This window comes from Dietzia natronolimnaea (genome assembly GCF_002289575.1).
Lineage (GTDB): Bacteria > Actinomycetota > Actinomycetes > Mycobacteriales > Mycobacteriaceae > Dietzia > Dietzia natronolimnaea_A.
Genome location: NZ_NTGA01000007.1, coordinates 1 through 56,707, shown reverse-complemented (window position 1 = coordinate 56,707; position 56,707 = coordinate 1). Strand labels below are relative to the sequence as shown.

The 56,707-nt window shown below is 70.9% G+C and carries 55 protein-coding genes (1 of these 55 cut by a window edge); 17 read left to right on the top strand and 38 right to left on the bottom strand.

Features of this window, described 5'->3' with window-relative positions:
* Positions 1 to 158 carry the start of an ABC transporter ATP-binding protein gene (locus CEY15_RS04060; RefSeq protein WP_095717417.1) on the bottom strand. 757 nt of this gene lie to the left of the window's left edge, so 158 of the gene's 915 nt are visible here — the first part of the coding sequence; the start codon lies at positions 156 to 158; its stop codon lies off the left edge, out of view.
* An 86-nt stretch (positions 159 to 244) separates the two neighbouring features.
* Here CEY15_RS04060 and CEY15_RS04055 point away from each other — a divergent pair, with 86 nt between their 5' ends.
* The gene (locus CEY15_RS04055; RefSeq protein ID WP_095717416.1) at positions 245 to 895 is read left to right on the top strand and encodes a DUF1707 SHOCT-like domain-containing protein; all 651 of its coding nucleotides are present in this window, start codon (positions 245 to 247) and stop codon (positions 893 to 895) included.
* Between the two features lie 73 nt (positions 896 to 968).
* Here the strand turns inward: CEY15_RS04055 and CEY15_RS04050 are convergent, their stop codons facing one another.
* From CEY15_RS04050 to CEY15_RS04040, 3 genes are all read right to left on the bottom strand, one after another.
* Positions 969 to 1,736 (bottom strand): thiazole synthase, encoded by a 768-nt coding sequence (locus tag CEY15_RS04050; protein ID WP_256378857.1) that lies wholly within the window; start codon positions 1,734 to 1,736, stop codon positions 969 to 971.
* A 22-nt stretch (positions 1,737 to 1,758) separates the two neighbouring features.
* Positions 1,759 to 1,959 (bottom strand): sulfur carrier protein ThiS, encoded by a 201-nt coding sequence (gene thiS, locus CEY15_RS04045; protein ID WP_017837853.1) that lies wholly within the window; start codon positions 1,957 to 1,959, stop codon positions 1,759 to 1,761.
* A 77-nt stretch (positions 1,960 to 2,036) separates the two neighbouring features.
* Positions 2,037 to 3,278, bottom strand: coding sequence for an FAD-dependent oxidoreductase (locus CEY15_RS04040; protein ID WP_095717415.1), 1,242 nt, complete (start codon positions 3,276 to 3,278; stop codon positions 2,037 to 2,039).
* A 40-nt stretch (positions 3,279 to 3,318) separates the two neighbouring features.
* Between CEY15_RS04040 and thiE the strand changes: the two genes are divergently transcribed.
* Positions 3,319 to 4,044, top strand: a complete 726-nt coding sequence (gene thiE, locus CEY15_RS04035; RefSeq protein ID WP_095717414.1) for a thiamine phosphate synthase — start codon at positions 3,319 to 3,321, stop codon at positions 4,042 to 4,044.
* Positions 4,045 to 4,092: 48 nt separating this feature from the next.
* On the opposite strand, the gene CEY15_RS04030 is transcribed toward thiE, so the two are convergent.
* Together CEY15_RS04030 and CEY15_RS04025 are read right to left on the bottom strand one after the other, a co-directional pair.
* Positions 4,093 to 5,913, bottom strand: a complete 1,821-nt coding sequence (locus tag CEY15_RS04030; protein WP_095717413.1) for an alkaline phosphatase D family protein — start codon at positions 5,911 to 5,913, stop codon at positions 4,093 to 4,095.
* Between the two features lie 85 nt (positions 5,914 to 5,998).
* The gene (locus tag CEY15_RS04025; RefSeq protein ID WP_245847232.1) at positions 5,999 to 7,081 is read right to left on the bottom strand and encodes an NUDIX domain-containing protein; all 1,083 of its coding nucleotides are present in this window, start codon (positions 7,079 to 7,081) and stop codon (positions 5,999 to 6,001) included.
* Positions 7,082 to 7,242: 161 nt separating this feature from the next.
* On the opposite strand from CEY15_RS04025, the gene CEY15_RS04020 reads away from it, so the two are divergent.
* From CEY15_RS04020 to CEY15_RS04010, 3 genes are read left to right on the top strand one after another with little or no spacing between them, the layout of a single operon-like run.
* A complete protein-coding gene (locus CEY15_RS04020; RefSeq protein ID WP_245847229.1) occupies positions 7,243 to 8,721 on the top strand; it encodes a hypothetical protein in 1,479 nt (492 codons plus the stop codon).
* Positions 8,718 to 9,824: a glutamate ABC transporter substrate-binding protein gene (locus CEY15_RS04015; RefSeq protein ID WP_428844182.1), complete on the top strand. Its 1,107-nt coding sequence runs from the start codon at positions 8,718 to 8,720 to the stop codon at positions 9,822 to 9,824. The genes CEY15_RS04020 and CEY15_RS04015 overlap by 4 nt, the downstream gene beginning before the upstream one ends.
* Positions 9,821 to 12,295 (top strand): serine/threonine protein kinase, encoded by a 2,475-nt coding sequence (locus CEY15_RS04010; RefSeq protein ID WP_095717410.1) that lies wholly within the window; start codon positions 9,821 to 9,823, stop codon positions 12,293 to 12,295. Before CEY15_RS04015 ends, CEY15_RS04010 begins: the two co-directional genes overlap by 4 nt.
* 95 nt (positions 12,296 to 12,390) lie before the next feature.
* Here the strand turns inward: CEY15_RS04010 and CEY15_RS04005 are convergent, their stop codons facing one another.
* The 9 genes from CEY15_RS04005 to fgd all read right to left on the bottom strand — a co-directional run bounded on the left by CEY15_RS04005 (position 12,391) and on the right by fgd (position 23,777).
* Positions 12,391 to 13,776 (bottom strand): thrombospondin type 3 repeat-containing protein, encoded by a 1,386-nt coding sequence (locus tag CEY15_RS04005; protein WP_095717409.1) that lies wholly within the window; start codon positions 13,774 to 13,776, stop codon positions 12,391 to 12,393.
* Between the two features lie 244 nt (positions 13,777 to 14,020).
* Positions 14,021 to 15,232 carry an acetate kinase gene (locus CEY15_RS04000; protein ID WP_095717408.1) on the bottom strand — a complete coding sequence of 404 codons (1,212 nt, stop codon included), beginning with the start codon at positions 15,230 to 15,232 and terminating at the stop codon, positions 14,021 to 14,023.
* Positions 15,229 to 17,535, bottom strand: a complete 2,307-nt coding sequence (pta, locus tag CEY15_RS03995) for a phosphate acetyltransferase (protein ID WP_245847226.1) — start codon at positions 17,533 to 17,535, stop codon at positions 15,229 to 15,231. The genes CEY15_RS04000 and pta overlap by 4 nt, the downstream gene beginning before the upstream one ends.
* 55 nt (positions 17,536 to 17,590) lie before the next feature.
* The gene (locus tag CEY15_RS03990; protein ID WP_095717407.1) at positions 17,591 to 18,871 is read right to left on the bottom strand and encodes an HNH endonuclease signature motif containing protein; all 1,281 of its coding nucleotides are present in this window, start codon (positions 18,869 to 18,871) and stop codon (positions 17,591 to 17,593) included.
* 120 nt (positions 18,872 to 18,991) lie between these two features.
* Positions 18,992 to 20,005, bottom strand: a complete 1,014-nt coding sequence (gene egtD / locus CEY15_RS03985; RefSeq protein ID WP_095717406.1) for an L-histidine N(alpha)-methyltransferase — start codon at positions 20,003 to 20,005, stop codon at positions 18,992 to 18,994.
* A complete protein-coding gene (gene egtB / locus CEY15_RS03980; protein ID WP_095717405.1) occupies positions 20,002 to 21,339 on the bottom strand; it encodes an ergothioneine biosynthesis protein EgtB in 1,338 nt (445 codons plus the stop codon). The genes egtD and egtB overlap by 4 nt, the downstream gene beginning before the upstream one ends.
* 108 nt (positions 21,340 to 21,447) lie before the next feature.
* Positions 21,448 to 22,041: a methylated-DNA--[protein]-cysteine S-methyltransferase gene (locus CEY15_RS03975; protein ID WP_095717404.1), complete on the bottom strand. Its 594-nt coding sequence runs from the start codon at positions 22,039 to 22,041 to the stop codon at positions 21,448 to 21,450.
* 81 nt (positions 22,042 to 22,122) lie between these two features.
* A complete protein-coding gene (locus CEY15_RS03970) occupies positions 22,123 to 22,761 on the bottom strand; it encodes a suppressor of fused domain protein (protein ID WP_017837867.1) in 639 nt (212 codons plus the stop codon).
* On the bottom strand, positions 22,758 to 23,777 hold the full coding sequence (fgd, locus tag CEY15_RS03965; RefSeq protein WP_095717403.1) for a glucose-6-phosphate dehydrogenase (coenzyme-F420): 1,020 nt from the start codon (positions 23,775 to 23,777) through the stop codon (positions 22,758 to 22,760). The genes CEY15_RS03970 and fgd overlap by 4 nt, the downstream gene beginning before the upstream one ends.
* Before the next feature lie 292 nt (positions 23,778 to 24,069).
* On the opposite strand from fgd, the gene CEY15_RS03960 reads away from it, so the two are divergent.
* From CEY15_RS03960 to CEY15_RS03945, 4 genes are all read left to right on the top strand, one after another.
* Positions 24,070 to 24,657: a signal peptidase I gene (locus CEY15_RS03960; protein ID WP_245847224.1), complete on the top strand. Its 588-nt coding sequence runs from the start codon at positions 24,070 to 24,072 to the stop codon at positions 24,655 to 24,657.
* A 595-nt stretch (positions 24,658 to 25,252) separates the two neighbouring features.
* Positions 25,253 to 26,566 carry an ISL3 family transposase gene (locus CEY15_RS03955; protein WP_095717402.1) on the top strand — a complete coding sequence of 438 codons (1,314 nt, stop codon included), beginning with the start codon at positions 25,253 to 25,255 and terminating at the stop codon, positions 26,564 to 26,566.
* Positions 26,567 to 26,734: 168 nt separating this feature from the next.
* Positions 26,735 to 27,583, top strand: a complete 849-nt coding sequence (locus tag CEY15_RS18055; RefSeq protein ID WP_141244204.1) for a hypothetical protein — start codon at positions 26,735 to 26,737, stop codon at positions 27,581 to 27,583.
* Positions 27,584 to 27,751: 168 nt separating this feature from the next.
* Complete coding sequence (locus CEY15_RS03945; RefSeq protein ID WP_095717400.1) at positions 27,752 to 28,381, top strand: hypothetical protein; 630 nt, start codon at positions 27,752 to 27,754, stop codon at positions 28,379 to 28,381.
* A 19-nt stretch (positions 28,382 to 28,400) separates the two neighbouring features.
* Here the strand turns inward: CEY15_RS03945 and CEY15_RS03940 are convergent, their stop codons facing one another.
* From CEY15_RS03940 to CEY15_RS03930, 3 genes are all read right to left on the bottom strand, one after another.
* On the bottom strand, positions 28,401 to 29,540 hold the full coding sequence (locus tag CEY15_RS03940; protein WP_245847221.1) for a hypothetical protein: 1,140 nt from the start codon (positions 29,538 to 29,540) through the stop codon (positions 28,401 to 28,403).
* A gap of 5 nt (positions 29,541 to 29,545) precedes the next feature.
* The gene (locus CEY15_RS03935) at positions 29,546 to 30,754 is read right to left on the bottom strand and encodes an O-succinylhomoserine sulfhydrylase (protein ID WP_095717398.1); all 1,209 of its coding nucleotides are present in this window, start codon (positions 30,752 to 30,754) and stop codon (positions 29,546 to 29,548) included.
* An 83-nt stretch (positions 30,755 to 30,837) separates the two neighbouring features.
* Positions 30,838 to 31,254, bottom strand: coding sequence for a rhodanese-like domain-containing protein (locus CEY15_RS03930; protein ID WP_095717397.1), 417 nt, complete (start codon positions 31,252 to 31,254; stop codon positions 30,838 to 30,840).
* Positions 31,255 to 31,333: 79 nt separating this feature from the next.
* On the opposite strand from CEY15_RS03930, the gene CEY15_RS03925 reads away from it, so the two are divergent.
* Complete coding sequence (locus CEY15_RS03925) at positions 31,334 to 32,800, top strand: FAD-dependent oxidoreductase (RefSeq protein ID WP_095717396.1); 1,467 nt, start codon at positions 31,334 to 31,336, stop codon at positions 32,798 to 32,800.
* 26 nt (positions 32,801 to 32,826) lie between these two features.
* On the opposite strand, the gene CEY15_RS03920 is transcribed toward CEY15_RS03925, so the two are convergent.
* Genes CEY15_RS03920 through purT form a run of 4 tightly spaced genes read right to left on the bottom strand, consistent with a single transcriptional unit; the run spans position 32,827 to position 36,592 of the window.
* Positions 32,827 to 34,212: an alpha/beta hydrolase gene (locus CEY15_RS03920; RefSeq protein ID WP_095717395.1), complete on the bottom strand. Its 1,386-nt coding sequence runs from the start codon at positions 34,210 to 34,212 to the stop codon at positions 32,827 to 32,829.
* Positions 34,190 to 34,702 (bottom strand): hypothetical protein, encoded by a 513-nt coding sequence (locus CEY15_RS18935; protein WP_141244203.1) that lies wholly within the window; start codon positions 34,700 to 34,702, stop codon positions 34,190 to 34,192. Before CEY15_RS18935 ends, CEY15_RS03920 begins: the two co-directional genes overlap by 23 nt.
* Positions 34,703 to 34,710: 8 nt before the next feature.
* Positions 34,711 to 35,277, bottom strand: a complete 567-nt coding sequence (locus CEY15_RS03910; RefSeq protein WP_095717393.1) for a DUF1648 domain-containing protein — start codon at positions 35,275 to 35,277, stop codon at positions 34,711 to 34,713.
* A gap of 40 nt (positions 35,278 to 35,317) precedes the next feature.
* Positions 35,318 to 36,592 (bottom strand): formate-dependent phosphoribosylglycinamide formyltransferase, encoded by a 1,275-nt coding sequence (purT, locus tag CEY15_RS03905; RefSeq protein WP_095717392.1) that lies wholly within the window; start codon positions 36,590 to 36,592, stop codon positions 35,318 to 35,320.
* A gap of 109 nt (positions 36,593 to 36,701) precedes the next feature.
* Here purT and CEY15_RS03900 point away from each other — a divergent pair, with 109 nt between their 5' ends.
* Positions 36,702 to 37,799, top strand: a complete 1,098-nt coding sequence (locus tag CEY15_RS03900; RefSeq protein ID WP_095717391.1) for a CaiB/BaiF CoA transferase family protein — start codon at positions 36,702 to 36,704, stop codon at positions 37,797 to 37,799.
* An 83-nt stretch (positions 37,800 to 37,882) separates the two neighbouring features.
* Positions 37,883 to 38,263 (top strand): GntR family transcriptional regulator, encoded by a 381-nt coding sequence (locus CEY15_RS03895; RefSeq protein WP_245847219.1) that lies wholly within the window; start codon positions 37,883 to 37,885, stop codon positions 38,261 to 38,263.
* 144 nt (positions 38,264 to 38,407) lie between these two features.
* Here the strand turns inward: CEY15_RS03895 and CEY15_RS18685 are convergent, their stop codons facing one another.
* A complete protein-coding gene (locus CEY15_RS18685; protein WP_245847216.1) occupies positions 38,408 to 38,773 on the bottom strand; it encodes a hypothetical protein in 366 nt (121 codons plus the stop codon).
* Between the two features lie 237 nt (positions 38,774 to 39,010).
* Positions 39,011 to 39,322, bottom strand: coding sequence for a hypothetical protein (locus CEY15_RS18680; protein WP_245847214.1), 312 nt, complete (start codon positions 39,320 to 39,322; stop codon positions 39,011 to 39,013).
* A gap of 480 nt (positions 39,323 to 39,802) precedes the next feature.
* On the opposite strand from CEY15_RS18680, the gene CEY15_RS03885 reads away from it, so the two are divergent.
* Positions 39,803 to 40,081, top strand: coding sequence for a hypothetical protein (locus CEY15_RS03885; protein ID WP_017837888.1), 279 nt, complete (start codon positions 39,803 to 39,805; stop codon positions 40,079 to 40,081).
* Between the two features lie 111 nt (positions 40,082 to 40,192).
* Here CEY15_RS03885 and CEY15_RS03880 read toward each other — a convergent pair whose 3' ends face one another.
* The 5 genes from CEY15_RS03880 to CEY15_RS03860 form a co-directional block, all read right to left on the bottom strand.
* On the bottom strand, positions 40,193 to 40,870 hold the full coding sequence (locus CEY15_RS03880; RefSeq protein WP_095717390.1) for a hypothetical protein: 678 nt from the start codon (positions 40,868 to 40,870) through the stop codon (positions 40,193 to 40,195).
* Positions 40,871 to 41,058: 188 nt separating this feature from the next.
* Positions 41,059 to 42,345: an adenylosuccinate synthase gene (locus tag CEY15_RS03875; protein WP_095717389.1), complete on the bottom strand. Its 1,287-nt coding sequence runs from the start codon at positions 42,343 to 42,345 to the stop codon at positions 41,059 to 41,061.
* A gap of 122 nt (positions 42,346 to 42,467) precedes the next feature.
* Entirely contained in the window at positions 42,468 to 43,415 is a 948-nt protein-coding gene (locus tag CEY15_RS03870; RefSeq protein WP_095717388.1) for a biotin-dependent carboxyltransferase family protein, read from the bottom strand.
* Positions 43,412 to 44,194 (bottom strand): 5-oxoprolinase subunit B family protein, encoded by a 783-nt coding sequence (locus tag CEY15_RS03865; RefSeq protein WP_095717387.1) that lies wholly within the window; start codon positions 44,192 to 44,194, stop codon positions 43,412 to 43,414. The genes CEY15_RS03870 and CEY15_RS03865 overlap by 4 nt, the downstream gene beginning before the upstream one ends.
* Positions 44,191 to 45,099, bottom strand: a complete 909-nt coding sequence (locus CEY15_RS03860; RefSeq protein ID WP_095717529.1) for a LamB/YcsF family protein — start codon at positions 45,097 to 45,099, stop codon at positions 44,191 to 44,193. The genes CEY15_RS03865 and CEY15_RS03860 overlap by 4 nt, the downstream gene beginning before the upstream one ends.
* Before the next feature lie 67 nt (positions 45,100 to 45,166).
* Between CEY15_RS03860 and CEY15_RS03855 the strand changes: the two genes are divergently transcribed.
* A complete protein-coding gene (locus CEY15_RS03855) occupies positions 45,167 to 45,823 on the top strand; it encodes a hypothetical protein (protein WP_095717386.1) in 657 nt (218 codons plus the stop codon).
* Here the strand turns inward: CEY15_RS03855 and CEY15_RS03850 are convergent.
* Both CEY15_RS03850 and CEY15_RS03845 read right to left on the bottom strand, forming a co-directional pair.
* On the bottom strand, positions 45,768 to 47,057 hold the full coding sequence (locus CEY15_RS03850; RefSeq protein WP_095717385.1) for an FUSC family protein: 1,290 nt from the start codon (positions 47,055 to 47,057) through the stop codon (positions 45,768 to 45,770). The two genes, CEY15_RS03855 and CEY15_RS03850, sit on opposite strands and share 56 nt — an antisense overlap.
* Entirely contained in the window at positions 47,014 to 47,430 is a 417-nt protein-coding gene (locus CEY15_RS03845; protein WP_095717384.1) for a DUF3151 domain-containing protein, read from the bottom strand. Before CEY15_RS03845 ends, CEY15_RS03850 begins: the two co-directional genes overlap by 44 nt.
* Before the next feature lie 134 nt (positions 47,431 to 47,564).
* On the opposite strand from CEY15_RS03845, the gene CEY15_RS03840 reads away from it, so the two are divergent.
* Complete coding sequence (locus CEY15_RS03840) at positions 47,565 to 49,244, top strand: alkaline phosphatase D family protein (protein ID WP_095717383.1); 1,680 nt, start codon at positions 47,565 to 47,567, stop codon at positions 49,242 to 49,244.
* A 155-nt stretch (positions 49,245 to 49,399) separates the two neighbouring features.
* The gene (locus CEY15_RS03835) at positions 49,400 to 49,951 is read left to right on the top strand and encodes a hypothetical protein (protein ID WP_095717382.1); all 552 of its coding nucleotides are present in this window, start codon (positions 49,400 to 49,402) and stop codon (positions 49,949 to 49,951) included.
* 87 nt (positions 49,952 to 50,038) lie between these two features.
* On the opposite strand, the gene fbaA is transcribed toward CEY15_RS03835, so the two are convergent.
* The 7 genes from fbaA to CEY15_RS03800 form a co-directional block, all read right to left on the bottom strand.
* Complete coding sequence (gene fbaA / locus CEY15_RS03830) at positions 50,039 to 51,082, bottom strand: class II fructose-bisphosphate aldolase (RefSeq protein WP_017837899.1); 1,044 nt, start codon at positions 51,080 to 51,082, stop codon at positions 50,039 to 50,041.
* Between the two features lie 133 nt (positions 51,083 to 51,215).
* On the bottom strand, positions 51,216 to 52,325 hold the full coding sequence (locus CEY15_RS03825; protein ID WP_095717381.1) for a GTP-binding protein: 1,110 nt from the start codon (positions 52,323 to 52,325) through the stop codon (positions 51,216 to 51,218).
* A 55-nt stretch (positions 52,326 to 52,380) separates the two neighbouring features.
* On the bottom strand, positions 52,381 to 53,100 hold the full coding sequence (locus CEY15_RS03820; RefSeq protein WP_017837901.1) for a TrmH family RNA methyltransferase: 720 nt from the start codon (positions 53,098 to 53,100) through the stop codon (positions 52,381 to 52,383).
* Positions 53,097 to 53,930, bottom strand: coding sequence for an SDR family oxidoreductase (locus CEY15_RS03815; protein WP_095717380.1), 834 nt, complete (start codon positions 53,928 to 53,930; stop codon positions 53,097 to 53,099). Before CEY15_RS03815 ends, CEY15_RS03820 begins: the two co-directional genes overlap by 4 nt.
* On the bottom strand, positions 53,927 to 54,769 hold the full coding sequence (locus tag CEY15_RS03810; protein ID WP_245847210.1) for a lysoplasmalogenase family protein: 843 nt from the start codon (positions 54,767 to 54,769) through the stop codon (positions 53,927 to 53,929). The genes CEY15_RS03815 and CEY15_RS03810 overlap by 4 nt, the downstream gene beginning before the upstream one ends.
* Before the next feature lie 34 nt (positions 54,770 to 54,803).
* Positions 54,804 to 55,361: an orotate phosphoribosyltransferase gene (pyrE, locus tag CEY15_RS03805; protein ID WP_095717379.1), complete on the bottom strand. Its 558-nt coding sequence runs from the start codon at positions 55,359 to 55,361 to the stop codon at positions 54,804 to 54,806.
* Between the two features lie 137 nt (positions 55,362 to 55,498).
* A complete protein-coding gene (locus tag CEY15_RS03800; RefSeq protein ID WP_095717378.1) occupies positions 55,499 to 56,254 on the bottom strand; it encodes a hypothetical protein in 756 nt (251 codons plus the stop codon).
* Between the two features lie 137 nt (positions 56,255 to 56,391).
* Between CEY15_RS03800 and CEY15_RS03795 the strand changes: the two genes are divergently transcribed.
* Complete coding sequence (locus tag CEY15_RS03795; RefSeq protein ID WP_095717377.1) at positions 56,392 to 56,691, top strand: hypothetical protein; 300 nt, start codon at positions 56,392 to 56,394, stop codon at positions 56,689 to 56,691.
* The last annotated feature ends 16 nt before the right edge of the window (positions 56,692 to 56,707 follow it).

Here is a 56,707-nt window from a genome sequence, read left to right as displayed (position 1 = left end):
GGGGTGTCCAGACCGACGATCATCCTCATGGTGGTGGACTTCCCGGCACCGTTCGGGCCGAGGAAGCCGGTGACGACGCCTGGCCGCACCACGAAGCTGAGGTCCTCGACCGCCGTAGCGGCGCCGAAGCGTTTGGTGAGATTGCGTACCTCGATCATGGGCTCCAGTGTGCCTGCCGTGGTCCGGATAGCGGGTTCCTCCCGCTCAGCTCCCGCCCAGGTGTGTCAGGGCTTACTCTCGTGACATGGACGACGCACGCGACGATCCCGGCCCTGACCTCCCGTCGATCCGTGCCTCGGACCACGAGCGTGAGGCGACGGCGCGGTTCCTCCAGCAGTCCTACTCGGAGGGACGGTTGACCCTGGCGGAGTTCGACGAGCGCACCACCAAGGCGTACGGGGCGCTGTTCCAGTCCGACCTGGCCGAGCTCACCCGCGACCTCTCCCCCGCCCGCGGTGACGGCGAGTCCCGACCCGGGCTCCACCACGATGCGGCACCCGAGCGGAGGGTCACCGGCGGCACCGGTCCGTCGTCGTCACTGGCGTTCATGGGTGGATGCGAGCGCAGGGGCGCGTGGACGCTCCCGGCCGAGCACACGGCGTTCGCCGTGATGGGCGGGGTCGAACTCGACCTGCGCCAGGCCTCTCTTCAGGCGCACGAGACCACGATCCGCGCCTTCGCGATCATGGGCGGGGTCGAGATCTATGTACCGGACGACATCCACGTCGTGGTCGAGGGGCTCGGTCTGATGGGCGGATTCGGCGAGGAGGCCGGCAGGTGGAAGCCCGACCCCCGACCGGTGCGGCAGGCCTCTCCGGGCGCCCCGGTCGTGCGGGTCACGGGGCTCGCGCTCATGGGCGGCGTGGAGGTGCGCAGGGTTCCCCGGACCCGGTAATCCCTCCGGGCGCCGTCGACAGAGCACCGGGCACGGGGCACGGGGCACTCTCACCCTGTCGACCCCGTCGGCGTCAGTCCACCGGCGGACTCGACGCCTGCGCCCAGAACCTCTTGGGGATACGTCCGGCGGCGCGGGCGGCGTGGCCTGCGCGGACGGCCTCCCGCATCGCCGCCGCCATGAGCGGCGGGTTCTCCGCGCGGGTCACGGCGGTGGCCAAGAGGACCCCGTCGCAGCCGAGTTCCATCGCCAGTGCCGCATCCGAGGCGGTGCCGATCCCGGCGTCGCAGATCACCGGCACCCCGGCGCGTTCGACGATCATCTCCAGGTTGTGCGGGTTGCAGATCCCCAGGCCGGTGCCGATGGGAGCGCCCAACGGCATCACGGCCGCGCAGCCGACGTCTTCCAGGCGGCGGGCCAGGACGGGGTCGTCGGTGGTGTAGGGCAGGACGACGAACCCGTCGTCGACCAGGTCCTCCGCGGCCTCCACCAGTTCCAGGGCGTCGGGCAGGAGCGTGCGTTCGTCGGCGATCACCTCGAGCTTGACCCAGTTGGTGCCCAGCGCCTCACGGGCGAGTCGCGCGGTCTTGACCGCCTCGGCGGCACCCCGGCAGCCGGCGGTGTTGGGCAGAGGCCGGATGCCGAGTTCGCGCAGCAGCCCGAGTAGCCCGAGCCCGTCGGACCCCAGTCGCAGGTCGACCTTGCGGATGGACACGGTGGTCAGTGCCGTCCCGGAGGCGATGAGGGACTCCCTCAGAACCTCCTGGTTACCGGCCCCGCCGGTGCCCATGATGAGGCGGGAACCCAGCTCCTCACCGGCGATGACCAGCGGCGAGCCCAGGACCTCGGCCGGGCCGGCGACCTCAGCCACCCTGGACCGCCGTGAGGACGTCCACCTCCGCTCCCGCGCCCAGTGCGGCCTGGTCCCAGCCCGAGCTGGGCACCACCACGCCGTCGACCGCCACGGCCACCCCCTCGTCGGGGAGGTCGAGTTCGGTGACGAGCACGCGGACGGTCGCGCCGTCGGCGAGTGTGCGGTCCTCGCCGTTCACGGTGACGATCATGGGGCCTCCTGCGGCACGGTCGTGACGTCCCGGGGTGGTGACGTGTGACCCCAGCGTAGTGGTCTGTGCCGGAGACCTCATCCGCGAGTGAAGCGGTCCGGCGCGGCGGCGCGCGCAGCCGCCGGGCCGCGCACGGCGTGCAACTCCGCCCAGACCGCCGCGACGGTCACCGGGGTGAGCGCGATGCCGTTGCGGCCATGACCGGTGGCGTGGATGAGGCGCGGGTCCCTGGGGTCGGCGCCGAGGAACGGCAGGTTGTCCGGCGACATCGGCCGGAGCCCGGCGATGGCCTCGGCCAGCTCGTACTCCCCGATCCCGGGGAAGATCGTCTCGGCGTCGGCGAGCAGGTCGCGCACCCCGGCGACCGTGACCTGCCGATCGTCTCCGTGCTCGTACTGCGTGGCGCCCACGACCAGACCGCCGTCGCGCGGCACCAGGTAGAGCGGCCTGCCGCGGACGAACGCCCGCACCACCCCTCGGGGCGGGTCCTCGCAGCCTGGCCGGGCGCGCAGCCGGAGCACCTCGCCCTTGACCGGGCGCACCGGCAACCCCGCCAGGTCGGCGGACCCGGAACCTGCGGCCAGGACGATGCGGTCCGCGTCGACGTCGTCGATCGAGGTCACCGCGCTGCGCACCCACCTCACGCCCTCGGCGCGGCACGCGCGGGTCAGGGCGGCCAGCAGGACGCGGTTGTCGACGGCCCCCTCGGAGTCCATCCGATAGGCGGCGCGGGCGACGCGGGCCAGGGACGGCTCGGCCTCGCGCAGCTCCCGCCGCGTGACCCGGCGCAGGTCGGCCTCGGTGATGCCGGGGCCCGGGTGCGACGCGGAGCACTGCAGTACGGCCGAACCCGGAAACACGGCGGAGCCCGGACGCGAGTCGGGGCCGTCGCGGGTGGGGTCCGGCTGGCGAGCGGCCCACTCCATGGCCATGTCGAGGTCCCGGGCGTCGGCCTCGTCCACGGCCAACATGTGGGTGCGGGTGGCGGTCCGGACGGGGGGACCGGGCGGGACGTAGGGTTCGAGCGCGCTCAGCATCTCCGGCCAGCGGCGGAGCGAGTCCACGCCGAGGGCGAACACCGCCTCCTCCCCCGGCCAGGCCTCACTGAACGGAGCGAGCATGCCGCCGGCCACCCACGCCGCGGCCGAGGAGGGCACCCCCTCGGGGCCGGAGTCGTCGGGCTCGTGAATCACCACCTCCGCGGCCAGCCCGGTCCTGGCGGCCGACCACGCGCAGGCCAGGCCGATCACCGAACCGCCGATCACGGCCAGCCGGCGGGCGCCGATCCTCGGGACGGCAGGTCCGGTGTCGGGAGTCACGTCGTCCAGACTAGTGGGGCCATCGCCTACGGTTACGCACATGACCGCCCACGCCGACCGACTCCGCTCCCGCCTCGCCGACGCCCGGCTCTACCTCTGCATCGACGCACGACGACACCTCGACGAGCAGGCGCGCGAGCAGGGGTGGTCCGGAGACTTCCCGGCGCTGCGCCGGGACGTCGCCGCCGCGCTGGCCGGTGGTGCGGACATCGTGCAACTGCGGGACAAGAACTCTCCCGGTGAACGTGGGGACGGTCCGCTGGAGGCCGCCTACGAGCTGCGCGCGCTGGCGGCGATGCGCGAGGTGTGCGACTCGCACGGTGCGTTGCTGGCCGTCAACGACCGGGCCGACGTGGCGGTGGCGTCGGGTGCGGACGTACTGCACGTGGGCCAGGACGACCTGCCGGTGGAATGGGCGCGCCGCGTGGTCGGCGACGACGTGGTGATAGGCCTGTCGTGCCATGCCCCCGGGGAGGTCGACGCCGCGGTGGCGGACCCGCAGGTCGACTACTTCTGCACCGGCCCGGTGTGGCCCACGCCCACCAAGCCCGGCCGCCACGCTCCGGGCCTGGACCTGGTGGGTCACGCTGCGGCGAGGGCGGACCACCCCGGGGCCAAGCCCTGGTTCGCCATCGGCGGGATCAACCGGCAGAACCTCCCCGACGTGCTGGCCGCGGGAGCCCGGCGGGCGGTGGTGGTCCGCGCGATCACCGACGCGGACGACCCCACGGCCGCGGCGCGCGACCTGCGCTCGGTGCTGGACTGACCCGCCACCACGCGGGGCGGTACAGGTCGCGGGCCGGCGAGTGCCCGGTCAGTCGGTGAGCTCCTTGGTCAGCGTCCTGCGCAGGACCTGACGGGGCTTGGCCTCGAGGTCGTCCCCACCTCGTCGTCGTCGTCCTCTCCGGCCCCAGGAGTCCGGCGCCAGGCCGGGTACGAGCGTCAGCACCCTCCCCAGGCCGCGTGCGGGCCACTCCACGTACGCGTGTTCCACCTTGACGGTGGCGCGACGGCCGCGCAGCACAAGGGTCATGACCCCGTTGTGGAACCAGATCCCGTCGGTGACGTCCCACCTCACCTGTGGCTCGCGCACACCGACCACCTCGGCGAGCCGGCGGGTCAGCGCGGGCGCGGGATTCCGGACCGAGATCCGGTTGACCATCCGGATCGACTTCTGTAGAGGATTGCGGAACGGGGACATGACCAACTGGTGGACCCTGGTGGGCGAGTTCCGCGCCCGGGGCGCGGTGAGGTCGACCTCCTCCAGATACGAGCAGTGGACATCCCCGCCCAGCATGAGGATCGACGCGGGCGGGCGGCCGTGGTCCCCGGCCGCGACCTCGGTGAGCAATCCGATCAGGTCGTCGAAACTGTTCCGGAACGCCGCCCAGTGTTCGAGGTCGACGGTCAGACGCACCCACTCACCGATCCGGGCGGACAGCGGTTTGTCCGGTCGGTCGCGGCTCACCGCCTCGTTCCACCCCTCCAGGTGGTGCAGCGCCGGCAGCATGAAGGCGGGCAGGGACGACGCGATCACCAGGTGGTCGACCTCGGCCCCCAGGCAGGCCTCCCGCGCCCACTCCCACTCCCGCGGATCCATCACTCGTCGGTCACCGGGGTCCAACCGACGAGAGGCACGCACGTCGAGCATCACCACCCGCACCCGGCCGAAGTCGCGGCGGAAGCTCCACCGCGCGGTATCGCGGTCGGCGTCGGCGGACAGGGCGAAATCGTCGAGGATCCGCTCGCGTTCGGCATCGGATCCCGCGGACCGCACCGCCTGATACACCGCGTCGGCCTCCAACTCCCACGGCGCGAGATTGCCCAGGTGCTGGTAGACGAAGTAGCTGGCGAACGCCCCCTTCACGCGCTCAGGCCACCACGGCTGGGCCGTCATCTCCCGGCGCCAGGCGTGCGAGGAGTTCCAGTCGTCGCGCAGGTCGTGGTCGTCGAGGATCATGCAGCTGGGCACGGTCGACAGCAGCCAGCGGACATCCGGGTCCCGCCACGACTCGTGGTACAGCCAGGAGTACTCCTCGAAGTCGCAGATCTCCCCGGACACGTCGCGGTCACCGCCGTCCCCGGCGGAGTCGCGCACCGACCGCGGCCCCTGACCGGCACGGCGACGCGCGGCCAGCCGCTCGGTGATCTCGCGGCTGGGGATGTCGGCGTACACCTGGTCGCCGAGCAGCAGCATGGCATCGGGCCAGTCGTCGTGCGGCGTGCGGGCCATCTGGTGCGCCAGCGCGACCAGCGCGTCGGCCCCGATCCGGCGCAACGCCACCGGGGTCTGGCTCTCACCACGCCGACAGGACCCGAAGGCCAGGCGGACGGTGTCGTCGGCCCTCGGGGTGCGGATGACACTGGGGCGCTCCGGTTCCACGGGCCAGGCGGGCGCGCCGTCGAGCGCCACCTGGTAGGGCGTCTCCACCCCGGGCTCGAGATCACGCAGGTGCAGCACCGCGAAGTGGTGCCCGTGGACACCCCACGATCGCTCGGAGGCCTCACTGTCCCCGGCCCGGATCGTCACCGTGCACGGCGCGGACACCTCGAGCCACACCGTCGCGTCCGTGCTGTCGACGTACCGCAGCATGGGTCCGACCAGGATCTCGGGCGGCGTGGGGGGCTGAGTCATTGCACCAGTGTGCACCCGGCCCGCGGCGTGGCGTGTGCTACGGCAGCGGAAGGGGCGCAGTCCCTAGTCGAGCAGGGCGCAGTCCCTAGTCGAGCAGAGCTCGGGGGCCGACGGCGACGACGCCCGGCGGCAGTCTGGCCCGCAGCCCCCGGTCGGCCGTCACCACGACCACCCGGCGGGACCCGCCCGCCTCACCCTCACCGGCCCCGTCTCCGGCGGGCACGGCAGCGGGCCCTGTATCGAGATCTATATCAATGCCTGGGGCGAGATCCGTGGCGAGATCGGTGGCGAGGTCGACGATCGCGTCGTCGCCCGAACCGGACGCGCGGTGGACGACGAACGGACCGGAGTGCTCGGCCCGTCTGGCGGCCCCCTCGATCACGGCGTGCGCGCGGGCCACCCACCCGAACCCGTCGGGCAGCTCGACCGTCCGGGGCATGGTCGTACTCAGCTCCTCGAGCAGACGCGCGGTGGCGCCGGCCCGATCCCTCCACCACCCGTCCGGCCGGGAGCCCAGGACGTTGGCCACGTCCACCACGAGTTCCACCGGTCGGGAGCGGAGCCCGTTCGCCCAGGCCTGGGCGAACGCGGGCATCAGTGGCAGATCGGCGACCCGGGTCTCGGGCACCCACCGCAGTTCCAGACTCTCGTTGTTCGGCACCGTCTCCAGCGCGCGCGGGGCGTCGGCGACCACGGTCGTGTACGTCCACTCCACCGCGTCGGTCGACTCCTGCACCAGCGGCGGGATCGTCCGGGCGCGGACCGCCGGATCGTCCGAGTGCTTCTGGTCGGGCCGCAGGCGACGCATCATCTCGGACACGTGGCGCATGTCCAGCCCGGGCCGGTGCCACACCGTGCCGGGCATCCGAGACGTCACCCGCACGGCCCGGACCACCACGTCGGCGGGCCTGATCTCGGCCTCCTCCTGCGTCTCCCGCAGGGCCGCCTGCGACGCGTCCTCCGAGGAGTCACGCGCTCCTCCGGGCAGGGCCCAGGTGTCACCGGAGGCCGTCCACACCGCACGGTGCTGCAACAGGACGAGCGGGATGTCCGGATCCGTCGGATCGGCCGCGCGCAGGAGCAGGCCCGCGGCACCAAAGCGTCCCCATCGTCGGTCGCCGCCCGCGGACACGACCCAGCCGTTACCGTCACCCTCACTCGTGGCCACTGGTCCTCCACTCCACCGGACGCCTCACCGGATCGGATCCGCCCCGGATCGGGCGGAACCGCGCACTCCTCGTCCAGTCTGCCCGACGCCGCCGCGCCACTTCACTAACCTGGGACACACGCCCACCGGATCCCCGGCATCGGCGGTGAGAGAACCGGGAGGTGAGTGACCAGATGGGCCTCCCGACCCTCACGCAGAGACGCGACGCGAGGCCCGGCTCGCAGCCGGGTTCCGCTCCGGGCGCGCGCTCCGGGTCCACTCCGGGGGCGGGCGGGGGTCCCGGCGGGGGCACGTCCGTGGGATCCGGCTCCGAGGACATCGCGTTCAGCCGCCGACGTCCGGTGCGTCGCCGGGCCGCACGGTTCTGGAACGACGCCCTCACCACGCCGGGTCGGATGTCGGTCTTCGCGGTGGTCGCGATCGTGGCGGTGCTGTTCGGCGGCACCGTGGCGTCGCAGACCATCACCCAACGCCAGAGCCACCACGAGACCCTGCTGGCCGAGGTCGAGCCCGTGGCCAACGCCTCCCAGACCCTGTACAGCTCCCTGACCATCGCCGACTCGGCGGCCAACACCGCGTTCATCACCGGGGGTATCGAACCCGCCGAGCTCAGGGATCGCTACCTGCAGGCCATCGCCGCCTCCTCGGCGTCGATCATCGCCGCCTCGCAGGGCCTCGACCGCTCGGACGAGGAGTCGATCGACCAACTCGCGCACATCAACGCCCAGTTGACCACCTACACCGGACTCGTGGAGACGGCCCGGACCAACAACCGGGTCGCCAACCCGGTCGGTTCGGCGTACCTCGCGTCGGCCTCCACCCTCATGCAGGACACGATCCTTCCCGCGGCCGCCGACCTGTACGACCGCCAGTCGACTTCCGTCGGGGAGTCCGACCGCGAGTGGTCCTCGCCGCCATGGGGATCCTTCGTGCTGCTGGGGCTGGCGATCGCGGTGCTGGTGCTGCTGCAACAGTGGTTGTGGAAGATCACCGGGCGGCGGGTCAACCCCGCGTTGGCGCTGGCCTCGGTGCTCATGGTGGCGACCTTCCTGCTCACCATGATCGCCGGGTTCCTGGCCGCCAACAACAACGCGCGCGGACTGTCCGAGGGCGCGGCTCCGATGAACGAACTGACCCGACAGCGGATCAACGCCCAGAAGGTGCGCGCGCAGGAGACGTTGAACCTGGTGCGGCGGACCGATCCCGAGGGGTCCGCGGCCGAACGGGCCGCCATCCTGGGCGGCGTCCGCGACACGTTGACCGTCTACCTCGACTCCGACGAGGAGTCCCGCAGCCGCACCAGCCTGGACGGAGACGGCGCCGTCACCAGCGCGATCGAGGCCCTGGACGAGTGGATGGCCGCGCAGAACCGCGCGGATTCGCTGTATCAGCAAGGTGACTACCAGGGGGCGATCCTCATCTCCTCGGGACAGGGCGAGGGCGATTCGGGGGCCGCCTTCGACGAGTTCGACGAGTCGATGCAGGACGCGATCGAGGAGGCCCGCGACACCCTGCGCACACGTATCGACAACGCACGGCGTACCTCTGCCACAGGGCCGGACCTCATCATGGCGTTGTCCGCGCTCGCCGCCTTCGCCGTCATCGTGGGGATCGCCCCCCGGATCAGGGAGTACCTGTGAGTGCGCGGGGGACGTGGCGGTCCGGGGGGAGCGCCGGGCGGCGGGCCGCCCGCGTGGTGACCGGGGGTGTCCTGGTGGCCGCCCTGGCGGTCTCCGGCGCGTGTGGGGTCGACGACGACGACGAGGCGCGCGGTGACGACGGCGGGCCGGGCCGGGAGACGGCCTCGGTGGTGACCGGATCCGATTACGTCGGCATCCCCGAGGTCTCCGCAGTGATGCCGCTCCCGGCCGGAGCGGTCGTCACCACCGAGAGTCCGACGGGTCTACCCCAGGTCTCGGCGGACGAGTCCTGCGACCCGCTCCCGAGCCTGCGCCCGGATGACGCCACACCCGAGGAACGCGTCCCCCGCATCCGCGATCGGGGACGGTTGATCGTGGGCCTGGACCAGGGGTCCAACCTGTTCTCCTTCCGTGACCCGGCCACCGGTCAGCTCACCGGCTTCGACGTGGACCTGGCCCGGGAGATCGCCCGGGACATCTTCGGGGATCCCGGCCAGGTGGAGTTCCGGTCCCTGACCTCGGCCAATCGGATCGAGGCGTTGGAGAACAACCAGGTCGACGTGGTGATCAGGTCGATGTCCATCACCTGCGCGCGCCGGGAGGTGATCACCTTCTCGGTGCCGTATTACCGCGCCTACCAGCGTGTGCTGGCCGTGCGGGGCTCCGGGATCACCGAGATCGAGCACCTCGAGGGCCGGCGGGTGTGCGTGGCGGCGGGAACCACGTCGGCCTCCCGCCTGTGGGAGGAGCTGGACCGGCTCACGGTGCTGTCGGTCAACACGTGGGCCGACTGCCTGGTGGCCATCCAACAGAACCAGGTGGACGCCATCACCACCGACGACGCCATCCTGGTGGGCATCACCGCCCAGGATCCGTACCTGGAGATCGTCGGCCCGCAGCTCAACGCGGAGCCGTACGGGGTGGGCATCGCCAAGTCGACCCCCGGGAACGACACGGATGGTCTGGTCCGGCAGGTCAACTCGACGCTCGAGCGGATCCGGGCCGATGGAACGTGGAACCAGATGTACTCCACCTGGCTCTCCGGACTGGGCCCGAGCCCCGGGATGCCCGCGCCGACCTACGTGCCGGAGGAACCGCGATGAGCTACCGCGGCGCGGATGACGGACCCGCCCCCGACGAGCCGACCGCCGGAACCCAGGCCACGTTCCGGCCCGAGCCGACGCAGGACACGTCGGCCGTGGCCGTCACGGGCGCGATGCCCGCCACCGGGGCGATGCCCGCCACCGGCGCGATGCCCGCCACCGGGGCGATGGAAGCGACCGGGGCGATGGCGGCGACCGGCGCCATCGCGGCCACGGGCGTCGTCTCGATGACCGGATACCTCGAGGACTCCGGCGGCACCCCGGTCACCGATGCGGACGAGGCGGGCGCCGTCACCGGACCCGTGTCCACCGAGGACGCCACCGAGGACCCCGAGTCGCGCACCCGCGCGGTCCCCGTGGAGCGGCCCTCCGCCCGAACCGGCGACCTACCCACCGGTGACCGCGCCGGCTCGGCGCCGTTCCGGATGCGACAGCCCAGTAAGCCCGAGGACCGACCGAGCCCGGCGTCTGAGGGGCTGGTGGACCTGCCCTACATCATCCCGGTGGATCCCCACTCGGCCATGCTCTCGCCGGAGGACATCGAGGCGGAGTGCGAGGCCTCCGACGGACGACTCCCGCGGCCCGAACTCCGACCCGGCGACGTGGTGGCTGACCAGTACGAGGTCCGCGGCGCGCTCGCTCACGGTGGGATGGGCTGGATCTACCTCGCCGTCGACCACAACGTGTCCGACCGGTGGGTCGTGCTCAAGGGCCTGCTCCACGCCGACCAGGCGGAGGCGCAGGAGGTGGCGGTGGCGGAGCGGGAGATCCTGGCCGAACTCTCCCACCCGTCGATCGTGAGGATCTACAACTTCATCCACGACGACTGGGCCACCTCGCCCACCCACGGCGGTTACATCGTCATGGAGTACGTCGGCGGGCCCAGCCTGCGGGACGTGCGCAGGTCGGCGCCCGGCCGCGTCCTGCCGGTGGAGAAGGCGATCGCGTACGTCCTCGAGGCTCTCACAGCGCTGTCCTACCTGCACTCCGTGGGGCTGGTCTACAACGACCTCAAGCCCGAGAACATCATGCTCACGGAGGACCACGTCAAGCTCATCGACATGGGCGCGGTCTCGGGCGTCGGTGACTACGGGCACATCTACGGCACACCGGGCTTCCAGGCGCCGGAGATCCCCGAGACCGGCCCCACCATCGCCTCCGACCTCTACACCGTGGGGCGCACCCTGGCGTCGTTGATCGTCCGTCTGCCGGTGGTCGACGGCCGCTACGCAGACGGGATCCCCTCCCCCGTCGAGGAGCCGGTGTTCAGCCGGTACGACTCGCTCTACCGCTTCCTGTTGCGCTCCACCAGCGAGGACCCGAGCACCCGGTTCCGCAGCGCCAACGGGATGGCCGGCCAGCTGATGGGCGTCTTGCGCGAGGTCCTCGCGCTGCGTACCGGGATCCCGCATCCCGCGTTCTCCTCGGTGTTCTCACCACAGCGGTCCACGTTCGGCACGTTGTTCACGGTGGAGCCGACCGATTTCCTCGTCGACGGTCACGCCCGCGACACCACCCTGACCGGCGCCGAGCTCGTCGACGCCCTGCCCGTGCCGCTGATGGAGTCCTCCGATCCCGCCGGGCGCATCCTGGCCGCCACCTCCTACACCTCCGTGGAGCAGCGGATCGACACGCTCCGCGAGCTGTACTCGGACTACGAGTCCGAGGCCCACGACAGCGTGGGGGTGATCATGTCGCTCGCCCGCGCCTACCTCGAGAGCGGAGACCTCGCCTCGGCCGAGGCGTTGCTGGAGGAGAACTCCGATCGGCTCCGCTCGGAGTGGCGCCTGGTCTGGTACGTCGGGGTGATCGCCCTGCTCAAGGGGGATCCCGTGGGTGCCTATCCGAAGTTCCAGCAGGTGTTGTCGGCCATGCCGGGGGAGAACGGGCCCAAGCTGGCGCTCGCGGCGACCGCCGAGCTCATCCTCGACGTCTGCCCGGAGGCGGACCGGGCACGGTGGGCGCGGTCGAGCGAGCACTTCTACCGCACGGTGTGGTCCGTGGACCGGTCGGTGGTCAGTTCCGCATTCGGGTTGGCGCGGCAGCTGCAGAGGCGCGGAGAGGTCGCGGCAGCGATCGAGGAGCTGGACCGGGTCCCGCCCAACTCGCGGTACTCGGCCCTGGCCAATCTCACCGCGATCCTGCTGCTGTGCCAGGGGCGGCCCCTGCGGGAGACCGAGGAATCCCACCTACGCGAGGCCGCCCGCCGCGTCGCCAACCTGTCCGCCGGTGAGCACCGGGCCGTCCAGATCCGCCTCACCGTGCTGACCACGGCACTGAGTTGGATCCAGCTCCCCGGAAACGACCCCTCACCTTCGCCACTGATGCGCGGGGTGCCGTTCACCGAGTTCGGTCTGAGAACGGGCGCGGAGACGGTGTTGCGGTCGCTCGCGCGGTCCACCGAGACCCGACAGCAGCGCTTCCGGTTGGTGGACCAGGCCAACAGCATCCGGCCTCGAACCCTGTTCTGACGCCGTCAGGGTGTCGGATCCCCGGACCTCGGATGCCCGGCGATCGGTTTCCCGGTGTCCGGACCCCGGCCCTCGGGTCCCCACCTCTCGTCGTCTCAGTCCTCGGGCTCGCGGCGCCGCCGGCTGGCCAGCAGGATCAGGGTCACTCCCGCCGCAGCGGCGGTGAGGGCCCAGAGCAGCAGTTCCGTCGCTCCCACACCGGTCTCCGCCAGCGACCCGTGCACCTGGGAGTTGGCACGCGACCATTCCGACGACGGCGCGCCCTCGCGCGGCGTCACCACGTTCGCGGGGAGCTCGCCGGTGCCACCGGGGCCCGCCGGGGAGGACGGGGAGCGCGGCGGGGACACGGGCGCAGAGTCGCCGGGTGCGGAACCGGATGAGGCCGAGCCGTCGGATGACCCGTCCGGGGACCCGCCGGCCGACCCACCGGGCCATCCACCCGTCCCTCCACCCAGTGAGCCGCCGAGTGAGTCCCCGATCACCCCACCCAGGGACCCACCCAGGGACCCGAGCGCCGGACCCAGGATGAGTCCGATCACCCCGACGATCACCACCGGCCAGATGAGGTCGGGCAGGTCCACGGAGCCACCGCCGGGTCCGGGACGGATCACCACTCGTCGAACGGACTCGTAGGTGGCCCCGTCGGGCAGGGTGACGGTGAACCCGATGTCGTAGGTCCCGGCCCTCGTGGGCGTGCCCACCAGGACCCCGTCCTCGAGCCTGAGACCGGGCGGGAGGGTCGAGTGATCCACGTCGAGCACACTCCCCTCGGACGCCAAAGGCAGGAACGGCTCGGGCCCGAAGCTCCGGCCGATCCTGCCGTCGGGCAGGCGGTTGACCGGGTCGGTGGGGTCGAGGCCGAGCTGGTCCTCGACGAGGTCGGGCAGACCGTCTCCGTCGGTGTCCACCACACCGATGTCGGAGAAGGACACCCAGATCATCGGACTCACGCTCTGCCGCTGCGTGTAGTTCTCCACATCGAGGGGCACTGACACCTGGTCGACCACCGTCGCCGTCTGCCCGGGAGCGAGGTCGAGAGCCGCCACCGTAGTCCCGCGAGCCGGGGACTCGTCGGCGCGGGGCGTGTCGGCGCCGTAGAGGGTCACGGTCCGGGAGTCGACCTCAACGGCGCCTGTGAGGGTGCTGCCCACGTCGAACTCGGCCTCGCCGGAGACGAGGTAGTCGCCGACCCCCACCGCGTATCGCCCGGTCCGCCCTGTCAAGGTGGCGTTGCGGACGTGATAGGTCCTGTCGATCGACTGGCCCGGCGCCATCGAACACGGGTCCACCCCGGGGGTGCCCCCGATCGCACCCTCGGGATCGGTGTGCGCGGGCCCGCCGGCGAGGTCGCACCCCCACGACCCCAGGACGAGGTCCGGCGCGTCCGACCACGTGGTGCCGTCGAGGGAGAACTCGAGGTCGGTATGAGCGTCCAGGGGCGAGGCGGAGACGGCCCGGGCGACGGATGCTCCGCCGAGCACCAGGGTGACCGCGGCCGCGAGGGCGACAGGGATCAGACCGCTCCTTCGACGACGGCGTGGCCGGCCGCGCCGCGATTCGCGGGCGGGTTCGGCGGCACTCTCGGCAGCGCATCCGGCGGCAGGCTCGGATCCTGGAGGTTTCGTCATCGACCAGCTTCGTCAGTACCGGCCTGACGCGCGGGAGGAGAACCCACACCTTATTACTAAGAACGTTCTTATGTAAAGGGCGCTCCGCACCGCCGGCCTATCTTCCCAACCCCAGGACCGTGTCGCACGCCCGGGCGATCGCCAGCTCCTCATCCGTCGGGACCACCAGGACCGCGACCCGGCCACCGGCGCGCGAGATGATCCGCTCGCCCGTCCCGTCCTCGTTGGCCTGCGGGTCGAGTTCCACCCCCCAACCGCCGAGGGTGGACAACACGTCCGCACGCAGTCGGGCGACGTTCTCACCCACGCCGGCAGTGAAGGTGATGGCGTCGACGTCGCCGAGAACCGCCCAGTATCCGCCGATGTAGCGGCGCAGGCGATGGACGACCACCTCGTAGGCCAGAGCGGCGTCGCGGTCACCATCGTCGACCCGCGCGAGCAACTCGCGGAAGTCTCTCGCCCGCGCCAACCCTTCCAGACCCGACCTACGGTTGAGAAGTGTGGAGACGTCCTCAGGCGACATGCCGCGATCGCGGATGAGGTGAATGATCAGACCGGGGTCGAGGTCACCGGGACGGGTGCCCATGACCAGACCCTCGAGCGGCGTGAGCCCCATGGAGGTATCGACCGCCCGACCGCCGGCGATCGCCGAGGCCGAGGCCCCGTTGCCGAGATGCAGCACGATCTGGTTCACCTCGTCGTACGGGCGCCCAAGGACCTCTGCCGTGCGACGCGAGACGAATTCGTGGCTGGTGCCGTGGAAACCGTAGCGGCGCAGATCCCAGGCCTTCGCCACCGCACGATCGATCGCGTATGTGTGCGCGGCGGCGGGCAGCGTGTGGAAGAACCCCGTGTCGAACACCGCGACGTGCGGCAGGCCCGGAAGCAGATCCCGCGCCACGCGGATCCCGCGCAGGTTGGCGGGGTTGTGGAGCGGCGCCAGCAGCTCGAGCCTCTCGATGCCCGCCTCCACCTCGGGAGTGACCTCGACCGGTTCGTGGAAGTCCGGCCCGCCGTGGACCACCCTGTGGCCGATCGCCTCGACCCCCAGGTCGGTGGGGTGAGCGCCGAGCCGCCCCGCCTCCTCCAGGACCCGGCTCAGCGCTGCGGTGTGGTCCGGGAAGGCGGCCTCGACGGTGCTCTCCTCACCCGGCGAGCCGGCCAGGTCACCGCGACGCACGGCCAGGGTGCCGACGGGGTCTCCGATCCGTTCGACCAGCGCCCACGCCAGTTCCGCCTCGACCGCGGTGTCGATGATCTGCAGCTTGAGGGAGGACGACCCCGAGTTGATGACGAGGACGCGGGTCACGAGTCGCCTGCCTGGTCGTCGGCCGAGCCCTGCGCCTGAACGGCCGAGCCCTGCGCCTTAACGCCTGAGCCCTGCGCCTGAACGGCGGTGATGGCGACGGTGTTGACGATGTCCTCGACCAGCGCACCACGCGAGAGGTCGTTGATGGGCTTGCGGAGCCCCTGCAGGACCGGGCCGATCGCCACGGCGCCGGCGGTACGCTGCACCGCCTTGTAGGTGTTGTTGCCCGTGTTGAGGTCGGGGAAGATCAGCACGGTGGCGCGGCCGGCGATCGGCGAGTCCGGCATCTTCTTGCGAGCCACGGTGGGGTCGACGGCGGCATCGAACTGCAGCGGCCCGTCCACCATGAGGTCCGCCACCGGGTCCCCCTCGCCCGCGGCGGCGATGCGCGCGCACACGATCTCGGTGGCCTCGCGCACCTTGTCCACGTCTGCTCCGCTGCCTGAGTCGCCGGTGGAGTACGAGAGCAGCGCGACCCGTGGCTCCACGCCGAACCGGGATGCCGTCTCGGCGGAGGACAACGCGATGTCGGCGAGCTGTTCGGCGGTCGGAGCGGGGACCACAGCGCAGTCGCCGAAGGCCAGAACGTGGTCGGACAGGCACATGAGGAACACGCTGGACACGGTCTTCACGCCCGGCTTCGTCCGGATGATCTCCAGGGCGGGCCGGATGGTGTGCGCGGTCGTGTGGGCGGCGCCGGAGACCATTCCGTCGGCGAGGCCGGTGTGCACCATCATGGTGGCGAAGTAGGAGATGTCGAGCATTCGGTCGCGGGCGACGTCCAGGGTCATGCCCTTGTGCTCGCGCAGCGTCGCGTACTGCCGGGCGAAAGGCTCGGCGTGCTCGCTGTGTCGCGGATCGAGGATCTGCGCCCCGGCCAGGTCGATCCCCAGTTCGTCCGCGCGTCGGCGCACGGTCTCGGAATCGCCCAGGATGGTCAGATCGGCGACATCTCGACGCAGCAGCCGACCCGCGGCGTGGAGGATGCGGTCGTCGTCACCCTCGGGGAGCACGATGTGACGCTTGTCCGCGCGGGCACGCTCTAGGAGCTGGTGCTCGAACATCTGCGGCGTCATCACACTGGGGGTGTCCACGCGCAGACGGGCCAGCAGCTCCTCGGTGTCGATGTGGGTCTCCATCAGGCTCAGCGCCGTCTCGACCTTCCGCCCCGACCCGGAGTAGACGCGCCCGCGTGTGTCCGCCGCCAGGCGGGCGGTGTCGTAGGTGCCGTGGGAGGTGCAGACAATCGGCAACGTCGAGCGCATCCCCCTGACCAGTCGGTCCATCGCCGCGTTCGGCATGAGACCGCCGTTCCAGATCATCCCGGCCAACGACGGGAACCCCTCCGCTGCGTGCGCGGTGAGGACCGCGAGCACGGCGTCGGTCCGGTCGGCGGGCACGATCACGACCATGCCGTCCACCAACCGCTCCAGAATGCGCTCGCCGGTCATCCCGCCCACCATGAGGTTCATGACCTCGCGGTCCAGCAGGGCCGGGTCACCGGAGTAGAGCGTGCCGTCCACGGCCTCGACCAGTTCGCCCATCGTGGGCGCGGTGAGAAGGGCCTGGCTGGGCAGCGTCCAGGCGGGCAGGTCCAGGGGCGCGAGCTCGGCCTGAACGGACTCCAGGTCCTCAGGGTCGCACCGGTTGACGACGACGCCCACTGGGTGGGCGTGCTCCTGCCGGAGCTCCTCCAGGGTCAATCGGGCGTTGGTGCCGATCTCCCCCGGAGTCCGATCGGCGCCGCGGAGCACCAGCAGAACGGGCGCGCCGAGGTTCACCGCGAGGGTGGCGTTGAAGTCGAACTCGGTGGGGCTGGGCACGCCCGTGTAATCGGTCCCGAGGATCACCACCACATCGCACTGCCTGGCCACCACGTGGTATCGGTCCACGATCTCGGCGAGCGCCGACTCGCGATCCTCGTGCACCCGGACGTTGGTCACGCCGACGCAGTCCTCGTAGTCGAGATCCACGGTGGTGTGCTGGAGCAGCATCTCCACGATGCGGTCGCGCGCGGGGTCTGTTCCCTTGGCGGAGTCCGCGCCTTGTCCGGTCCCGGAATCGGCGACGCGTGGCGCGACGGTGACCGGACGGAACACCCCCACCCTCTGGACGGTCCCGGCGAGGATCCGCAGCAGGCCCAGAGCGACGGTCGATTTCCCGGTGTCGCCCTCGGGCGCGGCGACGTAGACCGCGGAGGAGGACAGGGGGACCTCGGTAACCGGGGACGGGATCGTGGGCGCGGAGGGCTCAGCCAGGAGGGTCTCGGGTACGGGGGAATCGGGCACGGCGGAATCGGGCACGAGGGCATTGTGACAGCGCGAGCGGCCCGGCACACCCAGTACACCCCGTGCGGCCCTAGACATCGGTGAGCCTGTCGACCCCGGGCGGCACCCACGTACAGCGACCAGGAGCGGCGGGGTCGGCTCGGGTGGTCCATGCCGACGGGCCGTCACCGACGAAGGCGTGGTGCACGGGACAACCCAACGTACCGTTTCCGACTGTGGTCGGCCCGCCTCGCGACCACTCCTTCACATGATGGAACTGGCTTCTCCTGGCTGGCGCGGAGCATCCCGGAAAGGTGCACCCTCCGTGCGCGGCGTACAGAACCAGGCGCTGAATGGCGGAGGCCAGGCGGCGCTCGGGGTGGGAATCGACGTCGATCCGGTGCAGTTCCTCGAGACCGTCGCGCAGCAACGAGACGAACCACGGGAGCGTCCCGGCCATCGAGACGGCCTGGCGGACGCTGAGTTGGGTACCGGAGTCGGTCTCCACCAGCGCGTCGGGGTGCTCGAGTTGCTCCGGGGTTACGCGCACCACGATGGTGGCGATTCCCTTGGGCCGGGCGGGGTCGACGGTCGAGCCGAGGGCCCACTGGTGCACGAGCGCGTCGTGAGCTCGCTGCTCCGGGGTTCGCTGGTCCGACCCGGGTTCACCCGCCACGGCCCCACCGGGTCCGCCGAAGTCACACAGCGCACGCTCGACCAGCGCTCGTCCGCGCGGCGTCAGCGTCATGGTCAGAGTGCTGGTCCCGTCGCGCCGGACCGCGCCGAGCCGCGCCGACCGTTGTCGTTCCTGATGGTCCTCGCGATCCTTGCCGCGGCCTGGGCACAGGGCCGAAACGCGGCGGGCGGCCTCGGCCCGCAACTCTGCCGGAGCGACGGTGCGCGCGAACTCGGTGAGCCCCTCGGCGAACCGGGTCGCCGCGGCCCCGCCGATCGACCCGGGGAGCCCGGAGACCGCCTTAGCGATGACCCGCTCGTGCTCGGCGGTGATCTCCCCGACCGCCACCGCCCGCCCGGCCGGGGTGGCCTGCCTCCCGCCCGCCTCGATCCGCCCGTGGACGGCTCCTCTGGATAACCCCAGGTTCTCCGCCAGCAGGGCGGCGACTCCCCCGCTGGAACGACCTTTCCGCCGGTGCAGGGCTGCGAGTTCGGCAGTGGCGCGGGCCCCGGCGGCCTCAAGCCTGCGGACAACGATCTCGGTCCGGCCCACAGCCTCGACCAGCGCATCCGCGTCCTGGTCCGACCAGCCGACCTGGCACAAATTCTCCACGGAGGCTTCGAGAAAGGCGAGAACGTCAGCCAGCGGGGCCGTCTCCGACCCCCGCCCCGGCGCGTCCCACTCCTCCTGTTGCATGGCCCGAGAATAGAACACACGTACGACATCGAACCGGCGGCGGCGACGGCACCGAAACCAGCCGGGCAGGAGTCTCGGCCCCGTGGGATCCCGACGCCCCCGGGGACGGGCGGCCGCTCCCTAATCGACCACGACGACGGCCAGCCCGAAGTCCCCGGCCTCGTCGGTCCAGACCGCGCCACCGCCGAAACCGTGTCCCGCGAGCTCATCGACCAGCGCACGGGGCTCGAACTTCCGGGCGATCTCGGTGCGGATCCCCTCACCCGCGGCCAGGGTCCGGCCCCGACCGAGCGTCGGAAAGTCGATCCGCACCTCACGCACCGCGCGCAACCACATCTCGATACGACTCTCTCCCGCGTTCCACACGGCCTCGTGCCGGAAGTCCCTGCGGTCGAGGCCCGTGCAGTCGACGGTCCGGGCGATCACGTCGAGCATGTTGAGGTTGAACTCGGCGGTGACGCCGGCGGCGTCGTCGTAGGCCGCCACCAGCCGGTCCGGGTTCTTGACCAGGTCGAATCCCACCGCAAGCCGGTCCCCCGGGCCCATGATCGCGCGGAGCATCCGGAAGAACCCGGCCCGCTGCGACTCGCTGAAGTTGCCGACGGTGCCTCCCAGGAACAGCACCAACCGACCTCCCGGCTCGCCCGGCAGAGGCCCCTCGAGGGCGGTGATGTCGCCGATGACCGGGTCGATCCGCAGGCCCGGATACTCCTGTTCCAGCGCGCGCGAGCTCTCGACCAGCATCTCGGAGCTGATGTCCACGGGCACGAACCGCGCATCCGCGCGAGCGTCCGTCAACACGTCGAGGAGCACCCGGGTCTTCTCGCAGGTCCCGGCCCCCAGCTCGACCACCGTCGAGGCCGCGCCCACGATCTCGCGGCCTCGGGCCCTCAGGATCTCGGCCTCGGCCCGGGTGGGGTAGTACTCCACCACCCTGGTGATCTGATCGAAGAGCACACTGCCCTTCTCGTCGTAGAACCAGCGTGGCGGAACGGTCGGCGGGTCGGCGAAGAACCCGTCGCGCAGGTCCGACTCGAGGGCGGCGGTGTCGGTGCCTGCGGGCCTCGTCGTCGTGGTCGTCGTCGTCGTGGTCGTCGTCGTCCTGGTCCCAAGCGGATTCTCGTCGCCGGTCATCGCGCGAGCCTCAGTCCGGTGGCCGCCCACCGCGACGACGCGGGGAAGAAGTTGCGGTAGGTGGGCCGCGTGTGACCGGCCGGGGTCAGGGCGCTACCGCCGCGCAGGACATGCTGGTCGGACATGAACTTGCCGTTGTACTCGCCCGCCGCACCCTCCTCGGTGACGAACCCCGGGTAGGGCAGGTAGGCGCTGGAGGTCCATTCCCAGACCCCGCCGATCGTCCGCTCCGTGGCGGGCTGCGGGTGGCACCGGTCGGGGTCGAGCTCGTCGGCGATCCGCCAGCCGGCGGACGCGACCTCCCACTCGAACTCGGTGGGCAGTCGGGCCCCGGCCCAGCGCGCGAACGCGTCGGCTTCGTAGAACGACACGTGGCAGACGGGCTCGGCGTCCACGACCGGACGGCGGCCCGAGAGGGTGAAGGTGGTCCAGTCACCGTGGGCGGCACTCCCGTCTGTGGCGGCGGAGTCCCCGGCGCCGTCCTCGCGCCGCCAGTACCCGGGCGCGTCCCAGCCCTCGGCCTGCACGGCGGCCCACCCGTCGGAGAGCCACAGCTCGGGGCGGGAGTACCCGCCGTCGGCCATGAACCGCTTCCAGTCCGCCACCGTGACCTGCCGGGTGGCCACCTGGCCTCCGGGTACCCACACCCGGTGACGCGGGCGTTCGTTGTCGTAAGAGAACCCGGCACGGCCGGTGGTATCAGACGGGTCGGTGGGGTCGGAGGCACCGACCTGGGCGACCCCCTCGACCACGTCGAGCCAGTCCTGCTCGGCCGGCGCGGCAGGAGCCGGGTCCGGGGCCCTGTGCACGTAGACGGGGTCGGTCGGATTGTGGGAGAACAGGTGCTTGGCGTCCATGAGCATCAGCTCCTGGTGCTGCTGCTCATGGTGGCAGCCCAGCTCGAGCAGTTCCAACCCGCGGTCGTCGACCCGGCCGGCCTCGAGTGCGGCCACCACCGCCTCGTCGACGCGCGCCCGGAAGTCGCCGATCTCGGCCACCGACGGGCGGGTGATGAGCCCGCGTTGGGGCCGGGGTTGGCGCGGGCCGACGGCCTCGTAATAGGAGTTGAAGAGGAACCGGAACACCGGCTCGGGCGAGGTGTACCCCGGCAGACGCCCCAGCACGAACTCCTCGAAGAACCACGTGGTGTGCGCCCGGTGCCACGCAGCGGGGCTGGCGGCGGTCATCGACTGGGGGATCTGGTCTTCGGGGCTCAGTCGGGAGGCCAGGAGGTCGGTGAGTCGGCGAACCTGCAGGAACCTCTCGACCGTGGCCCCGGCACTGCTCCCCGGAACCGGCTGCGGCCCTTGGGTGGTGACGTCTCCGACAGTCATGGGCTCTCCCCGGGTTCGTGGTCGGCGGTCTGACTGCAGCCAGACTATCCACGTGGTGGTTCGGTGCCCACCGCTCTCCGGATGACCCGTCTTCGGATGACCCGTCGCTCAGGGGCCACCGTTCCGGACACCGTCGCCGGGGAACGGCACCGGGACCGCCGCGGTGAGATTGCGCCGCTCGTGCTCGAGGAGCCGCAGACGGTACTCGGGACAATGGCCCATGCCACCGTCGGCGCGGATGACCCGGTGCACGGGGATGAGGAACGGCACGGGCACGAGGGTGCACAACCGGCCCACCCGGCGGGCGTTGCGCGGCCGGCCCGCGTCCACGCTGACCTGGCCGTAGGTCGAGGTCTCTCCGTACGGGATGTGTTGGATCTCGCGGTAGGCCTCGCGGGAGAACTCATCGTGCACACCTGCGGCCACCCAGTCCACGGGGGTGTCGAACGCCCGCAACCGGCCGGCGAAGTAGGCCTCGAGCTGGCTCGCCAGCCGATCGAGGTGCTCGGCCGCCGCGCCGGTCTCGGCACCGGGCTCGGCGCCGCCCGCCTCGTCGTCGTCGTCGGAGGGTTCAACGGGGAACCCCGGGGCGGGGTCCCGGTCCGCACCGAGCGGGTCGGGACCCACCTGGTCCAGGCGCGACACACCGGTCGCCGTGGCCTCGACGACAACCCATCCGGCGGGCGTGTCGAGAACCCGCACGGCCCTTCCCGTGGTCCCGCGCGTCGTTGTCCCCTGAGTCGAAGTCCCGTGAGTCGAAGTCCCGCGCGTCGAGGTCACGCCTCAGACCACGCTCGGCCGGTCCGGGTTGGTGACGTCGGCATCGGCCGTGTCGAGGCGCTCGAACAGCGTCTCGGCGCCGTCGCGGGCGACCGCCGACATCTCGGCGGTGGTGATGGGCACCGCCTGTAGCCGCGTGAGCAGGGGCCCGGTTCCGTCCGGCCCGCCGGTCTCGTCGACGACCTGCAGCTCGGGCCACAGGAACGGCGGGGCCAGGACCAGGTGCTCGCAGCGCCGGCCGGAGTCGACCAGCCCCATCGCGTTCGGGATCACCGCACCCGGCGCCACGTGGATGGACCCTGAGGCCACGGCCAGCGCGCACGCGTCCAGGACGTCGGCCATGGCGCGGTGGCCGGTGCGGCCCACGGTGACGAACTCACTGCGGATTTGCCGCCCCTCGGGCGTGGTGACGTTGGTGGGCAGTTGCCGCGCGCCGACGGTGGCGTAGGTGGTGAACCCGGGCGCGGGGACGTTGTCGACGACGACGACGTCGCAGTGCCACTGGGCGGTCTGCCCCTCCTCGTCGGCTTCCGTCTCGTGCGGGTAGCGCAGGACGCGAACCGACTCGGCCTCGCCGAAGAGGCTCTCGAGACCGGAGAGGTCCGCCTTGCCCGGGCCCGGCACTGTGCTCTCGCCGGTCACGCCAGCTCACGCAACCGCGGCTCGAGATCGGTCTTGAACAGGTCGAGGAACCGCTTCTGATCATGGCCGGGCGCGTGGAACACCAGGTGGTTCAGGCCCGCGTCGACGTACTGCTTGACCTGCGCCACCGCGTCGTCCGGGTCCGAGGCCACGATCCACCGCTTGGCCACCTGCTCGATCGGCAGCTCGTCGGCCAGGCGCTCCATCTCCCGCGGCGAGTCCACCGAGTGCTTCTGCTCCGGGGTCAGCGACAGCGGCGCCCAGAAACGGCAGTTCTCCAGCGCCGCGGCCGGATCGGGGTCATAGCTGATCTTGATCTCTATCATCCGGTCGATCAGGGAGGAGTCGCGGTCGTTGATCCCCGCGCCCTCCTCCACCGCCGGCAGGAGCTTGTCGGTGTAGAGCTCCATGCCCTTGCCCGAGGTGCAGATGAAGCCGTCGCCCACCCGGCCGGCGTACTTGGCCACCACCGGACCTCCGGCGGCGATGTAGACCGGCACCCCACCCTCGGGCACGTCGTAGAGGAACGCGTCCTTGGTGGTGTAGAAGTCGCCGTCGAAATTGGTGGTCTCGCCGGTCCACAGCTCGCGCATGAGGCGGACCGATTCGCGCAGGCGGGCGAACCGCTCCTTGAACTCGGGCCACTGCCCCTGGTGGCCCGTGGCGATCTCGTTGAGCGCCTCACCGGTGCCCACGCCCAGGAACACGCGGCCCGGGTAGAGGCACGCCATGGTCGCGAAGGCCTGCGCGAGCACCGCCGGGTTGTAGCGGAACGTGGGCGTGAGCACTGAGGTACCCAGCTGCAGGCGTTCGGTGCGCTCCCCCACGGCCGTCATCCACGCGAGGGAGAACGGGGCGTGCCCGCCGTCGTGACGCCACGGCTGGAAATGGTCCGAGACCGTGGCCGAGTCCATGCCCGCCCGCTCCGCCAGGACCGCGTACTCGACCAGATCGCGCGGGCCGAACTGCTCGGCCGAGGCCTTGTACCCTAGCTTCAGGGCGGAGGTGGGGGGCATCGACGACTCCTCAGAGGTTGTGTGAGCGACTTCACCGACATCGCTGTCGGGGCACTACAGCCGAGTATGCCAGCGCCGCCGCACCGGAGTTCCGGGCGTCACGCCGAGACGGCCTCGCCCCGACCCCCACGAAACATGCTGATAAATTCCTGAGTAACCCCCAATGCCGCTCCCAAGGACGTGATCACTTGACCTCACCTGAGATACTCCCTCTGTCTCGGTGCCGGGGCTCAGCCGCGTCCGGTGAGGCGCCCACGGAGAGAACCGGCTCGATACTCGCGTGCGGCGCACGGTGAGCGTCGCCATGTCCGGCTCGTCAGCAGATGTCACCGACCAAGCGGCCGCCACCACTCAGCCCTCGAGCCGCAAGAGCGTCTGGGCCATCATCGAAGACGGCGTACTCACTGCGCTCGCGGTGTTCGGGGTGATCTGCATTATCGCGACCATCGCCGCGTTTGCCCTCAACATCAGTCTGATCATGTTCAAGACCGGGTCGATGTCCCCGACTATCCCGACCGGATCACTCGCGGTCGTCAGACAGATCCCGGCGTCCGACATCCGGGTCGGCGACGTGACGACGGTGGCGCGCGGCGACGGACAGCTTCCGGTCACCCACCGGGTGGTCTCGACGATGCCGGTAGGCGGGGAGGTCTACTCGATCACGATGAAGGGCGACGCTAACGACTCGCCCGACTCACAGCCGTACGAGGTGACCGAGGTCAAGAGAGTCCTATGGCACGCCCCCGGTCTCGCCTACGCGGTGGCGGCGATCGGCCAGCCCACACACATGGCGGGGATTACCGTCGCGGCGTCCTTGTTGGTGGTGTGGGCCTTCTGGCCCCGCAAGCAGAGCGCTCACACCTCGGCGAGGAAGTCATGACCAGGCGCTCGGGCAAGTGGAGGGCTGTGGCCATGGCCGTCTCCGCGGTCGCCGTACTGGCGACCACTGCGGCAAACGTGGCCCCCATTGCACTCACCGAGGCATCCTGGGCCGACGCCATCCACACCAACGCGTCCTTTACCGCCAGCGAATTCGCAGGGTTGAATTACGCAAGGTCCATAGGGGCTTATGGAACTATCAATCGCATACTAGTCGGCTCGGACATGGGCCCCTTCACCGCGTCGCGGACAACCGGTCAAACTCCCCAGACCCAGACGAATACTCAGCCGCACAACTCAAGCGGAGTTCTTGGTTTTCTTCCGGTTAGCGCCCAAGGAGTCCGGTGTGCCCGCTCCGACAAACTCACAAACGAGATATGCAATCCTCCTGAGACGGCGCCAGAAGCAAATAGCTTCGCCGCAACATCGCTAAGCCAATTCAGCGTGCACGCCTCGACGTCGTTACTTGGCTCTTCCGGATTCGGAGTGCGTAGCTGGGGTTCGCCGGTGATGCGGTGAGGCACAAGATGTAGGGGTCCTGGGGCGTGTGAAGATGCAGGTTCCTACGCCACGCATCGAACACCCCAGGACCCGCTTTGAACGCTACCGCCAGCCTGCTTGCCGACACCATCTGCCGCACCGTCGAGTTGGGGGTGACCATCGCCGACGCCGCCGTGGCCGACGAGCTCACGCACCTGTTCTGCGCCCCGGTCACACTGGACCCGATCTGCGCCGAGTGCGGGATGGCGGGGCGCCTGCGAGACCACGTCGAGCGGAAGGTGACCGATCTGCCGATCGTCGGGCAACCCACCAGGCTGCATGTGCGAGTACCGCGCTTCACCTGCGACAACATCGAATGCGAGACGCGCATCTTCCAGCAGCGGATGCCGGCGTTGGCTGAGCCGCGGGCCAAGACCACGCGTCGCTGCAGCCGCTGGATCCTGCAGCGTCTGGCGATCGACCGCACCAGCGTGTCCGCGGTCGCGAAGGCCCTCGGGCTGGGGTGGGATCTGGTCAACGATCTAGCACTGTCGGAGACTCGCACGATCGTCTACGACCAGCCCGGCCACTTCGACGGCGTCCGCATTCTCGGAGTCGACGAGCACAAATGGAAGCACGTGCGCGGTGACGGCAGCAGCTCATTCGTCACCGTCCTAGTCGACCTGACCCCGGTCGTGGACGGCACCGGCCCGTCTCGCCTGTTAGACATGGTCCCGGGGCGTTCGGCCAAGGTGCTCACCGAGTGGCTCGACGCCCGTGACCAGGTGTTTCGAGACCGAGTCAAGGTGGTCACGATGGACGGGTTCGCCGGCTACCACTCCGCCGCCGCCAAAGCCGTTCCCGCTGCCCGGACGGTGATGGACCCCTTCCACGTCGTGCGCCTGGCCGCCGACAAGCTCACCGTGTGCCGCCAACGCATCCAGCAGGCCACCACCGGGCACCGGGGCCGCACGGGCGATCCGCTGTACGGCATCCGCCGGACCTTGAACACCCGAGCCGAGCTGCTCACCGACAAGCAGAAGGTGCGCCTGTTCAAGACGTTCACCGCCCATGATGCGCACGCGGCGGTCGAGGTCACCTACGGCGTCTACCAGCGACTCATCGCCGCCTACGACGCCGCCGGCAAGCGGGAGGGCAAGATCGCGATGTACAAGCTCCTGCGCTCGATCCGGACCGGTGTACCCGCAGAACTCCCGGAGCTCGCGCAGCTCGGCCGGTCATTGTGGAAGCGGCACCGCGAAATCCTCGCGTACTTCGACGTGGGCGCCTCCAACGGACCCGTCGAGGCCATCAACGGCCGACTGGAACACCTCCGCGGGATCGCCCTGGGCTTCCGCAACCTCAAGCACTACATCTTGCGGTCACTGATCCACTCCGGCCGGCTTCAGGATCGGATCAATGCACTCTGATTCCGGAAGAGCCCGTTACTTGGCAATCCGCAGACCCCGCTTGTTAGTTACAGCAACTCATCGAGCCCGATCCGAGTGACAGCCAGCTGCACACCGGGAACAAAAGGGGCGACCGGAATAACCAGCAATGGTTCATTCGTCTTAGGTTCGGGTTCGGATTCTGTCACAGTGGCAATCCCCACGGCAGAAGTCACCTCAACCTCTGGGAACCGAGATGTCCCGTTATCCTACAGATATCAACTGGACCTCCGCTACACCTATCACGAAGAGTTCAGCCATGCCTGGGCACAATTAGCGATCAGAGTGGAGACGACATCGCTCTTCGGTGGCGATCGATGGTCTGTCAATGCCATTCTCGCGAGAGCTGAATGTGGAAACTCGCGCCAATTGCCAAACATCCCCAACCGTCCAACTGAAAACAATCCTGCCGTCACATCCGGGGCGGCGTCCCCCATGGCGGCTCAAGCGATGACTGCGGAGGATGCTCTAGAAGACGCCTCCACCGATGGCGACGGTACAGATGACCCCACCGCCTCCATGTCCGAGCACACGCAGCTCGAGACTGGGGACGGCCCGTACCCTTCCGATCCCTCGGATAAGAGTGAATCGAGCAGCACCCCGGCCACACCCGCTCGGCGCACCACCACTGCGACAATGACGCCCACCTCGGCACCGTCTACGTCGACCAAGCAAACCACCATTGCCCAGACCACCACGGCGCAACAGGAGAGCCAGACCATCGTGATCCCCTCCGCCCCCGGCACTCTGTCGGCGTCCGCACAGACGACCACCGTGGGAACCGTCGAGGTGGACGGAGAAGATCTCGACGTCGTCGTCAAGGGCGGCGCCGTGCCCCCCGACGCCCCCACCGCCCTCCCCGCGCTCGGCACCTGGATCAATGAAGGGACCCGCCCGAGCGGCGACTGGAGGACATTCACGTCGAGTGATCCTGACTCCGACGGGTGGCGAAGGGCCGCCATCAACCGCGAGACCGGCACGGTTGTGTATGTGCGTTGACGCGCCCCTCGACCGGGGCCGTCGGTGAGATTCGCCACGCACCGGGCGTAAATGTAACGATTCGGCTACTGGCGACCATAACCTGGATGAATCGGCGGTCATCGCGGGTCAGCCCGCACCGGAGCCCACTCCCGGTCCGACCGCCGGGTGATGGCTTTCGGAGGAGCTATGCGGATTCGACACGCGGCCACCGCGCTGGTCGCCCTCGGTTCCGCCTCCGCCTGTGCACTGGGAGCCACCCTCGTCATGCAGGACCGCGGGGAGGACGCCCGCGAGCAGGCCCTGCGCAGTTCATCCTGGTCCGTGCAGGCCTCCACCGACTTCGGCACCACCTGGACCGCGCCCATCTCCAGCTACGGAGGACACTTCCCCGTCCGGGTGGACACCGCGGCGCTGCGCACCCGGTCCGCGTACCAGCCCCTGACCCTCAGGACGAGCGTGGACTCCCTCGCGGACGCCCACGTGGTGATCGACAGGGGCGCGCTGGTGGAGGGCGATCCCGCGACTGCCGCCGAGGTCAGGATCCGGGCGGTCACCACGAGTGGAGGCGCCTGCGCCGCGCCCACGTTCGCCAGTGGCGCCCCCAGCATCCTGGTCGGAGACGCGGGCCAGCCCGAACCCGTGGACGCCGCCACCGTCGGCCAGCCGCTCGTGCTGCCCGCCGCCACCCGGACCACCGCCGGACCGCCCGTGACCGTGTGCCTCGAGCTGAGCATGGACTCGGCGTCCCCGGCCCCCGACTCGGTCCTCATGCTCGCCTGGCCCATCGAGATCACCCGCGCGGACGCCGGAACCTGACGCTCGCGGCAACCCGACCTCACGAGACGTCGCTCTGCACCCCACGTCGACGGGCCGCGGCCCGGTACACCCGCTCGTGCGTGGCCATCACCATCCTGGGATCGGCGCCCTCGATGCGCGGCGGCGCCGACCGGGGTTCGTCGATCGCGGTGTGCACCGCCCACGTCAGGCTGCCGGGATCCCGGGGGTCGTACACCTCACCGGAGTGCTCGTCCGGATCGCACCGATCGAACCACTGCTCGCGCAGGAACCCCACGGCCGGGAGCACCGGCGCCACCCCCAGGTCCCGGCACATCTCCAGCCAGGTGGAGTGGGTGGCGAAGCGGTACGGCAGCACGCACACGTCCAGGGCGGCGAACTCGGCGAGCAACGGCCCGAGGTCCCGGGCCTCGTAGCGGGTCAGCCGCACCGACTCCCACCCGCCCTCCGCCGCGAGTTCGGCGACCAGGTGGTGCCCGCCGCTCTCGCGGTCCTCGCCGCACGCATCACGCCAGGCCTGGGACTCCACGACGATCCGCAGGTGCGCGCCGCGCCGGCCGGCCGCCACGGGCGCCAGCAGATCCAGGAGTTCGGGCCCCTCGATGTTCTCGCCCATCCGTTCCAACAACACCCCCACCACGATGTCCCCGGGAGCCCGGAGATGTCGGGATGCGCGGATGGCGGCGGAGACCTCGGTCTCGTCGAGCAACCTGGGATGAGGCACCACCATCGCGTCCACGCCCCACCTCACCCACAGTTCCCGCGCCGCGACCTCGGTCAGCGTCAGCACCTGCGCCGCGGCCCCGACGAGCGTGCCGGTGTGACTGCGGTGTGGCCGCGCGTCCTCGTGGGAGGGGTAGACGATGTCGTGCACGGTCAACACCATGGGGACCCCGGCTCGGGAGAGGTACTCGATCACATCCCGGGCACTCTCGGGATTCAGGTAGTCGTAACCGAAATGGACGTGGGCCACGTCCACGTGATCCAGGTCCGGATCGGGGGCCGGACCGGGGTCCCTGGCGTACGTGCCGGGGTGGGATTCGCCGTTGACCGCGCCCGGCCGGATCGGCACGATCTCGATGCGCTCCGAGCACCCCAGCCCGGTGATCCGGCGGACGGCGGGATGAGCGGCGGGCAGCACCGCCACCCTCGTCCGGGACGCGCCGCCATGTGACCGCATGAAACTTAGTTTAGACCCCTACGCAAGTCCTCGATGAGGTCTCCGGCGAACTCCAGACCCACCGAGAGGCGGACCACGTTGTCGGCGATCCCCACGGCAGCGCGCGCCTCGGGCTCCATTGACGCGTGGGTAGTGGTCGCGGGATGGGTGACCAGGGTCTTGGCGTCGCCCAGATTGTTGGAGATGTCGATGATCCTCAGCGCGTTGAGCAGCGAGAAGCACCGTCCCTTGCCCCGGTCCGCCTCGTCGTCGTCGAACTTCAGACCGAACGTCACCACCGATCCCCCGCCCGACATCTGCTCGCGGGCCAGGTCGTACTGCGGGTGCGACGGCAGCATCGAGTACCGGACCCAGTCCACCGCGTCGTGCGACTCGAGGAACCGCGCCACCTCGAGCGCGTTGGCGGACATGCGCTCGACCCGCAGGCCCATGGTCTCCAGGCCCTTGAGCAACACCCAGGCGTTGAAGGCGCTCATACCGAACCCTGCGTGACGCATCAGGTTCTGCACTGGTCCGGCGATGTACTCCTCCGGCCCCAACACGGCTCCGCCCAGGACCCGGCCCTGGCCGTCGATGTGCTTGGTGGCCGAGTAGACGACGATGTCCGCGCCCAGCTCGAGCGGCTTCTGGTGCAGGACGGTGGCGAAGACGTTGTCCACCACCACCTGCGCGCCGGCCTCGTGCGCCAGATCGCAGACCGCCCGCACGTCCACCAATTCCTGCATGGGGTTGGAGGGGGTCTCGAAGAACACGGCGTCGGTCGGCTGGCTGAGCGCCTCACGCCACTGGTCCAGGTCGGCGCCGTCCACGAACACCGTCTCCACGCCCCAGCGGGGCAGGATCTCCGCGCAGATGACGTAACAGGAGCCGAACAACGCCCGCGAGGCCACGAGCCGCGAACCGTTGCCGAGCAGCGCGGCCAGCGAGACGAACACCGCCGACATCCCGGAGCTGGTGGCGAAACACGCCTCGGCGCCCTCGATCTGCCGCAGCCGCTCCTGGAACATCGCCACGGTGGGGTTGCCGTAGCGGGAGTACACGAACCGCTGGAGGTCCCCGTTGAACGACGCCTCGGCCGCCTCCGCCGACTCGTAGACGTAGCCGGAGTTGAGGAACATCGGCTCGGCGGTCTCCTCGAAACCGGTGCGCATCTGCCCGGCCCGCACCCCCAGGGTGTCGGGGTGGAGTCCGTCGGGGAGCTCGTTGTTTCTCATCCGCTGCTTTCTGAGTGTGTGGTCGGTGGTGCGGGTGGCGGGTCGGTAATCGTGGCGGGCTCGGCGGGGGTGGGTCAGGCGGATCAGGACTGTCGCCAGGGCAGTCCCGCGACCTTCCACCCGTTGACCGAACCGCGGTGGCCCGCCGCGTCCGGGTCGCCCTCGAATCCCTCGGCCACGTTGTAGGCGGGGCCCAGACCGGCGGCGGTGGCGGCGCTCGCGGCGGCGGCCGACCGGTGCCCGCTGCGGCACAGGAACAGGACCGGCGTGTCCGCGTCCACGCCCGCCTGGCCGAGCTGCTCCAGGAAGCGGTGGTTGGGCTCGCCCGCCGAGGTCATCCACTCGATTCCCACCGCGCGCCTGCCCAGCTCCGACAGGTCGGCGCCGCCGACCCACTGCCACTCGGCACTCGTGCGCACGTCCACCAGGACGGCGGAGGGGTCGGAGGCGAGCAGATCCCACGCCTGTCGCGGCGCGAGGTCCCCGGCGTAATCGCTCATGGGCCCTGATTATGCTCCCCCTCGCACCAGTCCGCCCGGTCGAGGTCCGCCGGGCGCGCCCCCGTGCCATGATCGGGCCATGTCCCCCACCCCCTCCGCCGCCCCCGTCCGAGTGGCCGTCGTCGGTTCCGGACCGGCGGGCGTCTACGCCTGCGAGGCCCTCCTGGCGTGGGCTGACCAGCACGGCAGGGACATCGTCGTGGACTGCATCGACAAGCTGCCCGTGCCCTACGGCCTGCTGCGCCACGGGGTCGCCCCGGACCACCCTCGCATCAAGGGCATCGCCCGCACGCTGGAGTCGATCGTCACCGACCCGCGGATCCGCTTCCTCGGCAACGTCGAGTTCGGACGCGACCTCACCCTGGACGACGTCCCCCGGTTCTACCACGCCGTCATCCTGGCCACCGGCGCCCTCGCCGACCGCGAACTGGGCATCCCCGGCGAACACCTCGAGGGCTCCTTCGGGGCCGCGCAGTTCGTCACCTGGTACGACGGCCACCCGGACGCCGACCGCAACTGGGCCCTGACCGCCGAACGCGCCGCCGTGGTGGGCGTGGGGAACGTCGCGCTCGACATCGCGCGGATGCTGGTGCGCACGCCCGAGCAGCTCGAGGCCACCGACATCCCCGAGCACGTCCGCGAGGGCTTCGGCACCAGCGCCACCCGCGTCGTCACCGTGACCGGCCGCCGCGGCCCGGCCTACGCCAAGTTCACCCCCCTGGAGCTGCGGGAGATGGACAAGGTGGAGGGTGTCACCATCGTGGTGGACCCGGCCGACCTGGAGTACGACGACGAGGCGCGCGACCACCTGGAACACGATCGCCGGGCCGGGCAGGTCTGCGATCAGCTGGCCAAGTGGGCATCCGCGCAGGCGGAGGCGGGTCACGAGTCCGCCGACGCGGCCGAGGAGGCCGCGCTCGCCGCCGGCGGGCGCGTGGTGCGTTTCCGCTTCCACCGCAGTCCCGTCGAGATCCTCGGCCCCGACGGGTTCGTGACCGGCCTCCGGCTGGAGCGCACCGAGCCGGACGGGACCCGGGTGCGCCCCACCGGTGAGTTCGAGGAGCTCGCCGTCGACGCCGTCTACCGCGCTGTCGGATACCGCTCCGACGCGCTGGAGGGCGTGCCCTTCGACGACCGGACCGCCACCATCCCCAACGACGGTGGCCGGGTGCTCACCGAACCCGGCGGGGAGCCCGTGCAGGGGCTGTTCGTCGCCGGGTGGGTCAAGCGCGGGCCCACCGGCGTGATCGGCACCAACCGCCACTGCGCGGTGGACACGGTGCACGCCCTCACCGAGGACATCGAGGCCGGCACCCTCGTCGACCCTTCCGACACCGACCCGCAGGCCGTCCGCGACCTGCTCGCCGAGCGGGGCGTGTCCGTGATCGACGGCAGCGGGTGGGCGGCGATCGACTCCCGCGAACGCGCCCTGGGGCAGGAGGCGGGTCGCGAGCGCACCAAGCTCGGGGGGCGGGAGGAGATGCTCGTCGCGGCCCGCGGGCCTGTGGACTCCCCCGAGACCGACGCAGCCACCGACACTCCTTAGCGCCGGCCCCGTGGCGGATCCGGTGGTCACTCGCGGCCCGCCACGAGCCTGCCGATCTCCGCCAGCGACACGGTCCCGGGGTCGAAGTAGGCCGAGTGCGCGCCCCGGGTCGACGCGGCTCCGGATCCCGGCTCGGTCACGTCCACTGTGAGCCCCCCGAACTCCTCCGTCCCCGGCCGCGCACCCAGCACACCGGTGGTCGACCACCACGGCACCGGATCCCACCGCGAGGCCACGCCCACGACCTCCCGCTCCCCGGCCGGCCGCGCGGTCCCGCCCTCGTCGACCCACTGCTCCGCCACCGAGTCGACGGTCGCGCCGGGGCTGCCGACGTGGATCATCCGGTCCGCGGCCAGCCCGCGCGGGTCCGCCGCCGCCGCGCCCAGGACCGCCGAGCCGTAGCTGTAGCCCACCGCGGTGTGCGGGGAGTCCACGCCGTCCATGCTCTCGACAGCGTCCAGTCCCGCCGCGAAGGTCCGCAGGTCCCGGGCGTGCGCACGCGCGGGCGCCGCCGAGAACCCGGCCGCGGCGACGTCGTCCGGGGCGTGGTAGCCCTGCCACGACACGGAGACGCACGACCCGGCGCCAGGGTCCGCACCCGCGTCGCACACCGCCCGCGCGCGCTCGGCGGTGCGATCGATCGACTCCACCGACGAGCCAGTGCCGGGAATCAGTGTGACCACGCCGTCCGCCCCGTCGGGATCCCCGCTCGCCACCACGGCCCGACCGTCCGGGTGCAGTGCCAGTAGGAGGCGAGCGGGGTCTTCGGCGAGGTGCTCGCCGAGTGCGTCGAGCCCGGGGGTCGTCCCCGACTCCATGAGCCTGCGTAGTCGCGTCCGGTTGATCGCGTCCCGCGTGGCGGAGGACACCCCGGCCACCGACCCCAGCTCCGGGTGGTCGCGGGCGAGTCGTTCCCTCTCCGCCGGACCGAGGGAGTGCCACAGCCCGGCCACGGCGCGGGGATCGTCGTCGGTCGTCCCGGACAGGTCGAGGCAGGCCACGGTCGCGGCGTCCGAGTAACCGGCGAGGGAGTCGGCCGCGTCGCGCAGTCGTACCGCCAGGGCCAGATCGGCATCCCGAACCTCCGTGACGTCGCCCCCGCCCGGGCGCTCGCGCTCGTCATCTGCCCAGGTGATGAGCGCCCTCGACAGTCTCGAGCCCTCCACCCGCAGCACGTCCGCCAGGTAGAGGCAGGCCCCGGAGACCATCCTGGCCTCGGCGGCGGCGTCCCCCACGCGCCCGCGGGCCCGCGCCCCCGCGTGGCCGGACCAGCCGCCGGCCCCTCCGAGCCTGAGGCCCACCGAGTCCAGGTCCGCTGCCGTGTCGGCGATCTCGCGCCCCACCGCCGCGGCCCGGGATTCGGCGTGGTCGAGGGCCACGACCAGCGCCTCAGCCCCCTGCGCCGGCGACACCCCGGGCCACCTCCTCGTCGACCCCGACCAGCAGCTCGGCCGCGCTCTCCATGCGACCGGCGAGCTGCTCTGTCTCCCGGACCCCGTCCCGAGCCCTGCGCGCCAGCAACGCCGCGCACTCCGCCAGGGCCGCCCCGCTGAGCACCCCACCGGGCGGCCCGGCCCCCGTCCCGCCCGCCGCGGCAGCCGCCTGCTCGAGCGCCGCGGCCAGCGATCCCGCCTGGTCGGCGGCACGCACCCCGGCCTCACGAACCCGGGCCGCCTCGGCCACCACCGCGACCCGCTCGAACGCCACCAGCGCCGCGGCCACTGGTCCCGCCCCTGTAACCGACCCCGCGCCCGTACTCGATCCCGACCCCGTGCTCGATCCCGCCATCAGTCCCGCCCCCTCCGGGCCCGACAGTCCGGGCCGCTCGGGGATCCACGCTAGGGGCGTGGCCGCGCCGGATCCGGCCCGCGAGAGCGGTCGGTGGATAGATCGGACGACCATCCACAGGCTCAGTCCAGATCGGGTTGCTCGGCGTACCGGTTGCCGGCGTACATGCGCACCATCACCGCGACGAGCCCGACGCCGAACACCGCCATCCCGCCGAACAGGAACTCCTCCGGCATGCGCTGATCCGGACTCTCGGCGGCGCGCACGATCCCCACCTGCATCGCCACCAGCAGCGCCAGGGTGACCACCGTGATCAGCCACAGATCCTCACGCAGCAGCCGCTCGAACCGGCGAAGCCTCGGCGCGGTGGCCGTCCACCACTCCTTGCGGGGTCCGTTGATGAACTCGGGCGCCCGGAGAACGAGCAGGGACGTGAGCGGGATCAACACAAACACCGTGAGCGGCAGCAGCGAGGAGAACGCCAGAGCGCCGGCCTTGCTGGACCAGCCGTCAGGCTCCCCGCCCGAGCCGAAGTGCGTGGGCACCCGCTCCGGCAGGACCATCACCTGCCAGGCCAGCACCGCCAGCCATGCCACAACGGTGGCCACGACCAGAATCAGGATCCAGGGGCTGGTCGGCTCCTTCGGCAGGCCGCGGGCCTCGTCGGCAACAGAATTCGTCGTCGTCATATAGCGGAGCCTCCCGACCCGGCGGCGGTGCGGCGCACGCCTACCTCACCACCGTCACCCGCGAGGCGGCCTCGCGGGCCCGCTCGCGCGCGGTCTCCACGTCCTCGGCGGTGGCCACGGCCACGCCCATACGGCGGAACTCGCTGGCCGAGGGTTTGCCGAACAGTCGCAGGTCCGACTCCGGCACGGCGAGCGCGCGGGCCACACCCTCGAACCCGACCCCCTCGGCCGTCCCGCCTGCGGAGCCGTCCTGGCCGGCGCCGCCGATACCGGACCCGCCGTAGATCACCGCCGACGCGCCCGGGCTGGACATGGTGGTGACCACCGGCAGTCCCAGGACGGCCCGCGCGTGCATGTCGAACTCGCTGAGGACCTGGCTGCGCAGCGTCACCAGACCGGTGTCGTGCGGCCGCGGGCTGACCTCGGAGAAGTAGACGTCCACTCCCTGCACGAACAGCTCCACCCCGAACACGCCCACCCCGCCGAGCGCACCGGTCACGCGCGCCGCCACCGAGCGCGCCGAGTCGTAGGCGTCCTGCGTCATGGCCTGCGGCTGCCACGATTCGACGTAGTCGCCGCGCTCCTGAAGGTGACCGATCGGCTCGCAGAAGTCGGTCCGGATCTCCCCCGTCCGCGGGTCCACGCTGCGGACGGTGAGCAGGGTGATCTCGTACTCGAAGTCCACGAACGACTCCACGATCACGCGCGCCCCCGTCACCCGCGCACCGGACTGGGCGTAGGTCCACGCCGCCTCCACGTCCTCGGGGCCGTGGAGGGAGGACTGTCCCTTTCCCGACGACGACATCGTGGGCTTGACCAGGCACGGGAACCCGATCTGAGCGCACGCCTCCTGCAGCTCCTCCAGCGAGGAGGCGAACGCGTAGCGGCTCGTGGGCAGACCCAGCTCCTCGGCCGCCAGGCGGCGGATGCCCTCGCGGTCCATGGTCAGCTGCACGGCCCGGGCGGTGGGCACGACCCGGGCCAGCCCGTCCTGCTCGATCTGCGCCAGCGCGGCGGTGGCGATGGCCTCGATCTCCGGCAGGATCACCTGCGGCTTCTCGAGTTCCACCACCCGGCGCACCTCGCCCGAGTCGGTCATGTCGATCGTGTGGCTGCGGTGGGCGACCTGGTGGGCGGGGGCGCCCGCGTAGCGGTCCACCGCGATCACCTCCACGCCGAGGCGCTGGAGCGCGATCGTCACCTCCTTGCCCAGCTCACCCGAGCCGAGCAGCATCACGCGGGTCGCGTCCGGGGTGCCCGGCGTGCCAAAGCGGTCGACGACTGGCGGGGCGAGGGGATCGTGCGCTGCGGTCATGGCGCCCACGCTAGTAGACCTCCGTCGCCGGCCTCTATCGCGTGCTCCCCCGCTCCCGCGGACCGGCAGGAGATAACTTGTGTGCAACGCCACACGAAAGGGCACACCTGTGACCACTGCCTCCTCCGGCCCCCTGGCCGGCATCCGCGTCGTCGAACTCAACGGAATCGGCCCCGGCCCCCACGCGTGCATGATGCTCGCCGACCTGGGCGCGGACGTCGTGACCGTCATGCGCCCCGGTGAGCTCGCCAGGTCCGCCGACGGCTGGGCGCACATCACCCGGCGGGGCCGGACCGTGGTGGAGGCCGACCTCAAGAGCGAGGACGGGCTGGCGCAGGTCCGGGGCCTGATCGCCAAGGCCGACGTGCTGGTCGAGGGCTTCCGCCCCGGGGTGACCGAACGCATGGGACTCGGCCCCGAGGAGAGCCTCGAGCTCAACCCCCGGCTCGTCTACGCGCGGATGACCGGGTGGGGTCAGCACGGCCCGCTCGCCCACACCGCCGGTCACGACCTCAACTACATCTCGCTCACCGGCCACCTCAACGCCACCGCCCGCAAAGGCGAGCGCCCCGTGCCGCCGCTCAACCTGGTCGGCGACTTCGGCGGTGGCTCGATGTTCCTCATCCAGGGCATTCTCGCCGCGATCATCGAGCGGGCGACCTCCGGCAAGGGCCAGGTCATCGACGCCGCCATGACCGACGGTGCCTCCGTGCTGGGCCAGTTCCAGTGGGCCATGCGCGCCCGGGACCAGTGGTCGGACGTCGCCGGGACCAACATGCTCGACACCGGCTTCCCCTTCTACGACGTCTACACCTGCTCTGACGGCAAATTCATGGCCGTGGGCTGCCTCGAGCCGCAGTTCTACGCCGAGTTCGCCCGGTTGCTCGGCATCGACGGCGAAGGCATGCCCGGCCAGTTCGACATGGACCGGTGGGACGAGCTGCGCGAGATCATCGCGGCCAAGTTCGCCGAGAAGCCCCGCGACGAGTGGGCCGAGCTCTTCTACGGCACCGACGCCTGCACGACCCCGGTGCTGACCTACACCGAGGCGCTGTCCCATCCCCATCTGACGGCAAGGGAGACCTTCGTCGAGGTCGGCGGGGACATGGGCCCGGCGCCCGCGCCGCGGTTCTCGCGTACCCCTGCGCCCGCCGTCCCGGCCGCACCGCCGCGAGAGGCGACTCCGGTCGAGCAGGTCTGGGCCTGAGCATGGGCGAGCCGGGGCTCACATCTCGCTCGCAGGGCCGTGGCTCCCGGGTGGCCTCTCATCCGCCGGGTGGCGGCTCCCGAGTGGCCGGCGTGACCCTGGCCGTGGACCCCGCCTCCGCAGAGCCGCCGTTTCGCCAGCTCAAAGGGCAGATCGTCGAAGGCATCCGACGCGGTGTCCTCACGGCGGGGACGCGGATGCCCGCCGTGCGCACGCTCGCGGAGGAGGTCGGGGTCTCTACCGCCACCGCCGCGAAGGTCTATCGCGAACTCGAGGAGTCGGGGATGTTGGAGGGTCGCGGCCGCTCGGGGACGTTCGTCTGCGCCGCTGACCTGCCCGGGGCGGTGCTGGCCCGGGCCGCGGAGGAGTTCGCAGAGCGGGCCGCGGGGGCGGTTCGATGCCGAGGACGCCGCGGACGCGGTCCGCAACGCCTTCCGGCACCTGCGCTGACCGCCCGGCGCTGACCAGGCGGTCCAGCGCGATCCTGGACGCATCGGCCGAGTAGACCTCTCGCAGAACGTGACCCCGTTTCACAGAACGCGATGGGGTTCCGGCGAATGCGATCGTCGTGCAGTGGCTGGCATCGGAGTTCATCGGGGGCGACCCGGTCAACCGGGTTGCTCCCACCCTTGCTTCTCGAATGCCCCGTGGACGAATCGGGTGAGCGTCCGCGGGGTGTTCAGCAGCCCTTGCGTCACTCGCCTCACCTCCCATCCGAGGGATGCCAGGCGCAGCATCGCCACGGAGTCCGCGTCTCGGCGGGCCCTGGTCAGGTGTTCGTGGCCGTCATACTGCAATCCGACCTTCCACCTGCGGTTTGCCAGGTCGAGCCGCGACACGAGACCGCCGGATTCGTCCCTGACCTCCACCTGCGAGACGAACATCGGCAAATCAGTCCGCCTCATGAGCAGCCGCAGTTCGGACTCCTTGGGCGACTCCGCCAGTGGATCCACGGCGGGCAGGAGCCCCAGCACGCGCCTGACCCCGGTCTAACCTGCCATTGCGAACGCCGCTCCCGCGATCGCGTCCGGATCGGTGCCACCCGATCTGCACATGGAATCCAGCGCCGCGACTGCCCGGATATCCGAGCCCAGGTGCCGGGCGAGGTCGATCGCCGTTCTTGCCGGGGTGGTCACAGCCATCCCCTGCCACAGCACATGCTCGGGGGTGGCGGTCCACTTGCGGACGGCGATTCCTGGCGGGGGGCTGCGCTAGCTCGGACGCCAGAGTTGGACCTCCCGGCGGACGAGCTCCTCCCCGAAGTACGCCTCCCCGGCCAGGTACCCGGCGGCGCCCCCGCAGATCACCGACCGGGGCCCGCCCCACAACCAGGCAGCGCGAATGGTCTGCGCTGTGTCGAGCTCGGCCGACGCCCGCACATAGACCCGTGGGTGCAGCCGCCGGAAGCGGGTGCGCAGATCCTGCCTGGTGAGGATACCTGTGGCCAATGCACTGTTGACCAGGAACGGCTCGCCCCCGTAGATGGCTCTGACGAAGGCTGCCTCACGCCTCGGAGTTCGCACAGTGTGTGGAGATGTCGCCGACATGGTGGCATCGTGCTACGCGATCACCCTGCCCTCGGCCTCCAGACGACCACTGTGGACGAGGCGGACGACCATCCACAGCCTGCGCCCGGTCACCGAGCTGCGCCCGGTCACCGAGCTGGTCGGAGAAGCGAGAACTGCTCGTGCGGCGATCGCTCCAATCGAGAGAACAGGTCGAGAGAACAGGTCGAAGGGCGAGCAGACGCGGAAGCGCGAGAGCAAAGGCGGAAGCGCGAGAGCAGGCCAGGGGTTGAGAGACGGCCGAGGCGCGCGACTGAGCGCATTCGGTGAAGACTCGTCTCGATCCGGGAATCGTCGGCGGGTTCTGGGACGAAGCCACTCGGCCGACACCTCCGGGAACTCGCTGCATTCCCCGTGTCGGCGGTTGCGCAGCCCTGCCCGGGACTGCTCACGAGGCTCGTAGGTAATGCCGAACGGCCGCGCCGCGATAGTGGGGGCATGATCACGAGAACCGCCACCGCTGCCACCGCTATCGCTCTGGCTGCCGCCACCACTATCGCTGTCGCCCCGGCCCACGCCGGTCCCACGCCGGAAGGCCATGTCGCCTACGTCGCGCAGGCATCAGGGTCCGCGGACGGCGGTTCACTGGACAACCCGATCATCGGAGCCGGCCTGCTCATCATCGCGGGGCTCGGTGTCTCGGCAGCTCTGGCCATCGGCGCGGGGGTGGCAGGTGGCGCCTTCGAGCTCCCACCGTTCCCGGGCCTGCCGAGCTGACACGTCAGCGGGGCCGCGGTCCACAGCTGACGCGACCAGCCGACCCGAGTTGCTGAGCCGACCCGAGTTGCTGAACCGAGCCGACCAGCCGAGCCCAGCCCGGCCCAGCGCTCAGAGCGCGGGCGGCGGGATCACTCCGGTGGCCACTCCGACGCCGACACCCACACCGACCGAGGCGATCGCGCCCAGCGCGAGTGAGCCAGCGGGCTCCCCACCGCCGGCCGAGAGGTCCGCAGAGCCCATCGGAAGTGACCCGAGGAAACCGCCCGAGGTCGTCCTCTCGACCTCGACATAGTCGTCCCCGCGACAGCTCGACACCGCCTCGAGGGCAAAGGACTCGTCCTCCGGGAGCACGGCGAACACCGGGTCGACGGGTCCGCGTGAGCCGGGCGCCGAATCGAAGGTGAGATACCCGAATCGGCCGACCTGCGTAGCGGCTTCGACCGCCGCCTCGAGCTCGACGGGTAGATCGACCTCCCCCGCGTCCGGCCCGAGAGCACGGAGGAAGTCGTAGTAGGCGTCGACGACCTCTGCGGTACTCAGGATCGTCAGGCAGAACAGGTCGCGTCCGGACCGGTTGGCATAGGACACGATGGGCTCACCGGACGAACGGGAGACGGTAAGGGCACTGGGGCTGGTGTGGGTCGAGCCGGGAGCGTCCTGGGCCGTTGCCGTCAACGGGGCCGCCGGCGGTTCCTGCGCTCCCGCCACCCCCGCCCCTGAGCAGACCGTGACAGAAGCGAGGACGGTGGTCGCGGCGGCGACGCCGAGACGGGCGAGGGAAGGCATGAACGTCGTCCGATCGTCGAGGGGACGCGGCCGGCCGCAGATCCGTGACCGCAGGGCGACTATATCCCCGTAGGACTCCCCCGTCGCGCGATCCCGCGAGTCGACGTCCTACCCGCGAGTCGACGCCCCACTCGCAACGGGTCGCCGGAAGGGGCGGCCTGCCGATCGACGCCGCCCTGCCGTCCGGCTCACCCCAGGATGTCGCGCCGCACCACGTTCTGGTCGCGGCCCGGACCGACGCCGATGTAGGACATGTGGCAGCCGGCCAGCTCCTCGAGCCGCAGCACGTAGTCGCGGGCCTCCGGCGGCAGGTCACCGAACTCGCGCGCCCCGGTGATGTCGGCTTCCCATCCGGGCATGGTCTCGTAGATGGGCGTGGCGTGATGGAAGTCGGTCTGCGACATGGGCATCTCGTCGTGACGCACCCCGTCGACGTCGTAGGCCACGCAGATCGGGATCTCGCCGATGCCGGTGAGCACGTCGAGCTTGGTCAGGAAGTAGTCGGTGAAGCCGTTGACGCGCGCGGCATAGCGGGCGATCACGGCGTCGTACCACCCGCAACGTCGGGTGCGACCGGTGTTGACGCCCACCTCACCACCGGTGACCTGCAGGTATTCGCCCCACTTGTCAAAGAGTTCGGTGGGGAACGGACCGGCGCCCACGCGCGTGGTGTACGCCTTGACGATGCCCAGCGAGTGCGTGATCTTGGTGGGCCCGACGCCCGACCCCACGCACGCTCCGCCGGCGGTGGGGTTGGACGAGGTGACGAACGGGTAGGTGCCGTGGTCGACGTCCAGCATGGTGGCCTGACCGCCCTCCATCAGCACGGACTCGCCGCGCTCCAGGGCCTGGTTGAGCATGAGGGTGGTGTCGCTGACCATGGGCCGGAGCCGGTCGGCATATCCGAGGAAGTACTCGACCATCTCCTCGACCTCGACCGCCCGGCGGTTGTAGATCTTGACGAAGATCTGGTTCTTGAGGTGCAGCGCGCCCTCAATCTTCTGCCGCAGGATGGATCCGTCGAAGACGTCCTGGACGCGGATCCCCACTCGCGAGACCTTGTCCGCGTAGGTGGGACCGATGCCTCGACCGGTGGTCCCGATGGCCTTCTTGCCCAGGAACCGCTCGGTCACCTTGTCCAGCGCCTGGTGGTACGGGGCCACCAGGTGGGCGTCGGCGGAGATGCGTAGCCGAGAGGTGTCGGCGCCGCGGGCCTCGAGGCCGTCGATCTCCTCGAACAGCGCCTCGAGGTTGACCACCACACCGTTGCCGATCACCGGCACGGCCGTGGGCGAGAGGATGCCGGCGGGCAGGAGCTTGAGCTCGTACTTCTCGCCGCCCACCACCACGGTGTGCCCCGCGTTGTTCCCGCCGTTGGGCTTGACCACGTACTCGACGCGTCCACCGAGGATGTCGGTGGCCTTACCCTTGCCCTCGTCGCCCCACTGGGCGCCGATCAGGACGATCGCTGGCATGGTTCGCTTTCACCTCGAAAAGTGTCGTCATTCGGTGAGGGACGAAAACCGACCCGCAGGCGGTGACTCCGCGCACACCAACGGTCCAAGGTACCTGGTTCCGCCTCGGTTACCCTAGCCGGTCAGTCCGACACTCTCCGGAAGCTCACCGGCGCTCCGGGCAGGAGCTGCGACAGCGCGTCCGAGGACCGGGAGGTCAGGACCCCGATCACCGGGTATCCGCCGGTGACCGGATGATCGGGCCCGAACACGACGGGCGCCCCGTCCGCCGGCACCTGCACGGCACCGCGCACCATCCCCTCGCTGGGGATCTCGCGGGTGCTCGACCGGGGGACCGGCCCGGCGGGGTCGATGCGCACGCCGACCCGGTCCGCGTGCCCGCTGACGTGCCCCGCCTCCGCCAGGACGTGCCACGCGGCGGGCGGGAACAGGTCGTCGCGCGGGCCGGGGATCACGTCCAGCACAAGGCTCCGGGGTCGCCTCCCCCGGCCGTCCGACCCCGTGCCCGTGCCCGTGCCCGGGCCCGGGCCCGTGCCCGACCCCGGATGCGGGTCCCCGCCCGACGCGTGCCAGTGGTCCGCCCAGGGACCCACGACGGCATCGCCCACGGCCAGCACGTCGCCGGCCTCCAGCGGCGGCGGCCCGAGCCCGGAGAGGGTGTCCCGCGACCTGCTGCCCAGCACCGGCGGCACCTCGACCCCGCCGCGCACTCCGAGGTAGGTGCGCACCCCGACGTCGGGCCGGCCGATCTCGAGCGTCGAACCGGCGTCCAACCTCAGGACCTCGCCGGTGGCGGCGGTGCGCCGGGAACCGGAAGGGGTGGTGACGACGACGAGGCCCCGCGCCCCCGTCACCGCGACCACCGCCGGGGAGTCCGTCATGACCACCAACCCGCCCAGCAGCAACTCGAGCACCGCTGCCGCAGGGTCGGTCCCGACGCAGCGCAGGGCGAGCGCGGCGGCGGCGCGATCGGCGGCGCCCGAGCCGGTGACGCCGAGCGCGGCGTGGCCCGGTCTGCCCAGGTCCTGCACCAGGGCGGCCGGGCCGGCGCGGAGGATCATCAGGCTCATCGGGAGCCGTCCCGCGGATGAACCGACCTGAACCGGACGCGGTCGCCCGGGGCCAGGAGCGCCGGGTCCGGGCGGTCCGGGTCCCAGAGCAGGGCGTCAGTGGCGCCGATCAGTCGCCATCCTCCTGGGGAGGCGCCGGGATAGACGGCGCAGAAGCGGTCGGCCAGCCCCACCGATCCCGCCGGGACCCGTGGTCGGGGGGAGCCCAGTCGTGGCACCACGGGCAGGCGCGCGGGCGGCTGCGCACCCGCGGGGCTCGGCCCGCCACCCGCGGGGCCCCGCCCGCCGTTCGCTCCGGTGGCTCCGTGGAGGTCCTCCGACACGTCCGCATCACCGGTGAGGTCCCGCTCGTCCACGAGATAGAAGAACCCGGGCGCGAATCCACCGAACGCGGCGCGCCAGGTGATCGATTGGTGCCGGCGGATCAGAGCGTCGGTCGAGAGCCCGGCGAGATCGGCAACCTCGCTCAGGTCGGGGCCGTCGTAGCGGACGTCGAGGATCACCTCGCGGACCCCGGCGTCGTGATGCCGGGTGAAAGGGCGCTCGACCTGAGCCTCACGCGCGTCTCGGGCCAGCAGCTCCTCGAGTTCGCGACGCAGCTCGGGGAGTTCCGAGGCATCCCGGGCGGCCACCAGGACCGTCCGGGCCCCGGCGACCACGTCCACCGCCTCCGGACACTGCTGCTCCACGCGCCGCGCCAGCTCCACAGCCGCGGACAGGTCAGCACAGTCGAGCATCAGCGCTGCTTCTCCGCAGGGGCGGATCCTCGTCGTCGTCATCGGGGTCCGTCCCCCACACCGGACCGGTCGCCCTCATCCCGCCTCGATACGCGCGGCGGGGGCGGCGCTGAGGGAAGATGCGGCGCGGACACCGGCCCGGTGAACGGCGCCACCTCCACCCCGGCCGCCTCGAGCGCCCGCCGGACCCCGCGGGCCAGCCCGAGTGCACCGGGGGTGTCGCCGTGCACGCAGACCGACTGCGCGGACACCACGATCCGCGAGCCGTCGTCCGCGCTGATCTCCCGGCCCCTCGCCATGTCCACGACGCGCGCGGCGACCTCGTCCGCGTCGGTGATCACCGACCCGGGCAGTCCGCGCGGCACCAGCGTCCCGTCGGCGCGGTACCCGCGGTCCGCGAAGGCCTCCGAGATGGCCGGGACGCCGACCGCCGCGGCGTGCGAGAGCACCACCGACCCCGGCAGGCCGAGGATGGGCAGTGGGTCCTCGTCGGCGAGGTCCGCGTACCGCAGGACGGCGTCCACCACACCAGCGGCCTGATCTGAATCGTGGACGATCCGGTTGTACAGGGCACCGTGGGGCTTGACATACCTCGCCCGCGTCCCGCGCCGCCGCGCCGCCATGTCCAGCTCCACGAGCTGGAAATACACGTGATCGGCCAGGTCTGCGCGACTGATCTCCCTCTCGGTCCGCCCGAAGTTCGCCGCGTCCCGATAGGAAGGGTGCGCGCCCAGGGCCACCCCCCGTTCCGCCGCGGCCGCGGCGGTCGCGGACATCGTGGGGCGGTTGCCCGCGTGGAAGCCACACGCGACGTTGGCGGAGGTCACCACGTCCAGCAGCGCTGCGTCAGCGGGATCCGGCCCGGATCGCGCGGCCAGCGACCGCGACCACCGCGGCGTGCCCCGGCGGGCCTCCCCGAGGTCGCAGTTGAGGTCGATGCGGTGCACTCTGTCCATCCTGCCGTCATCGTGGCCCGGGTTCGACCCTGCGCGCCGGTGAGTCCATGATGGATGCATGATCGTCATCCGCTGCGGCTCGGCGCCGGTCCCGACCGTCCTGGGCGAGCACCCGCGCGTGGAGTGCAGTGAGGTGCCCACCAAGGAGGATGTGAACCGCGCGCTGTACGAGATCGGACATCGACGCCGGGTGGTGGTGTGCGGCACCGACGCCGGCCTGGCCGCGCTGCTCACGCGACTGCTGCGGACGGAGAACCTGGACATGGAGGTCGCGTACGTCGCCGAGGACCCCACTCCGGCCACCCGCGCCTACGACCTGCCCACCGGTTCGGCCGCCGCCAAGCTCGGGGTCCGGGGCGAGGCCAGGGAGGTACCGCTGATCCGGGACGAGACCGGAACGGTCCTGGTGGGCGAGGCCACCGTCACCGGACCGGGCGGCGCCCACCTGGTGGGCGAGGCGTACGCCGACGACGAGCGGATCTTCTCCGGGGAGATCGACACCCTCACTGTCCGCCCGACCCCGCAGCTTCCCGGTGTCCGCGCCACAGCGGCACGGCCGCGCAGGGTGCTGAGACGCTCCTGGCTGCCGGCCCGCGCCGTTCAACTGGGGACGGAGGCGGGGGTGATCACCCGTGACGGGGTCACCGGTCGGCGGGCGGTCAAGAGGACCTCTTTCTATCGTCATACCGAGCCATGGAGGCTCGTGTCGCCCTGAGCGGGGGCATGACGGTGGCCGGACGGTCGGGGGACTCGGGCCACTCCTCCAGCAGTTCCGGCTCCACCGCGGGCGTGCGCACCGTGGGGGGCAGCGTGGCCAGCGCCGAGATCTTGCTCAGCCCCGCCACCTGCATCATGTCCACGAGGATCGAGCGGATCTGGGCCAGCATCACGGTCTCCGTCAGGCCGGAGCCCGGAACGAGTTCACGCTTGGCCCGTGCCGCCACCGCCCGCAGGGTCCGGTGCACCTCGGCGTCGGTGGGCGCGTCGGGATCCGCCGCCACCCGCCGGGTGAGCAACTCCAGCGCCTCGCCCAGCCCCGCGATCAGCGAGCTCAGGGCCGGCGGGACGTCCACCTGGTCGTCGACCGCCACGATCGCCCGCCGGGCCAGGACGCGGATGTTGCGGATGCCGTTGTCCAGCGGGTTGAGCACGCTCGTCAGCACGATCTCCTCCGGACGGCGCCGACGGTAGAACGGCGAGATCCGGACCAGTTCGCGGGCACCCGCGAGTTGCTCGGCGATCTCGTCGACCGCCGGTTGGGTGTCGCGGGCCTCCTGCAGGGCGGAGCGGATGAGGTCCGAGTCCCTGTGTTCCAGCCCCTCGGCGACCTCCGCCAGCACCGACGACGCGACGCCCAGCAGCGAGGCCGCCTCGCGTCGGGCGCGGCGCAGCGGATGGACCGGCATCAGCGCCATGGCCACCAGTGCCACCACCCCGCCGACCGCCGCGTCGACCATCCGCTCGTAGCCGCCCGCGCTGCCCGGGGGCAGGAGTGTGGCCACGAGGATCGCCGACGACGCGGCCTGCGTCCCCACGAGCGCCCCGCGGTCGAGGAACACCGCCGCGGACATGGCCAGCACCACCACCGCGGCGATCTGCCACGGGCCGGAACCGATCTGGGCGATCAACAGGTCGCCCAGACCCACGCCCACCACGACGCCGATCACCAGCTCGATGCCGCGGCGGATCCGGCGCCCCATGCCGGTGCCCAGTGCCAGGGCGGCGGCGATGGGCGCGAAGAACGGCGCGGGGTGGCCGAGTACGTCGTGTGCGAGGAACCAGGCGATCCCCGCGGCGAGGCCGCACTGCAGGATCGGGAGGAACGCGTACGCCAGCCGTCGGGTCCGCGTCCTCAGCGGGACCGGGAGCGCGCCGTAGACGCCCTGCGTTCGGGCGTCCAGTCGGTCACGCCAGGCCGAGAGGTGCGGCGGCGTGCGGGTCCGACTCATTGACCAGGTCCAGACAACGGATGTACTCCTCCTCCTCACCGATCGACTGCGCGGCGCGGGCCAGGGCGGCCACACACCGCAGGAAGCCGCGGTTGGGCTCGTGGTCGAACGGCACCGGGCCGAAGCCCTTCCAGCCGTGACGACGCAGTTGGTCCAGGCCCCGGTGGTAGCCGGTACGGGCGAAGGCGTAGGCGCTGATCACGTCGCCGCCGTCGAGGGCGCGCTCGGCGAGCTCCGCCCACGCGATCGACGCGGTGGGGTGTGAGGCCGCCACCGAGCGGGGATCCTCCCCGGCGGCGATGGCGTCCTCCGCCTCCGGGTCGCCGGTGAGACGGGTGGGCGGGGGGCCGAGGAGATCTCCGAACTGGGTCATGCCCCCATTGTCCACGAACCTACGACACCCGAGCGTCACCCGGCCACCGGCCGACCCGCCCGGCATGGTGAACTCTCCGTGACCAATCAGTGGGTTTTCTCACCTGCCGCTCGCGGGTGGGGTGAACTGGACGCATGGATCCTGCCGCCCGCACCGGGGCTACCCCCTCCACCACCGGTCTCGACCGTCGGACCGTCCTCAAGGCCGGGGCCCTGGCCGGGGCCGCGGTGGGCACGAGCGCGCTGGCGGGCCGGTCCGCGGTCGCGGGCGCCGATGTGGCGGTGTTCCAGCACGGGGTCGCGTCCGGCGACCCCATGCCCGATCGCGTCATCCTGTGGACCCGCGTCACCCCCGCGCCGGACGCGGTCCCGGGATCCGGCCGCGGGGCGCCGGTCGCAGTCAGCTGGGAGATATCGCTCGACCCCGGTTTCTCCCAGGTGGTCCGATCAGGGTCCGTGGTGACCGACGCCGGCCGCGACCACACCGTCAAGTTCGACTGCACCGGCCTGGCCCCCGACCGCTGGTACCACTACCGCTTCCGGGCGCTCGGCCAGACCTCCCCCACCGGTCGCACCCGCACGGCCCCGGCGGACGGGGCGCTGCCCTCCACCGGCCGCTGGCGCATCGGGGTGGTCTCGTGCTCCAACTGGGAGGCGGGGTACTTCTCCGGGTACCGCCATCTCGAGGCGCGCGGTGACCTCGACGCGATCGTCGAACTGGGCGACTACATCTACGAGTACGGCCGTGGTGAGTACACCGGCAAGTTCGGGGCGGTGCGGCCGCACGATCCCCCGCACGACATCGTGACCCTGGCCGACTATCGGATCCGACTGGCCCAGTACCGCACCGACCCGGACCTTCAGTCCCTGCACGCGCACGTGCCCTGGATCTGCACCTGGGACGACCACGAGCTCGCCAACGACAACTGGTCCGACGGCGCCGAGAACCACCACCCGCACCAGGGGCCGTTCTCCGACCGCAAGGCCGCCAGCTCCCAGGCCTACTTCGAGTGGATGCCCGTGCGCCCCGAGTCCCTCCGCGACGGCGGTCACCTCTACCGGCGGTTGCGCTGGGGTTCGCTCGCCGAGATCAGCATGCTCGACCTGCGCTCCTACCGCACGGAGGGACCGGACCGCTTCGACGGTCACGCGATCGATGTCACCGGCACCATGACCGGCGCCGCCCAGTTCGACTGGCTGGCCCGCGGGCTGAGTTCGTCGACCGCCCGGTGGAACGTCATCGGCAACTCGGTGATGATCACGCCCGTGCTCCTGCCCCCGCTCGAGCCACAGACCACGGCCGCGCTCACCGAGCTGCTGGGCGTCCCGCGCGAGGGCATCACCTACAACCCCGACCAGTGGGACGGCTACGCGGGCGAGCGCCGCCGCTTGATGGAGGTGATCCGCGCCGCCGGCACCCGCAACACCGTCTTCCTCACCGGCGACATCCACACCTCGTGGGCTAACGAGGTGCCGTTCGAGCCGGCGAACTACCCGGGCGCGGGCGTCGGCGCGATCGAGTTCGTCACCCCGTCGATCACCAGCAACAACATCGACGACATGGTGAACCTCCCCGAGGGCAACCCCTTGTCCCAGACCGCGCAGGGGGCCCTCACTCAGGTCAACCGACACGTGCGTTGGGTGGACCTGGACCGCCACGGCTTCACGGTGGTCGAGTTCACGACCGACTTCGCCCACGCCGACTACTGGGCGCTGGTCGCGCGCGAGGACCCCGCCAGCGGCGCCTACCCCATCGCCAGCTGGCGGGTCCGGCACGGCACCGATCAGCTGGAGCCGGCCGGCCTGCTGCCCTGATCCGGCGCACCCCAGCCCATCACACCCGGCCCATTACACCGTGACCCGCGCGGCGCCGCCCGTGGTGGCGCTCACACCCGATTCACACCGTCGTCGGCTACGGTGGCGGGTCGATGCGCCCCGTCCGGGGCCCGAGACGGTACCGGGAGTGATGGATGACGACGACGAGCCCGCAGACACCCGACGGCAGACCCGATCCCGGGGATCAACGTATCGGCGGTGGCCGCCCACGCGGCGGGCTCCGGGTCGCGCTCGCGGCCGCGGCCGTCGTCGTCGCCGTGGTCGTCGGTGTTCTCGTGTGGCTCGTCGCGGCCGGGCCGATGTCCTCCTCCGCCCGGGCGGAGCGCGCGGTCGAGCAGACCCTGCGCGACATGACCGGGTCGGAGTCGTTCTCGGAGTTCAACAGCCACCTGTGCGCCGAGAACCGGGTTCCCCAAGACCTGGTCGACAACATCACCGCTTCCGGCGAGCAGACCGGTACCGACCTCGACGCGATGCTGCGCGAGTCCATCGCGGGGTCGTTCCCGCAGGACCTCGTCGTCACCGGGGTGGAGATCAACAGCGACGTGGCCACCGCCACCGTAGAGTCGGAGTCCGATGAGTCCGCCCCGGAGCAGGTGCGGATGCTCGACGAGGACGGCGTCTGGAAAGTGTGCGAGCCCGGGGTGGGCATGGGAGCGGTGCCGCAGGGCGATCAGCCCGGCTGACCGGTCTCCGCCGTTTGTCGCGGCAGACGCCAGCGGCGCCCCTCCGCTTTAAGAGGGACGCCGCGAGTCGGATCAGGCCGGGTTGTGTCAGGCAGAGGCGCCCTTGGACTTGCCGGCCGACTTGAGGTCATTGCACGCCTCGACGACGCGCTCGGACATCGCCTGCTCCGCCTTCTTGAGGTAAGAGCGCGGGTCGTAGACCTTCTTGTTGCCGACCTCTCCGTCAATCTTGAGGACGCCGTCGTAGTTGGCGAACATGTGCGCGGCGATCGGGCGGGTGAAGGCGTACTGGGTGTCGGTGTCGACGTTCATCTTGATGACGCCGTAGCTCAGCGCCTCCTCGATCTCGGACTTTGCCGAGCCCGAACCGCCGTGGAAGACGAAGTCGAAGGGCAGGTCGCCCTCGTTGAGGCCCAGCTTCTCGACCGCGACGTCCTGGCCCATCTTGAGGACCTCGGGCTTGAGTTTGACGTTGCCCGGCTTGTAGACGCCGTGGACGTTGCCGAAGGTCGCCGCCAGCAGGTAGCGCTGTCCGGTGTTGCCCGCGCCGAGCGCGTCGATAGTGGCCTCGAAGTCCTCGCGGGAGGTGTAGAGCTTCTCGTTGATCTCGTTCTCGACCCCGTCCTCCTCGCCGCCGACCACGCCGATCTCGATCTCGAGGATCTGCTTGGCGCTGGCCGTCTTCTCGAGCAGCTCCTTGGCGATCTCGAGGTTACGGTCGAGCGGGGTGGCCGAGCCGTCCCACATGTGCGACTGGAACAGCGGGTTCTCGCCGCGGTCGACACGTTCCTGGGAGATCTCGATGAGCGGACGCACGAAGGTGTCGAGCTTGTCCTCGGGGCAATGGTCGGTGTGCAGCGCGACCAGGATGTCGTACTTCGCCGCGATCACGTGTGCGAACTCGGCGAGCGCGACGGCACCGGTGACCATGTCCTTGACGTTCAGCCCGGAGCCGAACTCGGAACCGCCGGTGGAGAACTGGATGATGCCGTCGGAGCCGGCGTCGGCGAAACCCTTGATGGCCGCGTTGATGGTCTCCGAGGACGTGCAGTTGATCGCGGGGTAGGCGAAGCCCCCCTCGCGGGCCCGATCGAGCATGTCCTTGTACTGCTCCGGGGTGGCGATAGGCATTGACGATCCTCCAGTTTTCGGCGCTGTGACTGATCCCATCCTACGAGGTACCGCCTGGGGGCGGGTCCCGGTGGACCGGCGGGGGGCACGGTGGGCTCGCGACGGTGTCACGGCGCCCGGCGGGCAGCGGCGGTCAGCGGGCCAGTCCGAGTCCCGGAACCACCGACGGCATCGTGGCCAGCTCGTCGTCGGTGAGCAGTGCGCCCCGCAAGGCGGACCGCACCGCGGCGTGGTCGAGCTTCACCCCGATGAGCACGATCTCCTGTCCCGGCCGGACGTCTGGTACGCGCGCCCACTCCTGGGCGATCTGGAGATCGTAGTTGGGACCCGCCTGCGACCACACCACCGCATGGTGCGGATGCGACGACAACCAGCAGTAGCCTTTGGACCTCACCAGACCCCGGGTGGACCTGAGGGCCGCTTCGAGCCGAGCCGGGTCGAACGGCCGACCGGCCCGGAACACCGTCGAGGAGATGCCGTACTCCTCCGTCTCCGGAGTGTGCGGGGTGGCGAGTTCCTCCGCATACCCGTCCGCCTGGGTGGCGACCGCGGGGTCGAACAGGCCGGTGTCCACCACGTCGGCGACATCGATCCTTCCGCGGTCGAGCCGGCGCACGCGGGCGCGGGGGTTGAGGGCCCGGATCATCTGGTCGGTCGCACCCGCCACCTGCTCCGAGGCCAGATCCGTCTTGGATACCAGCACGAGGTCCGCGAACTCGACCTGGTCCACCAGGAGGTCGGCGATCGTCCGCTCGTCACCCTCGCCCGCGGCCATGTCGTGCTGGTCCAGTCGGTCCCCGCGGGCGATCGCGCCGAGGAACGTCGAGGCGTCGACGACCGTGACCATGGTGTCCAACCGGGCCAGGTCGTCGAGCCGGAACCCGCCCTCGAATTCCCACTCGAAGGTCGCGGCGACCGGCATGGGCTCGGAGATGCCCGTCGACTCCACGACGATGGCATCGAACGACCCGTCGCGGGCCAGACGGGCCACGGATTCCACGAGGTCCTCGCGGAGCGTGCAGCAGATGCAGCCGTTGGTGAGCTCCACCAGCTTTTCCTCACCGCGCTCGAAATGCCCCTCGCCGGCCACGAGGGCGGCGTCGATATTGATCTCGGACATGTCGTTGACGATGACGGCGATGCGGCGGCCGTCCCGGTTGGCCAGGAGATGGTTGAGAAGGGTCGTCTTGCCGGCCCCGAGGAAGCCGGACAGGACGGTGACGGGGATACGGGAATCAGCCATGGTCCTAATGGTAACCATTTCCATTAAGACTGCGGCGTCGGACCCGTCGTGGACGTCAGATGGGGGCGGCGTGCTCGCGGATCCACGCGTGCATCGCGATCCCGGCGGCCACGCCGGCGTTGATCGATCGGGTCGATCCGAACTGGGCGATCGACACCGTCCTGGCCGCCCGCAGTCGCGCGTCGGCGCTGACACCGGGCCCCTCCTGCCCGAACAGCAGCACACAGTCGCGCGGGAGGTGGGCGGTCTCGAGCGGCTCGGCACCCGGGAGATTGTCGACGGCGACGACCGGCACCCCTACGGAGTCCGCCCAGTCCATCAGTGCGGCCACGTCCTCGTGGTGCCGCAGGTGCTGGTAGCGATCGGTCACCATCGCCCCGCGGCGGTTCCAGCGACGGCGGCCCACGATGTGCACCTCGGCCGCGAGGAAGGCGTTGGCCGTGCGGACCACGGTGCCGATGTTGGCGTCGTGGCCGAAGTTCTCGATGGCCACGTGGAACGGGTGTCGCCGGGTGTCGAGGTCGGCCACGATGGCCTCGCGCCGCCAGTAGCGGTAGCGGTCGACCACGTTGCGGCGGTCACCGGACTCGAGCAACTCCGGGTCCCAGTGGTCGCCGGAGGGTCGGGGCTCCCCGGGTCGCTCGTGCTCCCATGGACCCACCCCGACGAGGCCTTCACCCCATTCGGTCGGCCCGGCGGCGGGGTCCGCTGCCGCGGGGTCCGCTGCCGTGGGGCCCGCTGCCGCGGCCTCCGGGTCGGTGGAGCGACCGGTCACGAGGTCAGGCGCTTGTTGGCCAGTCGGATGATCCGTCCCGGGCCGACCTGGGACGCCAGGTAGATCGCGGTGGCCTGCGCGCCCACCGGGCGGTGGACCGCGCGCCCCACGGCGCCCCGGATCCGACCGAGCAGACCGGACGGCGGGCGCCGCGTCTGCTCGGCGAGGTCGGAAACCTCGCCGGCCACGTCGCCCTCGGTCAGGCGGACACCCATGTTCCGCATCCCGGCTGTGTTCACGCCCTCGAGCATCCCCGTTCCCACGTAGAGAGGCCACACCGAACACACGCGGATACCCTTGGGACCCCACTCCAGGTCCAGCGCCTCGGTGATCCCCCGGACGGCGAACTTGGTGGCCGAGTACACGGCCATCTCGGCCTGGCCGTAGATCGCCGAGGCCGAGCAGAGGTTGACCACGACAGGCGACGAGGCCTTCTCCAGGTACGGGAACGCCGCCCGGCAGCCGTACATCACACCCTTGACGTTGACGTCCACCAGCGCGGAGTCCTGCTCGTAACTCGCGTCCACGAACGGCATCCCGTACAGCAGCCCGGCATTGTTGACCAGCACGTTCAGCGCACCACCGGCGCGGGCCGTCAACTGTTCCAGTGCGGCCTCCCAGGCGGCGGGGTCGGTGACGTCCAGCACTCCGGTGACCACCCGGTCATCCCCCGCCGCCCAGGCACACGGCTGCAGATCAAAGGCGCCCACGAGGTACCCGGCGTCGGCGAACCTGCGTGCGGTGGCCTCGCCGATCCCGCGGCCGGCGCCGGTGACGAGAACCGTGCGGACCGCGGATCCGGCCGGTGCATCCGCGCCAGTGGCACTCACGCCGGTCGCCCGGCCGCGCGTGCCGCGGCCGCGGTCCCCGTGAGCAGGAGCAACGCGGCGGTGGCGTAGGTGTCGATCACGCCGACGTCGAGGGCCCGCGCGAGCGCGGTCCCGCCCTCGGCCTTGCGCCTGACGAGGATCAGGCCGTCGCTGAGGAGGAAGACCGGGCCCGCCACGGCCAGCACGGAGGCCGCCGGCCCGGAGCGGCGATCCACAGAGGTCGCCAACGCCGACAGGGCCGCCAGCAGCCCTCCGTACGCGGCGAGCGGAGCGTTGGCCCGATCCTCGGACAGGAGAACCGCCCCGGCGGCGCCGGCCACCACACCGTGGACCGCGGACTGGAGCGGCTTGAATCTCAGCCCCGACCGGAGCATCAGCCCGCCGAGCGCGAGATGGCCCACCCCGAACGCCGCAGCGCCCGAGACCAGGCGCGCCTTCGACCGGCTCGCATGTCCGCCCCCGAGCATGAGGATCACGTCGCCGGTGGTGTACGCGGCGCCGGTGACCGACAGCAGTGTGGTCGCGAGAGGCCCGAGACCGCCGACCCCCGGCCGCCCGACGCCCGTTGTACTCCCACCGGCCAGGGCACCCTCACCCCGAGCTCCCTCAAGCAGCGCGATGGCCAGTGCGGCCGGCACGATTAGCGGTTTGCAGAGCTTCTCCAGCGGGCCGAACCCGGTCGCCTTGGCGAGCTCCGTACCCGCGGCGGCGGCGAGGAACGCGGGCCCCTCCGGGCGGGAGGTGTCCATCAGCGAGAGCACCCGCTCGCTAAATGCCCGCGCCGCGTCCACGGGCGAGGAGGTCGCCGTCGCTTTCCCGGTCGTCCTGTTCCGTGCCATCCTGGTGCGCTCCGTCATCCACCCGCGTGTCATGTCACTCCAGTCCCAGGTCGGTCAGGCCGAGCAGGGCGCGGTAGTCCACGCCCTCGGCCCGAATCACGTCGTCGGCCCCCGTGGCGCGGTCCACGACGGTCGCCACGCCCACCACCTCGGCACCGGCCTCCCGTAGGGCGGTCACCGCGGTGAGCGGGGAGTTCCCGGTGGTCGTGGTGTCCTCGACCACGAGAACGCGCTTGCCCACGATGTCCGGGCCCTCGACCCGGCGCTGCATCCCGTGCTTCTTCGCCTCCTTGCGCACCACGAACGCGTCGATCGGCCGGCCCGGCGCGTGCATGATCGCGGTCGCGACGGGGTCCGCCCCCAGGGTCAACCCGCCCACGGCGTCGAATTCCCAGTCCGCCGTAAGCTCGCGCAACAGGCGGCCGATGAGCGGCGACGCCTCGTGGTGCAGTGTCGCGCGGCGCAGGTCCACGTAGTAGTCGGCCTCGCGGCCGGAGGAGAGGGTTACACGGCCGTGCACGACGGCGAGTTCGGCGACCAACTCGGCAAGGCGGGCTCTGGCCGTCGAGTCGACGGTGGCGGGGGTGGGCATCGGGCTCCTCTGATCGGTCTCGGAGTCGACTCTAGACGCGGCCCACGACACCACACGACAGAAGGAGGGGCGGGCCGGTCGCGTGATGCGACCGGCCCGCCCCTCCTTCTGCTCGTGACCCTCTCAGACGCGGAATATCAGGGCGCCTCGGGACCCTCATCGTCGTCCTCATCGACCGGCGGGACATAGTCCCCCTCAAGAGTCGACCAGGCGTAGAGTTGCCCGGTTGTCTGCGCAGCGCTCGAGTTGGTCCCCTGAGCACACATAGTGAAGAAACCGAGCTGGTCCTCACCTCGAGGGAGACTGGACGGCGGCCCGAGCGTAATGGTTCGATTCGCCGTATTACCGTTCGCCAACTGGAACGATCCGGTCGTCCCGAACAGCCCGTCAACCTTGGCCCTCGTGCTGGCCTCGGTGATCTGCGACCTGAGTTGAACCGCATCACTCGCCAAGGCCCCAACACTGCCCTGTGGGAGCAATTGCCCGAGCGGCCAGAAGTTCATCGTGACCGAGCCGGATGCGATGTTGAGATTCTCAGCCTGGACATTCTGGAAACGCTGGTAATACTCTGCCGACATTTCGACCACGGGCGCAGTAGAGACCGTGCCTCCCGGTCGGGCACCGGCCGTCGTGTCTTGGTTCGGTGCCTCGCAGAAGACCGTGAAGCCCAGGTTGTTCGTCATCTGGACCGCAACAGTTCCCGCCGCTCGGTCAACGCTGATGATGTCGACACTCATTCCTGGGTTGTTCACGATGACAGTGCGGCCGTCGCCATTGTCTCCGGGGACTACGGTCACGACATTCTGCGCGTTCGCGATCCCGACTCCGCCGAGCACCAAGAGGGCACTTGCGGTCGTCGCTGTGAAGCCCTTGAGGGCGCGTGAGGTGGACATGAGACTCCTTGTGTTGTCGGTCTGTCGGGTCGTCACGAGCCGAGGGAGCTCGTGCTGAGGCTGCCCGAGCCCGCGGGGTCAGGGTGAACCGCCCCAGGTTTCCCGCCGCCTCCTTTTGAGTCGAGGAGGATGGTTGTATGCCGAAGAAGATCGATCCCGCGGTCAAAGAGCGGGCGCTGCGGATGGTGTCCGAGCATCGGGGTGAGTACTCGTCGTTGACGGCCTGCTGTAACCAGGTGGGCCGACGTCTGGGGCTGGGCAAGGAGACGGTCCGGAGGTGGGCTGTGCAGGCCGACATCGACGCCGGAGCCCGGCCCGGGGTCAGCACCGAGGAGAGCGCTGAGATCAAGCGACTCAAGGCCGAGAGCCGGCGGCTGACTGAGGACCTGGAGATCATGCGCAGGGCCTCGATTTTCTTCGCGTCAGTACCAGAATGAGAGTGGCTCGGTGGAG

Bases quoted from the DNA above. Each gene is read 5' to 3' on its own strand.
- egtB (WP_095717405.1), bottom strand. From the start codon at position 21,339: ATGACTGTCGGAGACGTCACCACCCAAGGGCCGCAGCCGGTTCCGGGG.
- purT (WP_095717392.1), bottom strand. From the start codon at position 36,592: ATGACCGCAGCGCACGATCCCCTCGCCCCGCCAGTCGTCGACCGCTTT.
- CEY15_RS03990 (WP_095717407.1), bottom strand. From the start codon at position 18,871: ATGCAACAGGAGGAGTGGGACGCGCCGGGGCGGGGGTCGGAGACGGCC.
- thiE (WP_095717414.1), top strand. From the start codon at position 3,319: ATGACCGCCCACGCCGACCGACTCCGCTCCCGCCTCGCCGACGCCCGG.
- CEY15_RS03850 (WP_095717385.1), bottom strand. From the start codon at position 47,057: ATGAGTCGGACCCGCACGCCGCCGCACCTCTCGGCCTGGCGTGACCGA.
- CEY15_RS03910 (WP_095717393.1), bottom strand. From the start codon at position 35,277: ATGACGACGACGAATTCTGTTGCCGACGAGGCCCGCGGCCTGCCGAAG.
- CEY15_RS03870 (WP_095717388.1), bottom strand. From the start codon at position 43,415: ATGAGCCTGATGATCCTCCGCGCCGGCCCGGCCGCCCTGGTGCAGGAC.
- CEY15_RS03840 (WP_095717383.1), top strand. From the start codon at position 47,565: ATGGATCCTGCCGCCCGCACCGGGGCTACCCCCTCCACCACCGGTCTC.
- fgd (WP_095717403.1), bottom strand. From the start codon at position 23,777: ATGCCCCCCACCTCCGCCCTGAAGCTAGGGTACAAGGCCTCGGCCGAG.
- CEY15_RS03930 (WP_095717397.1), bottom strand. From the start codon at position 31,254: ATGAGCGATTACGCCGGGGACCTCGCGCCGCGACAGGCGTGGGATCTG.
- fbaA (WP_017837899.1), bottom strand. From the start codon at position 51,082: ATGCCTATCGCCACCCCGGAGCAGTACAAGGACATGCTCGATCGGGCC.
- CEY15_RS03795 (WP_095717377.1), top strand. From the start codon at position 56,392: ATGCCGAAGAAGATCGATCCCGCGGTCAAAGAGCGGGCGCTGCGGATG.
- CEY15_RS03880 (WP_095717390.1), bottom strand. From the start codon at position 40,870: ATGCCTTCCCTCGCCCGTCTCGGCGTCGCCGCCGCGACCACCGTCCTC.
- CEY15_RS03885 (WP_017837888.1), top strand. From the start codon at position 39,803: ATGATCACGAGAACCGCCACCGCTGCCACCGCTATCGCTCTGGCTGCC.
- CEY15_RS03935 (WP_095717398.1), bottom strand. From the start codon at position 30,754: ATGAGAAACAACGAGCTCCCCGACGGACTCCACCCCGACACCCTGGGG.
- CEY15_RS03925 (WP_095717396.1), top strand. From the start codon at position 31,334: ATGTCCCCCACCCCCTCCGCCGCCCCCGTCCGAGTGGCCGTCGTCGGT.
- CEY15_RS04030 (WP_095717413.1), bottom strand. From the start codon at position 5,913: ATGACTCAGCCCCCCACGCCGCCCGAGATCCTGGTCGGACCCATGCTG.
- CEY15_RS03865 (WP_095717387.1), bottom strand. From the start codon at position 44,194: ATGACGACGACGAGGATCCGCCCCTGCGGAGAAGCAGCGCTGATGCTC.
- CEY15_RS03945 (WP_095717400.1), top strand. From the start codon at position 27,752: ATGCGGATTCGACACGCGGCCACCGCGCTGGTCGCCCTCGGTTCCGCC.
- CEY15_RS03855 (WP_095717386.1), top strand. From the start codon at position 45,167: ATGATCGTCATCCGCTGCGGCTCGGCGCCGGTCCCGACCGTCCTGGGC.
- CEY15_RS03800 (WP_095717378.1), bottom strand. From the start codon at position 56,254: ATGTCCACCTCACGCGCCCTCAAGGGCTTCACAGCGACGACCGCAAGT.
- CEY15_RS03845 (WP_095717384.1), bottom strand. From the start codon at position 47,430: ATGACCCAGTTCGGAGATCTCCTCGGCCCCCCGCCCACCCGTCTCACC.
- egtD (WP_095717406.1), bottom strand. From the start codon at position 20,005: ATGACCGGCGACGAGAATCCGCTTGGGACCAGGACGACGACGACCACG.
- thiS (WP_017837853.1), bottom strand. From the start codon at position 1,959: ATGATCGTCACCGTGAACGGCGAGGACCGCACACTCGCCGACGGCGCG.
- CEY15_RS18935 (WP_141244203.1), bottom strand. From the start codon at position 34,702: ATGGTCGTCCGATCTATCCACCGACCGCTCTCGCGGGCCGGATCCGGC.
- CEY15_RS04010 (WP_095717410.1), top strand. From the start codon at position 9,821: ATGAGCTACCGCGGCGCGGATGACGGACCCGCCCCCGACGAGCCGACC.
- CEY15_RS03875 (WP_095717389.1), bottom strand. From the start codon at position 42,345: ATGCCAGCGATCGTCCTGATCGGCGCCCAGTGGGGCGACGAGGGCAAG.
- CEY15_RS03825 (WP_095717381.1), bottom strand. From the start codon at position 52,325: ATGGCTGATTCCCGTATCCCCGTCACCGTCCTGTCCGGCTTCCTCGGG.
- CEY15_RS03940 (WP_245847221.1), bottom strand. From the start codon at position 29,540: ATGCGGTCACATGGCGGCGCGTCCCGGACGAGGGTGGCGGTGCTGCCC.
- pyrE (WP_095717379.1), bottom strand. From the start codon at position 55,361: ATGCCCACCCCCGCCACCGTCGACTCGACGGCCAGAGCCCGCCTTGCC.
- CEY15_RS03835 (WP_095717382.1), top strand. From the start codon at position 49,400: ATGACGACGACGAGCCCGCAGACACCCGACGGCAGACCCGATCCCGGG.
- CEY15_RS04055 (WP_095717416.1), top strand. From the start codon at position 245: ATGGACGACGCACGCGACGATCCCGGCCCTGACCTCCCGTCGATCCGT.
- CEY15_RS03810 (WP_245847210.1), bottom strand. From the start codon at position 54,769: ATGGCACGGAACAGGACGACCGGGAAAGCGACGGCGACCTCCTCGCCC.